Origin of the sequence: Staphylococcus sp. HMSC65H10 (assembly GCF_001839185.1) — a bacterium.
GTDB classification, from domain to species: Bacteria; Bacillota; Bacilli; order Staphylococcales; family Staphylococcaceae; genus Staphylococcus; species Staphylococcus simulans.
Genome location: NZ_KV840416.1, coordinates 1,328 through 58,998, shown reverse-complemented (window position 1 = coordinate 58,998; position 57,671 = coordinate 1,328). Strand labels below are relative to the sequence as shown.

56 protein-coding genes and 2 pseudogenes (1 of these 58 cut by a window edge) are annotated in these 57,671 nt (G+C 36.0%); 11 read left to right on the top strand and 47 right to left on the bottom strand.

From position 1 onward, the window contains the following. The 21 genes from atpA to fdaB form a co-directional block, all read right to left on the bottom strand. Window positions 1-1,492 carry the 5' portion of a F0F1 ATP synthase subunit alpha gene (gene atpA, locus HMPREF3270_RS11400; protein ID WP_002481785.1) on the bottom strand. 20 nt of this gene lie to the left of the window's left edge, so the window shows 1,492 of its 1,512 coding nt (coding positions 1-1,492); the start codon lies at window positions 1,490-1,492; the stop codon falls past the left edge of the window. Between the two features lie 22 nt (window positions 1,493-1,514). After that, window positions 1,515-2,054 carry a F0F1 ATP synthase subunit delta gene (locus HMPREF3270_RS11395; protein WP_002481786.1) on the bottom strand — a complete coding sequence of 180 codons (540 nt, stop codon included), beginning with the start codon at window positions 2,052-2,054 and terminating at the stop codon, window positions 1,515-1,517. Next, window positions 2,054-2,578, bottom strand: a complete 525-nt coding sequence (locus tag HMPREF3270_RS11390) for a F0F1 ATP synthase subunit B (protein WP_070867263.1) — start codon at window positions 2,576-2,578, stop codon at window positions 2,054-2,056. Before HMPREF3270_RS11390 ends, HMPREF3270_RS11395 begins: the two co-directional genes overlap by 1 nt. Before the next feature lie 113 nt (window positions 2,579-2,691). Further along, on the bottom strand, window positions 2,692-2,904 hold the full coding sequence (gene atpE / locus HMPREF3270_RS11385) for a F0F1 ATP synthase subunit C (protein ID WP_002481788.1): 213 nt from the start codon (window positions 2,902-2,904) through the stop codon (window positions 2,692-2,694). Window positions 2,905-2,952: 48 nt separating this feature from the next. Further along, complete coding sequence (atpB, locus tag HMPREF3270_RS11380) at window positions 2,953-3,678, bottom strand: F0F1 ATP synthase subunit A (protein WP_070867262.1); 726 nt, start codon at window positions 3,676-3,678, stop codon at window positions 2,953-2,955. A gap of 33 nt (window positions 3,679-3,711) precedes the next feature. Beyond that, complete coding sequence (locus HMPREF3270_RS11375) at window positions 3,712-4,062, bottom strand: ATP synthase subunit I (RefSeq protein WP_002481790.1); 351 nt, start codon at window positions 4,060-4,062, stop codon at window positions 3,712-3,714. A gap of 160 nt (window positions 4,063-4,222) precedes the next feature. After that, window positions 4,223-5,374: a non-hydrolyzing UDP-N-acetylglucosamine 2-epimerase gene (wecB, locus tag HMPREF3270_RS11370; RefSeq protein WP_070848194.1), complete on the bottom strand. Its 1,152-nt coding sequence runs from the start codon at window positions 5,372-5,374 to the stop codon at window positions 4,223-4,225. A gap of 164 nt (window positions 5,375-5,538) precedes the next feature. After that, window positions 5,539-6,168, bottom strand: coding sequence for a uracil phosphoribosyltransferase (gene upp / locus HMPREF3270_RS11365; protein WP_060804043.1), 630 nt, complete (start codon window positions 6,166-6,168; stop codon window positions 5,539-5,541). Window positions 6,169-6,191: 23 nt separating this feature from the next. Beyond that, window positions 6,192-7,430, bottom strand: a complete 1,239-nt coding sequence (glyA, locus tag HMPREF3270_RS11360; protein WP_070867261.1) for a serine hydroxymethyltransferase — start codon at window positions 7,428-7,430, stop codon at window positions 6,192-6,194. 25 nt (window positions 7,431-7,455) lie between these two features. Further along, window positions 7,456-7,983, bottom strand: a complete 528-nt coding sequence (locus HMPREF3270_RS11355) for a TIGR01440 family protein (RefSeq protein WP_023016114.1) — start codon at window positions 7,981-7,983, stop codon at window positions 7,456-7,458. Between the two features lie 114 nt (window positions 7,984-8,097). Next, window positions 8,098-8,532 carry a low molecular weight protein arginine phosphatase gene (locus tag HMPREF3270_RS11350; RefSeq protein ID WP_070848195.1) on the bottom strand — a complete coding sequence of 145 codons (435 nt, stop codon included), beginning with the start codon at window positions 8,530-8,532 and terminating at the stop codon, window positions 8,098-8,100. Beyond that, window positions 8,529-9,572, bottom strand: coding sequence for an L-threonylcarbamoyladenylate synthase (locus HMPREF3270_RS11345; RefSeq protein ID WP_070848196.1), 1,044 nt, complete (start codon window positions 9,570-9,572; stop codon window positions 8,529-8,531). The genes HMPREF3270_RS11350 and HMPREF3270_RS11345 overlap by 4 nt, the downstream gene beginning before the upstream one ends. A gap of 107 nt (window positions 9,573-9,679) precedes the next feature. Further along, a complete protein-coding gene (gene prmC / locus HMPREF3270_RS11340; RefSeq protein ID WP_070848197.1) occupies window positions 9,680-10,519 on the bottom strand; it encodes a peptide chain release factor N(5)-glutamine methyltransferase in 840 nt (279 codons plus the stop codon). Further along, window positions 10,509-11,585 carry a peptide chain release factor 1 gene (gene prfA / locus HMPREF3270_RS11335; protein ID WP_023016117.1) on the bottom strand — a complete coding sequence of 359 codons (1,077 nt, stop codon included), beginning with the start codon at window positions 11,583-11,585 and terminating at the stop codon, window positions 10,509-10,511. Before prfA ends, prmC begins: the two co-directional genes overlap by 11 nt. 2 nt (window positions 11,586-11,587) lie before the next feature. Further along, window positions 11,588-12,187, bottom strand: coding sequence for a thymidine kinase (locus tag HMPREF3270_RS11330; RefSeq protein ID WP_002481799.1), 600 nt, complete (start codon window positions 12,185-12,187; stop codon window positions 11,588-11,590). A 151-nt stretch (window positions 12,188-12,338) separates the two neighbouring features. Next, complete coding sequence (locus HMPREF3270_RS11325) at window positions 12,339-12,599, bottom strand: type B 50S ribosomal protein L31 (protein WP_002481800.1); 261 nt, start codon at window positions 12,597-12,599, stop codon at window positions 12,339-12,341. A 132-nt stretch (window positions 12,600-12,731) separates the two neighbouring features. After that, the gene (gene rho / locus HMPREF3270_RS11320; protein ID WP_002481801.1) at window positions 12,732-14,048 is read right to left on the bottom strand and encodes a transcription termination factor Rho; all 1,317 of its coding nucleotides are present in this window, start codon (window positions 14,046-14,048) and stop codon (window positions 12,732-12,734) included. Between the two features lie 191 nt (window positions 14,049-14,239). Continuing rightward, the gene (locus tag HMPREF3270_RS11315; RefSeq protein WP_023016119.1) at window positions 14,240-15,670 is read right to left on the bottom strand and encodes an aldehyde dehydrogenase family protein; all 1,431 of its coding nucleotides are present in this window, start codon (window positions 15,668-15,670) and stop codon (window positions 14,240-14,242) included. A 131-nt stretch (window positions 15,671-15,801) separates the two neighbouring features. Next, entirely contained in the window at window positions 15,802-16,152 is a 351-nt protein-coding gene (locus HMPREF3270_RS11310; protein ID WP_023016120.1) for a winged helix-turn-helix transcriptional regulator, read from the bottom strand. A 62-nt stretch (window positions 16,153-16,214) separates the two neighbouring features. After that, the gene (locus HMPREF3270_RS11305) at window positions 16,215-17,474 is read right to left on the bottom strand and encodes a UDP-N-acetylglucosamine 1-carboxyvinyltransferase (protein WP_023016121.1); all 1,260 of its coding nucleotides are present in this window, start codon (window positions 17,472-17,474) and stop codon (window positions 16,215-16,217) included. Window positions 17,475-17,972: 498 nt separating this feature from the next. Next, on the bottom strand, window positions 17,973-18,830 hold the full coding sequence (gene fdaB, locus HMPREF3270_RS11300; RefSeq protein WP_002481805.1) for a class IIb fructose-bisphosphate aldolase FdaB: 858 nt from the start codon (window positions 18,828-18,830) through the stop codon (window positions 17,973-17,975). Between the two features lie 302 nt (window positions 18,831-19,132). Between fdaB and HMPREF3270_RS11295 the strand changes: the two genes are divergently transcribed. After that, window positions 19,133-19,666, top strand: a complete 534-nt coding sequence (locus HMPREF3270_RS11295) for a DUF2529 family protein (protein ID WP_070848198.1) — start codon at window positions 19,133-19,135, stop codon at window positions 19,664-19,666. Window positions 19,667-19,763: 97 nt separating this feature from the next. Here HMPREF3270_RS11295 and HMPREF3270_RS11290 read toward each other — a convergent pair whose 3' ends face one another. The 4 genes from HMPREF3270_RS11290 to HMPREF3270_RS11275 form a co-directional block, all read right to left on the bottom strand. After that, window positions 19,764-21,380, bottom strand: a complete 1,617-nt coding sequence (locus HMPREF3270_RS11290; RefSeq protein ID WP_002481807.1) for a CTP synthase — start codon at window positions 21,378-21,380, stop codon at window positions 19,764-19,766. Between the two features lie 227 nt (window positions 21,381-21,607). Beyond that, window positions 21,608-22,156: a DNA-directed RNA polymerase subunit delta gene (rpoE, locus tag HMPREF3270_RS11285; protein WP_070848199.1), complete on the bottom strand. Its 549-nt coding sequence runs from the start codon at window positions 22,154-22,156 to the stop codon at window positions 21,608-21,610. Between the two features lie 122 nt (window positions 22,157-22,278). Next, window positions 22,279-23,145 (bottom strand): GNAT family N-acetyltransferase, encoded by an 867-nt coding sequence (locus HMPREF3270_RS11280; RefSeq protein ID WP_070848200.1) that lies wholly within the window; start codon window positions 23,143-23,145, stop codon window positions 22,279-22,281. Between the two features lie 49 nt (window positions 23,146-23,194). After that, on the bottom strand, window positions 23,195-23,560 hold the full coding sequence (locus HMPREF3270_RS11275) for a VOC family protein (RefSeq protein WP_002481810.1): 366 nt from the start codon (window positions 23,558-23,560) through the stop codon (window positions 23,195-23,197). A gap of 93 nt (window positions 23,561-23,653) precedes the next feature. Between HMPREF3270_RS11275 and coaW the strand changes: the two genes are divergently transcribed. Next, the gene (coaW, locus tag HMPREF3270_RS11270) at window positions 23,654-24,463 is read left to right on the top strand and encodes a type II pantothenate kinase (RefSeq protein ID WP_002481811.1); all 810 of its coding nucleotides are present in this window, start codon (window positions 23,654-23,656) and stop codon (window positions 24,461-24,463) included. Window positions 24,464-24,545: 82 nt separating this feature from the next. Here coaW and HMPREF3270_RS11265 read toward each other — a convergent pair whose 3' ends face one another. From HMPREF3270_RS11265 to HMPREF3270_RS14265, 3 genes and pseudogenes are all read right to left on the bottom strand, one after another. Next, window positions 24,546-25,211, bottom strand: a complete 666-nt coding sequence (locus HMPREF3270_RS11265) for a DUF2750 domain-containing protein (protein WP_002481812.1) — start codon at window positions 25,209-25,211, stop codon at window positions 24,546-24,548. A gap of 139 nt (window positions 25,212-25,350) precedes the next feature. Then, window positions 25,351-26,571: an L-aspartate--L-methionine ligase LdmS gene (locus HMPREF3270_RS14270; RefSeq protein ID WP_231724100.1), complete on the bottom strand. Its 1,221-nt coding sequence runs from the start codon at window positions 26,569-26,571 to the stop codon at window positions 25,351-25,353. A gap of 9 nt (window positions 26,572-26,580) precedes the next feature. After that, window positions 26,581-27,738: pseudogene (locus tag HMPREF3270_RS14265) on the bottom strand (M20 family metallopeptidase); the annotation flags it as partial. Between the two features lie 291 nt (window positions 27,739-28,029). Here HMPREF3270_RS14265 and HMPREF3270_RS11255 point away from each other — a divergent pair. Then, window positions 28,030-28,497: an S-ribosylhomocysteine lyase gene (locus HMPREF3270_RS11255; RefSeq protein WP_002481814.1), complete on the top strand. Its 468-nt coding sequence runs from the start codon at window positions 28,030-28,032 to the stop codon at window positions 28,495-28,497. Between the two features lie 114 nt (window positions 28,498-28,611). Here HMPREF3270_RS11255 and HMPREF3270_RS11250 read toward each other — a convergent pair whose 3' ends face one another. Both HMPREF3270_RS11250 and deoC read right to left on the bottom strand, forming a co-directional pair. Beyond that, the gene (locus HMPREF3270_RS11250) at window positions 28,612-29,868 is read right to left on the bottom strand and encodes an aminoacyltransferase (RefSeq protein ID WP_070848201.1); all 1,257 of its coding nucleotides are present in this window, start codon (window positions 29,866-29,868) and stop codon (window positions 28,612-28,614) included. 179 nt (window positions 29,869-30,047) lie between these two features. Continuing rightward, window positions 30,048-30,710, bottom strand: a complete 663-nt coding sequence (deoC, locus tag HMPREF3270_RS11245; RefSeq protein ID WP_070848202.1) for a deoxyribose-phosphate aldolase — start codon at window positions 30,708-30,710, stop codon at window positions 30,048-30,050. Window positions 30,711-30,958: 248 nt separating this feature from the next. Between deoC and deoD the strand changes: the two genes are divergently transcribed. Beyond that, window positions 30,959-31,666, top strand: a complete 708-nt coding sequence (gene deoD / locus HMPREF3270_RS11240) for a purine-nucleoside phosphorylase (protein WP_002481817.1) — start codon at window positions 30,959-30,961, stop codon at window positions 31,664-31,666. A 66-nt stretch (window positions 31,667-31,732) separates the two neighbouring features. Here deoD and HMPREF3270_RS11235 read toward each other — a convergent pair whose 3' ends face one another. The 11 genes and pseudogenes from HMPREF3270_RS11235 to HMPREF3270_RS11185 all read right to left on the bottom strand — a co-directional run bounded on the left by HMPREF3270_RS11235 (window position 31,733) and on the right by HMPREF3270_RS11185 (window position 41,679). Beyond that, window positions 31,733-32,425 (bottom strand): D-alanyl-D-alanine carboxypeptidase family protein, encoded by a 693-nt coding sequence (locus tag HMPREF3270_RS11235; protein ID WP_070848203.1) that lies wholly within the window; start codon window positions 32,423-32,425, stop codon window positions 31,733-31,735. A 164-nt stretch (window positions 32,426-32,589) separates the two neighbouring features. After that, window positions 32,590-33,036 carry a Dps family protein gene (locus HMPREF3270_RS11230; RefSeq protein WP_002481819.1) on the bottom strand — a complete coding sequence of 149 codons (447 nt, stop codon included), beginning with the start codon at window positions 33,034-33,036 and terminating at the stop codon, window positions 32,590-32,592. Between the two features lie 268 nt (window positions 33,037-33,304). Next, window positions 33,305-33,703, bottom strand: a complete 399-nt coding sequence (locus HMPREF3270_RS11225; protein ID WP_070848204.1) for a thiol-disulfide oxidoreductase DCC family protein — start codon at window positions 33,701-33,703, stop codon at window positions 33,305-33,307. Between the two features lie 123 nt (window positions 33,704-33,826). Further along, the gene (locus tag HMPREF3270_RS11220; protein ID WP_023016316.1) at window positions 33,827-35,203 is read right to left on the bottom strand and encodes an EVE domain-containing protein; all 1,377 of its coding nucleotides are present in this window, start codon (window positions 35,201-35,203) and stop codon (window positions 33,827-33,829) included. 140 nt (window positions 35,204-35,343) lie between these two features. Further along, window positions 35,344-35,574, bottom strand: a complete 231-nt coding sequence (locus HMPREF3270_RS11215) for a hypothetical protein (protein ID WP_002481822.1) — start codon at window positions 35,572-35,574, stop codon at window positions 35,344-35,346. 20 nt (window positions 35,575-35,594) lie between these two features. After that, a complete protein-coding gene (gene manA / locus HMPREF3270_RS11210; protein WP_070848205.1) occupies window positions 35,595-36,533 on the bottom strand; it encodes a mannose-6-phosphate isomerase, class I in 939 nt (312 codons plus the stop codon). A gap of 518 nt (window positions 36,534-37,051) precedes the next feature. Next, complete coding sequence (locus HMPREF3270_RS11205; protein ID WP_023016319.1) at window positions 37,052-37,744, bottom strand: LutC/YkgG family protein; 693 nt, start codon at window positions 37,742-37,744, stop codon at window positions 37,052-37,054. Next, window positions 37,744-39,181: pseudogene (locus HMPREF3270_RS11200) on the bottom strand (LutB/LldF family L-lactate oxidation iron-sulfur protein). The gene HMPREF3270_RS11205 and the pseudogene HMPREF3270_RS11200 overlap by 1 nt, the downstream one beginning before the upstream one ends. A gap of 1 nt (window position 39,182) precedes the next feature. After that, window positions 39,183-39,917: a (Fe-S)-binding protein gene (locus tag HMPREF3270_RS11195; RefSeq protein ID WP_070848206.1), complete on the bottom strand. Its 735-nt coding sequence runs from the start codon at window positions 39,915-39,917 to the stop codon at window positions 39,183-39,185. Between the two features lie 279 nt (window positions 39,918-40,196). After that, complete coding sequence (locus tag HMPREF3270_RS11190; RefSeq protein WP_070848207.1) at window positions 40,197-40,895, bottom strand: FadR/GntR family transcriptional regulator; 699 nt, start codon at window positions 40,893-40,895, stop codon at window positions 40,197-40,199. A gap of 121 nt (window positions 40,896-41,016) precedes the next feature. Further along, window positions 41,017-41,679: an SDR family oxidoreductase gene (locus HMPREF3270_RS11185; protein WP_070848208.1), complete on the bottom strand. Its 663-nt coding sequence runs from the start codon at window positions 41,677-41,679 to the stop codon at window positions 41,017-41,019. 170 nt (window positions 41,680-41,849) lie between these two features. Here HMPREF3270_RS11185 and HMPREF3270_RS11180 point away from each other — a divergent pair, with 170 nt between their 5' ends. Continuing rightward, window positions 41,850-42,155 carry an ArsR/SmtB family transcription factor gene (locus tag HMPREF3270_RS11180; RefSeq protein WP_070848209.1) on the top strand — a complete coding sequence of 102 codons (306 nt, stop codon included), beginning with the start codon at window positions 41,850-41,852 and terminating at the stop codon, window positions 42,153-42,155. Window positions 42,156-42,167: 12 nt separating this feature from the next. Then, on the top strand, window positions 42,168-43,115 hold the full coding sequence (locus HMPREF3270_RS11175; RefSeq protein WP_070848210.1) for a cation diffusion facilitator family transporter: 948 nt from the start codon (window positions 42,168-42,170) through the stop codon (window positions 43,113-43,115). Window positions 43,116-43,208: 93 nt separating this feature from the next. Here HMPREF3270_RS11175 and HMPREF3270_RS11170 read toward each other — a convergent pair whose 3' ends face one another. Next, on the bottom strand, window positions 43,209-43,943 hold the full coding sequence (locus HMPREF3270_RS11170) for a metallophosphoesterase family protein (RefSeq protein ID WP_070848211.1): 735 nt from the start codon (window positions 43,941-43,943) through the stop codon (window positions 43,209-43,211). 129 nt (window positions 43,944-44,072) lie between these two features. On the opposite strand from HMPREF3270_RS11170, the gene HMPREF3270_RS11165 reads away from it, so the two are divergent. After that, window positions 44,073-45,176: a hypothetical protein gene (locus HMPREF3270_RS11165; protein ID WP_070626511.1), complete on the top strand. Its 1,104-nt coding sequence runs from the start codon at window positions 44,073-44,075 to the stop codon at window positions 45,174-45,176. Between the two features lie 55 nt (window positions 45,177-45,231). Here the strand turns inward: HMPREF3270_RS11165 and HMPREF3270_RS11160 are convergent, their stop codons facing one another. Further along, window positions 45,232-46,089, bottom strand: coding sequence for an HAD family hydrolase (locus HMPREF3270_RS11160; RefSeq protein WP_002481832.1), 858 nt, complete (start codon window positions 46,087-46,089; stop codon window positions 45,232-45,234). A 121-nt stretch (window positions 46,090-46,210) separates the two neighbouring features. Continuing rightward, on the bottom strand, window positions 46,211-48,016 hold the full coding sequence (gene glmS, locus HMPREF3270_RS11155; protein ID WP_070848212.1) for a glutamine--fructose-6-phosphate transaminase (isomerizing): 1,806 nt from the start codon (window positions 48,014-48,016) through the stop codon (window positions 46,211-46,213). Between the two features lie 689 nt (window positions 48,017-48,705). Between glmS and HMPREF3270_RS11150 the strand changes: the two genes are divergently transcribed. The 4 genes from HMPREF3270_RS11150 to HMPREF3270_RS11135 are packed head-to-tail and all read left to right on the top strand — an operon-like array spanning window position 48,706 to window position 54,213. Then, window positions 48,706-50,601: a PTS mannitol transporter subunit IIBC gene (locus HMPREF3270_RS11150; RefSeq protein ID WP_070848213.1), complete on the top strand. Its 1,896-nt coding sequence runs from the start codon at window positions 48,706-48,708 to the stop codon at window positions 50,599-50,601. A gap of 37 nt (window positions 50,602-50,638) precedes the next feature. After that, window positions 50,639-52,669 (top strand): BglG family transcription antiterminator, encoded by a 2,031-nt coding sequence (locus HMPREF3270_RS11145; protein ID WP_070848214.1) that lies wholly within the window; start codon window positions 50,639-50,641, stop codon window positions 52,667-52,669. Between the two features lie 6 nt (window positions 52,670-52,675). Beyond that, a complete protein-coding gene (locus HMPREF3270_RS11140; protein WP_002481836.1) occupies window positions 52,676-53,110 on the top strand; it encodes a PTS mannitol transporter subunit IIA in 435 nt (144 codons plus the stop codon). Continuing rightward, complete coding sequence (locus HMPREF3270_RS11135) at window positions 53,110-54,213, top strand: mannitol-1-phosphate 5-dehydrogenase (RefSeq protein WP_070626515.1); 1,104 nt, start codon at window positions 53,110-53,112, stop codon at window positions 54,211-54,213. The genes HMPREF3270_RS11140 and HMPREF3270_RS11135 overlap by 1 nt, the downstream gene beginning before the upstream one ends. Window positions 54,214-54,319: 106 nt before the next feature. On the opposite strand, the gene glmM is transcribed toward HMPREF3270_RS11135, so the two are convergent. From glmM to cdaA, 3 genes are read right to left on the bottom strand one after another with little or no spacing between them, the layout of a single operon-like run. Further along, the gene (glmM, locus tag HMPREF3270_RS11130; protein WP_002481838.1) at window positions 54,320-55,675 is read right to left on the bottom strand and encodes a phosphoglucosamine mutase; all 1,356 of its coding nucleotides are present in this window, start codon (window positions 55,673-55,675) and stop codon (window positions 54,320-54,322) included. Between the two features lie 26 nt (window positions 55,676-55,701). Further along, complete coding sequence (locus HMPREF3270_RS11125) at window positions 55,702-56,634, bottom strand: CdaR family protein (RefSeq protein ID WP_070626516.1); 933 nt, start codon at window positions 56,632-56,634, stop codon at window positions 55,702-55,704. Between the two features lies 1 nt (window position 56,635). Then, window positions 56,636-57,442, bottom strand: a complete 807-nt coding sequence (cdaA, locus tag HMPREF3270_RS11120) for a diadenylate cyclase CdaA (RefSeq protein WP_002481840.1) — start codon at window positions 57,440-57,442, stop codon at window positions 56,636-56,638. Window positions 57,443-57,671: the final 229 nt, after the last annotated feature.

The following is a 57,671-nucleotide window of genomic DNA, read 5'->3' as shown; positions in this document are numbered from 1 at the left end:
AACTGCGTTTGAAGTTTTCAATTGCGCTGTTCATTTTTTCTTTGTCAGGTAAAGTACCTTTTGTTTTGATTTCATCTAAGATTTCTGGCGCATTGTTTTTAGTCCAGCTGATGATTTCTGCTTCAAAACGTTGAACGTCTTGAACTGGGATATCATCTAAGAAGCCATTAACTAATGCGTAGATGATTAATACTTCGTTTTGAACTGGTAATGGTTCGCCTTGTCCTTGTTTAAGAACTTCAACTGTACGTTTACCACGTTCTAATTTTCTTGCTGTGAATTCATCTAAGTCTGAACCGAATTGCGCGAATGATTCTAACTCACGGTATGAAGCTAAGTCTAAACGTAAAGTACCCGCAACTTTTTTCATTGCTTTAATTTGCGCTGAACCACCTACACGAGATACTGAGAATCCGGCGTTAATCGCTGGACGTACCCCTGAGAAGAACAAGTCTGATTCTAAGAAGATTTGTCCATCAGTGATTGAGATTACGTTTGTTGGAACATAAGCAGAGATATCTCCGGCTTGTGTTTCAATGATAGGTAATGCAGTAATTGAACCGCCACCTAATTCATCGTTCAATTTAGCTGCACGTTCTAATAATCTACTATGTAGATAGAAAACGTCACCTGGGTATGCTTCACGACCTGGTGGTCTGCGAAGTAATAATGAAAGTTCACGGTAAGCTGCTGCTTGTTTAGTTAAATCATCATAAACGATTAACACTTGTTTACCGTCGAACATGAATTCTTCACCCATTGCTACACCTGCATATGGCGCAATGTATAATAATGGAGCTGGGTCAGCTGCTGATGCAGTTACAACGATTGTGTAATCTAAAGCACCATGCTGTCTTAATTTTTCTACAGTCGCACGTACTGTTGATTCTTTTTGACCAATTGCTACATAGATACAAATCATGTCTTGATCCGCTTGGTTCAAGATTGTATCGATTGCAATTGTTGTTTTACCAGTTTGACGGTCACCGATGATTAATTCACGTTGACCACGACCGATTGGTACTAATGCGTCAATCGCTTTGATACCTGTTTGTAATGGTTCGTCAACTGATTTTCTTGCCATAACGCCTGTTGCTTTTTCTTCAACTGGGCGTGTTTTATTTGTTTCAATTGGACCTTGTCCATCAAGTGGTTGACCTAATGGATTCACGACACGACCGATTAATTCTTCACCTACAGGCACCTCCATGATACGTCCTGTACGTTTAACTTCGTCGCCTTCTTTAATGTCAGTGTATGGTCCTAAAATTACAATACCGACGTTAGATTCTTCTAAGTTTTGAGCTAGTCCTAGCACACCATTATGGAATTCTACTAACTCACCAGCCATAACGTCGTTTAATCCGTGAACTAATGCAATACCGTCACCAATCTGAATTACTGTACCAACATCAGTAACAGACATCTCTGACTCATAATTTTCAATTTGTGAGCGAAGTAATGCACTAATCTCTTCAGCTTTTATGGCCATCTATGTCACTCCTCTATAATTATTATTTCGTTCTAGTAAATCTTCTCTCTAAGTTAATAAGATCATTTTGAATACTGCCGTCATATACTTTAGTTCCTACAGTTGTTCTCAAACCGCCGATGAGTGCTGGATTGATTTCATTTGTAAGAATGACTCTTTCAAGTCCTGTACGTTGAATTAAAGACTCCCCTACTTTGTCCAGTTCTTCTGGAGAAAGCTCATATACAGACTCAACCGTTGCAAAGTCTTGATTATAGTGTTGATTGTATAAACCTTGGAATGCTCTGAATACTTCAGAGATAATCGCAAGATTACGATTTTCAGCTAAGACATATAACATGTTTTTTAAGTATTCATTGATATCTTGGAATGTTGCATCAACAAAAGCTTTGCGGTTTTGTGCAATATTCTTTGGATCTTCATCGAAAGATTTTAATTTCTCTTTATAAGGAATTACTGCTTCATCAATAACAGCAAATTCATCGTACATTAAATCTAAAACATCTTTATCGAGTGACGTTTCATACAGTGCTTGGGCATATTTTTTAGCAACATCTGCCATTATTTATCCCCTACCTCTTTAATGTACTTGTCGATCAAGTCTTTTTGATCTTGTTCTGAGATATCTTTTTGTAAAATTTTAGATGCAATCAGAACTGATAGTTTAGAAACTTCATCGTTGATTTCAGAGATTGCACGTTCTTTTTGGCTGTTGATTTCACTTTGTGCAGTTTCAATCATGCCGTTTGCACGGACGTTAGCTTCATGAATGATTTGTTCATGTTGGTCACGCGCTTGAACTTTTGCTTCTTCTAAGATTTTTTGAACCTCTTCTTGAGTTTCTCTTAGTGTTTGTCTATTTCGTTCTTCTAATTTTTGAGCATTAATTTTAGCTTGTTCTGCATCATCGATATCTTTGTTGATATCGCGTTCACGTTTATCCATGAATTGTTTCAATGGACTCCATGCGAACTTTTTAAGCAATGCTAAAAGGATTAAGAAAGTAATTAATGTTACTAATGCTGAACCCCATTCAACACCGCCGCCTGCAGCACCTAAAACTAATGTGTTTGTAGTCGCAGTCACAGTACTTGGACACTCCTTTCATTCAAAGTCCTCTATTGGCTCTTACGATAGTTGTTTACGAAAGAAATGGCGAGAGTCGATGTGAGACTTCGCCGTTAGTATCGATGTATAAATTACATGAATAAGACGATGAATGTGATAACAAGGCCAAGGATAGGTAATGCCTCAACTAAACCGATACCGATGAACATGATTGACATTAATTGTCCACGTGCTTCTGGTTGACGTGCTACACCTTCAACTGTTCTAGATACAATAAGACCGTTACCAATACCTGCACCAAGTGCTGATAAACCAATTGCGATTGCCGCTGCGATTAAATTCATATTAAAAAATCCTCCTAAATATTTTTATAAAATTTTAATGTGGAAAAACTAGTGGTCGTCCGCAACTTTGTGGGACATGTATACCATGGATAACATGATAAAGATATACGCTTGGATCGTACCGATGAAAATCGAGAATGCTTGCCAAGCAATTAAGCCTGGAATACCGATAATCCAACCCCAAGCTGCATGGCCTATGATTAAAGTAGATAATAAGCCGATTAAAATTTCACCAGCGTAAATATTACCGTATAAACGTAGACCGAGCGTCAATGTATTTGTAAATTCTTCAAATATATTGACAGGTGTTAACGCTAAGAAAGGCTGAGCATAATTTTTAAAGTAACCTTTCGCTCCGCGCAACTTGATACCGTAGTAATGTGTCAACAGAATCATTAGCATTGCCAACGTCAGAGTAACTGTGGCATCAGCTGTCGGAGATTTCCACCATAGCGTATGGTCGATGACTATCGCAAATGGCAGTCCTAACATGTTACCGATAAAGATAAACATAATTAATGTTACTGCCAAGAAGTGGAATTGACCGCCATGTTTCCATGCAAGGTTACTCTCGATGATGCCTCTAACAAAGTCAAAGACCCATTCGATGAAGTTCTGTTTGCCAGTCGGTCGTTTCTGTAAGTTACGTGTACAAGCTATGGCTATTGCTAAAACAATAATTGCTGTAATAATTACCATTAAAATACTAGCCAAGTTGAATTTGATATCTAAACCAAATAGCTCCCATGTAACTACAGGGCTTTTATGTTGCATATAATACTCACCTCTTTCATTCGTTGATTTGTATTACATTTTGTGAAGAAATGGTCGAAAAATGATTAATAAGTATGAAATCATTAAACCAATCATTACACCAATAATATTCACTTGGTTTTTGAAATAAACCCAGATAATACAAGCAGCAAGTGCCACTAAAAAGCGCCATATCCCACCTGTAGATATCTGAGACGTTTCTTGTTTCTGCGCCTGAGATAAATATAATTCAAAGATGTATGTATTGATCAAGGAACCAAATGAACCGATGATAAGACCAATAATGAAAGGCTTTGGTATAAAAATTGCTATTACAACCAAGGCTAACAACCAATAAATGTAATATTGAAGATATTGCTTAAAAATTAAGTTGAACTGTTTCATTTATTGTGCCTCATTTCACATGGAGATACGAATCATTTGTAAACCATTTCATCCATACATTTTTAATCATAATATAGCAATGGAACGCGTGTCAATTACATTCAAAACATGCAATTCTTATGAGTGATTTTTGTCACAAATTAGACACATTTTTAACAAATCATTCATAATTGTCTTTATTTTCATTAAAATCTACAGGTTTTTCGCTTGTCAGATTAAAATAATACTTAATATTGTCACAAATGCGTTTCGAAGCTTTACCATCACCATAAGGATTGGCAGTTTCACTCATTTGCTGATAAAGTGCTTGATCCGTTAATAATAATTCAGCTTCTCGATACACATCTTCTTCATCCGTACCAGTCAATTTCAAGGTACCCGCTTCTACACCTTCAGGTCGTTCTGTTGTATCTCTTAATACTAAAACTGGTTTGCCTAAAGATGGTGCTTCTTCTTGAATACCGCCTGAATCTGTCAGTATCAAATAAGACTGATGGGCAAAGTTATGAAAATCTACGACATCTAAAGGTTCTATCAATTCTATACGATCATGATCACTGAGATACTGTTGTGCAATTTCACGTACTTTAGGATTCTTATGCATAGGATAAACCAACACCACATCTTCATGAGCTTCCACTAATCTTCGTGCTGCACTGAAAATATGTGCCATGGGTTCACCTAAATTTTCTCTACGATGCGCTGTCAATAAAATAACGCGCTTGTCTTTATGACGTTTCATCACTTCTGAATGATAATCCTTTTGAATTGTAGTATTCATAGCATCAATGGCAGTGTTGCCTGTAATTACAACTTTAGCGCTAGGTATATTCTCTTTTAATAGATTCGCCTTCGCTTGTTTTGTCGGCGCAAAATGAATATCTGATAAACAGCTGATCATTTGGCGATTCATCTCTTCAGGATAAGGCGAATACTTATTCCAAGTTCTTAATCCAGCTTCTACATGACCTATAGCGACTTGATTGTAAAATGCTGCTAAACCGCTGGCAAATGCAGTCATCGTATCACCGTGGACTAATATCATATCTGGTTTCTCTTGTTGAATAATAGCTTCCAATCCTTTTAAAACTCTAGAAGTAATATCTGATAACGTTTGCCCTGCCTTCATAATATCTAAATCATAATCTGGTTGAATATCAAACGTTTCTAGTACAGCATCAAGCATTTCTCTATGTTGAGCCGTAACGACAACCACAGGTTCTAGCGCTTCTTCATGTTTTAATTGATTGACTAATGGCGCCATTTTGATTGCTTCAGGTCGCGTGCCGAAGATTGTCATTATTTTCTTCAAGTCAATGCCTCCTATACAGAGAAAGAGTATGCAATGTTATGGCATCACAGATTGAACTTTCTGTTCATCTACGCTAAACAATTTGCATACTCTTATATCTATTTATCTCTTATTTCCATTTAAAGCATGCACATAGGTTAATATGTGTGACTGCTGAACACTTCTTATTTTGTACCGAATAAACGGTCTCCAGCATCACCTAAACCTGGGATGATATATGCTTTATCATTCAATTTTTCATCAAGTGCTGCAATATAAATATCAACATCCGGGTGCGCTTCTTGAAGTAATTCCACACCTTCAGGCGCAGCAATCAAGCACATGAAACGAATATGTTTCGCACCACGATTTTTCAATGAGTTGATAGCTTCAATTGCTGAAGCACCTGTTGCTAACATTGGATCTACAACAATAATTTGTCTTTCCTCAATATCTTGAGGCAATTTAACAAAGTATTCGACTGCTTCCAATGTTTTTGGGTCACGATATAAACCGACATGACCGACACGCGCTGCAGGGATTAAGCTTAAGACACCTTGTGTCATACCTAAACCAGCTCTAAGAATCGGTACAAACGCTAGTTTTTTACCAGATAATCTTTTCGCTACCGTTTTAGTCACGGGTGTTTCGATTTCAACATCTTGAAGTTCCAAATCTCTTGTCACTTCATATGCCATTAACATACCGACTTCGTCTACTAACTCTCTGAACTCTTTTGTTCCAGTGTGGACGTCACGGATGTAACTTAATTTATGTTGAATTAACGGATGATCAAATACATGTACTTTTCCCATAAAGGAATAGCCTCCTAGTTCTCTTATTTATATAGTGGATGTTTTGAAGTCAAAGCTTGTACGCGTTCAGAAGCTTCTTTTAACTTCGCTTCATCTTTAGGATTTTGAACAACTAGGCTGATGATTTTACCTATTTCTTCAAAGTCTTTTTCATCGAATCCACGTGTTGTTGCAGCTGGTGTACCTAAACGTAAACCGCTTGTTACGAATGGTTTTTCTTGGTCAAATGGAATTGTGTTTTTGTTACAAGTAATGCCCACTTCATCTAATGCTTCTTCCGCTTCTTTACCTGTAATACCAAATGAACCTTTAACATCAACCGCTACTAAGTGGTTTTCTGTACCACCAGAAACAACTCTGAAGCCTTCATTGATTAACGTATCAGCTAATGCTTTCGCATTTTTGATGACTTGTTCTTGATAAACTTTGAACTCAGGTTGCAATGCTTCACCGAATGCTACTGCTTTTGCCGCAATAACATGTTCTAATGGTCCACCTTGAATACCTGGGAAAATTGTTTTATCAATTTGTTTCGCATATTCTTTTTTAGTAAGAATCATACCGCCACGAGGGCCTCTTAAAGTTTTATGCGTTGTAGTTGTCACAAAATCAGCATAGTCTACTGGGTTTTGATGTAAACCTGCAGCTACTAAACCAGCGATATGTGCCATGTCTACCATTAATTTAGCACCGACTTCATCAGCAATTTCTTTGAATTTCTTGAAGTCGATTTCTCTTGGGTAAGCTGATGCTCCCGCAACGATTAATTTAGGTTTGTTTTCTTTCGCAAGACGACGTACCTCTTCGTAATCGATGCGTTCTGTTTCTTTATCTACACCGTATTCGACAAAGTTATAAAATTGTCCGCTGAAGTTGACTTTAGCACCATGTGTCAAGTGACCGCCATGGCTTAAGTTCATACCTAATACAGTGTCACCGTAATCCAATGCAACTAAATAAACTGCCATATTTGCTTGTGAACCTGAATGTGGTTGTACGTTAACGTGTTCTGCACCAAATAACTCTTTCGCACGTTCAATCGCTAATGTTTCTGTTACATCTACAAATTGGCAGCCGCCATAATAACGGCGTCCTGGGTAACCTTCAGCATACTTGTTAGTCAATACTGAACCTTGTGCTTCCATTACTGCTTCTGACACAAAGTTTTCTGATGCGATTAATTCAATGTTGTTATTCTGACGATTGTATTCGTTTTGAATAGCTTCAAATACTGCTTTGTCTTCCTTTTCGATAAATGACATGACATCATTCCCCCAATTCATTTAGTTATAAAGTATAGTGAGCACGTTCGCCGCCGATTAGCTTAGGTCTAGAAGTCGCAAGTGTCACGACCGCATCCCCGACACGCTTCACTGAAGTACGTACAGGTACTGCAACATGTTTGATATGCATACCGATCATTGTTTGACCAATATCAATACCGCAATCAGCAGTGATATGTTCAACAACCATCGGATTGTCTAAGTGACGATAAGCATATGTCGACATACTGCCGCCAGCATGCGTTGCGGGCACAACTGTAACTTCTTCCATTGTAAGTGGATTGAAATGTTCCCTTTCGATAGTAATTGCCCTATTGATATGCTCGCAACCTTGGAATGCAAAAGTGACACCTGTCTCTTTACGGATTTCCATCAAAGCATCAAAGATTTCTTGTGCTACTTCCATTGAACCGACTGAGCCGATTCGCTCACCGATAACCTCAGATGTTGAACAACCAATAACACAAATTTCTCCGGGTTTGAAGAAATCTTGTTCTTTTAACTCATTAAGCAATAACTTCAAATTTTCCATTTAATTCCACCCCTTTGTAAACTCATCTAAAGCGAAAACAGAAAAGTTCTCGCTTATGTAAAGCAAACGATGCTATATAGTTGCTATTATAACGCATTTAAAGCTCAACTCATACTAATTATTAACATCTTTTTCCAATCTTAACTTCACTTCGTTCAATAAGTAATTCAGTTCATTATAAATTTGTTGGTACTGATTGAGGTCTCCGCCATAGGGATCTGAAACTTCACCTTTTTGGCCTGCAAACTCATAAAGCGTATATACCGGTAATGGTTGCGCATACATCATTTCAAGTTGTTGCTTATGTCCTTCAGTCATTGTCAAAATCAAGTCTGCATCTAAATCACTTTCAGACAACTGACAAGCCTTTGTCGGCGAATCTAAATTTTTTTCTTCTAAAATGGATTGTGTATGTGCAGCTGAAGTTTGACCATTCATCGCAAATAAACCTCTTGAATAAAAGGTATGTTCAGGCATTAATGATTTCGCAATACTTTCAGCCATTGGACTGCGACATGTATTTCCTGTACAAACAAAGATTATTTTCACAGTTGATCCGCTCCTATTTGTTGATTACCTGTTGCTTTTTCTAAACGATTTAAGAAAGCTGTACTTTCATCTGTAGGTTCAAAACGATAAATATAACCTTGTTCAATGAATTCATCCGTATCAAGCTCGTGCAGAATTTGATATAGCATATGATTTGCGGATTTTAAATCAGTGACATCTTTTGCAAGTTCGCGATAAATAGCATCTTTCGGCAAGTAAGCCTGCAATGTCGCAGGTACCGCAAACAATGTATGCGACCAATCTTTATCCTCTGAAATAGCTTGTGTTAAACTTGTCAGCATCGCTACAGGTGTTTGTGGTGAATAATGTTTATACTTCATACCTGGTGCGATTGGTTTTTCTGTATTTAATTGTGCATCGTGGTCTACAGAACCTGGCAATACAGAGTCAATCATTTCTCCTGTTATCGCACCTGGTCTTGCAATTCTATAAGGATATTGTGTGCAGTCAAGTACTGTACTTTCTAAACCTTCTTCACTTTGATCACCATTTACTATTCCTTCTACCCGTCCGTCCATATCATTAAAGACATGTGAGAAAGTTGTAGGTGAAGGTCTGCCGCTAATATTAGCACTCGGTGCAGCAATCGGCAGATTTGTATATTTCAAAATGGCACGACCAATAGGATGACTCGGCATTCTCACTGCGATAGAGTCAAGACCTCCTGAGACACGTTCACATAAGTAACCTGGTTTCAACGGTAAGATAAAAGAAATCGGCCCTGGCCAAAACGCATCCATTAATTGTTCCACTTCTTTTGAATAAGAAGCCACAAAATCATTCAATTGGCTTTTATCATGAATATGAATGATTAAAGGATTATCAGATGGACGTCCTTTCGCTTCATAGATACGACGTACGGCTTGATCATCACATGCGTTAGCTCCTAATCCATAAACTGTCTCTGTCGGAATTGCGACTAAACCGCCCGCATGATAGATGTCACTAATTTCATTTAATGCACGTTGACCTTGTTCTGTCTGTAATTGGTTACGTAAATCCCATGTTTTTGTCATCATTTTCTGCTGCACGTCCTTTCAATTTAATTGTAAAACAAAATAAGAAGTTATGCGAGAACAGGGAATGTGCGATTCCCCTTCTTCTCCCATAACTTCTCATCCTCTGTTTAAGCTGACCATTTAAATGCGACAATTCGATCATTTTGATTAATATCAGCGACGACTTCAACTTGTACTTTTGGATACATGGTTTCAATCATCGTTTTTAATACTGCGCCTTGATTATAACCGATTTCAAAGACGACAAGTGCCTGATCATTTAAAACATACGGCAATTTTTCAATGATCGCACGATAAATCGCTAAACCTTGTTCATCTGCGAATAAAGCTTGATGTGGTTCATAATTCAAAACTGTTTCGGCCATATCGACAGATTCACTTTCATCAATATACGGCGGATTAGAAATCAAACCATCTAAACGAATACCTTGTTTAATGTAAGGTTCCAAGTCACTGCCTTGTATAAAAGTAATTTCTGTTTGATGCAGCTTCGCATTAGCTTCAGCAATAGTTAACGGTCCTTCATATAAATCTGACGCATACACTGTCAAACTTGGTTCTAAACGTTTTAAGGAGACAGCTAAAATACCGCTTCCCGTCCCAATATCTGCCACCACACTTTGCTTAGGCAAACGTTCTAAAAAGTACATGAGCACTTCTTCTGTTTCAGGTCTTGGTATTAAGCAACGTTCATCTACTTGAAACTTTTCTCCTAAGAAACTTTGAAAGCCAGTGATATATTGAATCGGTTCCCCTGTCAACATACGTTCGACCGCTTGTTGATATAACCGTTCATGTTCTTCTGGCATGGTATCCTGCATATGCAGTACATAGTCCGTCAACGACCAATCTAATAAATCTAGCAACAGCCATTCTGCGCGTTTCGGTTCATAACCACGAGCAGTCGCTTGTTTTGAGGCAGCTTGAACCGCTTCTTTATAATTCAACGTTGTTCAATTCTTTCAATTTCTCTGTCTGTTCTGACATTGTTAACGCATCGATAATTTCATCTAATTTACCTTCGATGATTTGATCTAACTTTTGAATTGTTAAACCGATACGGTGATCAGTGACACGATTTTGTGGATAGTTATACGTACGAATACGTTCTGAACGGTCCCCAGTACCCACTGCTGATTTTCTTTCAGATGCGTATTTTTCTTGTTCTTCTTGTAATTTCATATCATACACACGTGCTTTCAACACTTTCAATGCTTTTTCACGGTTTTGAATTTGTGATTTTTCAGATGATGTCGCAATAATACCTGTTGGTAAATGCGTAATACGTACTGCTGAGTCAGTCGTATTGACGTGCTGACCACCTGAACCACTTGAACGATATGTTTCAATTTTCAAGTCTTCATTTCTAATTTCAATTTCTACATCTTCCGCTTCAGGCAGTACCGCTACAGTAGCAGTTGATGTATGGATACGACCGCCTGATTCAGTTTCAGGTACACGTTGTACACGGTGTGCGCCATTTTCGTATTTCAATTTAGAATAAGCACCTTGACCATTGATAATAAAGCTGATTTCTTTGAAACCGCCATGGTCACTGTCATTCATTTCAATGACTTCAGTTTTATATCCTAGTGCTTCACTGTAACGTGAATACATACGGTATAAATCACCCGCAAAGATGGCTGCTTCATCTCCACCTGCTGCGGCACGGATTTCAACGACAACGTTCTTGTCATCATTTGGGTCTTTAGGAATCAATAATAGTTTTAATTGTTCTTCTAAATCAGGTAATGTATTTTTTAATTCGCTGATATCTGATTTCAACATGTCGACTTCTTCTTTGTCTGTTGTTTCATTCAGCATTTCATTCATTTCTTCAATATCTTCTTTGTTTTGTTTATACTCACGATAAACATCTACTGTTTTTTGTAAATCAGATTGTTCTTTTGAGTATTCACGCAGTTTATCAGAATCACTGACCACATCTGGATCACTCAGTAATTCGTTCAACTGTTCATAACGTTCTTCAACAATGTCTAATTGATCAAACATGATTATAATTCCTCCTTCTCAGTCTCACTTGGTGCGACAATATGATGTGCACGACATCTTGGTTCATAACTTTCATCTGCACCAACCATAATAATCGGATCATCTGCTTTGGCAGGTCTGCCATTAATCAAACGTTGCGTTCTGCTGGCAGGTGCACCACAGACTGCACAAACGGCTTGTAACTTTGTGACAAGTTCACTGACCGCCATTAGTTGAGGCATCGGTTCAAAAGGTTCACCTCTGAAATCCATATCTAATCCAGCAACAATCACACGATGACCTTGTTCAGCCAACTCTTGTGCGATATCTACTACTGAATGTTCAAAGAATTGTACTTCATCAATACCGATGACATCTACCCCTGTTAAATCCTGTTCAAAGATTTCTTCAGCTGCTTTAATTGTAATGGCTTCTATCGCATTACCATTATGCGATACCACTTTTTCTTTATGGTAACGATTATCTATTGCAGGTTTAAATACAACGACTTTCTGTTTTGCATACATGCCGCGTTTTAATCTGCGGATTAATTCTTCAGATTTACCGCTGAACATGCTGCCGGTAATACATTCAATCCAGCCGGAATGATAAGTTTCATACATTATGCTTTTCCTTCCTTTTCAAAACAAAATCATCTCATTATATCATATTTTTAATTTTGATAGAGAAATAACTGCAAGAAAATCCAAATGAATTCGGACAAAAAAGTAAAAAAACTCTCGCTTTAAAAGCGAGAGTAAATGACATTCAATATTATTGATTGTTGTTTGATTTAAGACCGAATTTTTTGTTGAATCGTTCAACACGGCCATCCGCTGCTGCGAATTTTTGACGACCTGTGTAGAATGGATGTGAGTCAGATGAAATATCTAAACGGATAACTGGATATTCGTTACCATCTTCCCATTCCATTGTTTCTGATGATGTTTTAGTTGAACCACTTAAGAATTTATAGTTAGTAGTAGTATCTAAGAAAATTACTTTGTGGTATTCAGGATGGATTCCTTGTCTCATTATTATTTTCAGCTCCTTTGCCCTGAACCATCTGGAACAGAGTTATTTGTGAGTTTTTACCCAATACTTAGTAATTATAATTGTTACCAGAATAAATTGCAACCCATTCTGGAAGACAAATCAAATTTATATTTATATAATCGGCTTGCCTGTACGCTTGCTGTCTTCAGCTGCTTTTTGTAATTGTTGGAAGAATTCTTCATTATTTTTCGAACGTTTTAACTTTCTAATGAAACGTTCTGTGAAGTCTGTAGAATCTGTAAACATATTACGTAATTGCCATAAGCTTTCTAAATCTTTCTTATCTACCAGCAATTCTTCTTTACGTGTTGAGCTTCGACCAATATCAATAGCTGGGAAGACACGTCTTTCAGCTAATTTACGATCTAAATGAAGCTCCATGTTACCTGTTCCTTTGAATTCTTCATAAATTAAATCGTCCATTCTAGAACCTGTATCAATTAATGCAGTGGCTAAAATCGTTAAGCTGCCGCCTGCTTCAATATTTCTTGCCGCACCAAAGAAATGTTTAGGTTTGTGTAATGAAGCCGGATCTAAACCACCTGATAAAGTACGTCCGCTTGGTGGAATAACTAAGTTGTATGCACGTGCTAATCGTGTAATAGAGTCCATTAAAATAATGACGTCTTCTCCGATTTCAACTAAACGTTTCGCACGTTCTAGTAATAATTCAGCAACTTTAACATGATGTTCTGGCGGCTCATCAAATGTTGAATGCACTACTTCTGCATCATCACTTGAACGTTCAATATCTGTTACCTCTTCTGGTCGTTCTCCAACTAATAAAATGAACAATTTAGCTTCTGGTTTGTTTGCTGAAATGGCGTTCGCAATTTCTTTAAGCAATGTTGTTTTACCTGCTTTAGGCGGTGCGACAATTAAACCACGTTGGCCTAAACCAATCGGTGAAACCAAGTCCATAATACGTGTGGAATAGTTAGTTGATTTTGTTTCTAATCGAATACGTTCATCTGGATATAGTGGTGTAAGTGCTTGGAAGTGAGGACGTTTTTTAACTTCTTCTGCATTGTGATCATTAACGAAGTCAACTTGCAGTAAACCATAATATTTCTCATTATCTTTCGGCTTTCTGACTTTACCTGTAACCTTATCCCCTCGTTTGATTTCAAAACGGCGGATTTGGCTTGCAGAAATATAAATATCTTTTTCGCCCTTGGAATAGTTGACTGTTCTTAAAAAACCGTAACCGTCAGGTTGAATATCATCTAAGATACCTTCCATATAATAGTTGCCGTCTTTTTCCATTTGAGCTTCCATGATAGCTAATACTAATTCTTTTTTATTAAGTTTACTATAATTTGTAAGTTTAAGAGATTTTGCTTTTTGAGTTAGCGCTTTAGTAGTGTTGTTCTTATAAAGTTCGTGGAAAGACTCGTATTGAGGAGATGTACGTTCTCTTTCAGGCATGTTTGACACTCATTTCGTTTTAATTTTACGTATTTACTTATTATAAAGTATTTTTCATAAGATAACCATAGCAAATTTCCATTTTAATTACAAAAACAATCATTGGTCTAACGTTATCAATTGCGTATAATTAACTATTTCTCCATTAAAAAAGCTGGACACTTTCGTGCCCAGCAAATAGTATTCAAAGGTTATTCATTATAGTAACCTGCAATTGATTTGATTTCTAAGAATTCTTCAATACCATAGTCGCCCCATTCTCTACCGATACCTGATTGTTTATAACCACCGAATGGTAAATCTGGTTTGCGACCTGCTTCATTGATTTCAATTGTACCTGCTTCAACTTCACGTGCAACTTTGCGTAAAGTGTTTAAGTCTTTACCATATACATAACCAGCAAGACCATATTTTGTTTCGTTCGCAATTTCAATTGCTTCTTTAAGGTCTTTGTAAGTGATAATTGACATTACAGGTCCAAAGATTTCTTCTTGTGCGATAGTCATTTGGTTATCAACATTCGCAAAGATTGTTGGTTTTGCGAAGTAACCTTTGTCTAAGCCTTCAGGTTTGCCGACACCGCCAAGAACTAATTCAGCACCTTCATCGATACCTTTTTGAATATAATCTTCAACTTGATCAAATTGTTTTTTGCTGATGATTGGACCCATTTGAACGCCTTCTTCTCTTGGATCTCCAACTTTTACTTGGCTCATTTTTTCTTTTGCTGCTTCAATGAATTTATCTTTCATTGATTCAGGAATAATAGTTCTTGTACCTGCAGTACATACTTGGCCTGTGTTGTTATAAACTTTGCCGACTGCAGCTTCAGCAGCTTCTTCTACATCTGCATCATCTAAAATGATATAAGGTGATTTACCACCAAGTTCAAGTGAAACTTTTTTGAAGTCTTGTGCTGCTTTTTCCATAATTTTTGCACCTGTACGTCCTGAACCTGTGAATGACATCATGCGTACATCTGGATGTTCACTTAATGGATTGCCGACACCTTCGCCGTCACCATTTACTAAGTTGAATACACCTTTTGGTACGCCAGCTTTATCAAAGATTTCAGCTAAGATAATTGCTGCGTATGGTGTTAATTCAGAAGGTTTTAATACGACTGGACTACCAGCTGCGAATGCTGCTGCTAGTTTTAATGATGTTTGGTTAGTTGGGAAGTTCCATGGTGTGATTAAACCAGCAACACCGATACCTTCTTTCACCACTAAGTCATTACCGCGTCGTTCTTCAAATTGGAAATTATCCAATGCATCTCTTGCTTCTGAGAAGTGATTAAGTCCCATTTGATAATGCACATTTTCGGATTTTTCAAGCGGTGAACCTAGTTCATCAGTAATCGCTTCAATAATATCTTGTTTTCTATTTTCATACTCTTTAACAATTTTATCGAGTAAGTCTCTTCTATATTCTACACTGCTGTGACGGAATTCAAGATAAACATCTTTTGCAGCTTGTACTGCTTTATCTACGTCTTCTTTGTTACCTTTCGCAACTTGACCGAGTACTTCTTCAGTTGCTGGGTTGATGACATCGATTGTTTCGCCACTTGCACTATCAACCCATTCACCATTGATATATTGCTTAGTTTGAATTCTCAATTCAGTCACTCCTTAGTATTACGTCTTACTTTATAGTTTATCCTTTCTCAGATTTTTTTAAACGTTTCTGCTTATAACGCAAAATAAGAGCTACTCCAAAAGGAATAACTCTTACTTCTCTCAAATCTATATTAAGAATTGGACACATTATCTGTTTGATTCTCAGATTCAAGTTCAATATATTTTTGTGCCCATTCTTCCATCGGTACTAAAGCCTCAGCTAAAGCAGCACCTTTATCAGTTAAATGATAAACGATTGATAAGGGGGCTTTTGATACGATGTTCTTTTCTACTAACTCCCATTCCATCAGTTCAGAAAGTTTTAAGCTTAAAGAACGTGGTGTAATTGTCTTCAAATCTTTCTTCATATCACTGAAGTGTGCAGACTGTTCTGGACATCTAGATAAATAATTTAAAATTAATCCATTCCAGCTTCGACCGATGATTTTGAATGTTTCTTCTAGATATGGACAAATTTCCATTTAAATCACCTCTCATGATTACTAGATCATGCAAACCTACTATACAAAGTATACCACGTTTTCTAAATTTTTTCAGTCCAAATGTTTGCGCCGAGAGATTTTAAATTCTCTACAATGTTTGTGTAGCCGCGATAAATGTGATTTACATTATAAATTGTTGTTACACCCTCTGCGATTAAACCTGCAATAATTAAGCAAGCACCGGCACGCAAATCACTCGCATACACAGACGCACCATGTAATTGAGACGGTTTAACTGTTGCTGTGTTTTGATCTACAGAAATTTCTCCGCCCATTTTTCTTAACTCTTCGATATGACGGAATCTTTCAGGATAAATTGTATCTGTTACAAATGAAGGTCCATCTGCTAAGAATAATAATGGTGTGATTGGTTGTTGTAAGTCAGTCGCAAAACCTGGATAAACCAACGTTTTGATGTTGACGCTGTTAAATGGTAATTGGCCTTTAAGTTTTACGCGGTCATCATCAATCTCAACATCTACACCTAGTTCACGTAATTTAACAGTTAAAGGTTCGATGTGTTTTGGAATGATATTATCAAGTTCCACTTCAGCACCGCAAGCTGCTGCCATACACATATATGAACCCGCTTCAATACGGTCTGGAATAATTTGATGTGTCACACCATGCAAATGATCGACACCCGTAATTTTAATAGTACTTGTACCTGCACCTTTAATATTCGCACCCATTCCTGTTAAGAACGTCGCAACATCAACAACTTCAGGTTCTTTCGCTGCATTTTCGATTACTGTTTGTCCCTCTGCACGGACAGCAGCTAACATAATATTGATCGTTGCACCGACACTAACCATGTCTAAGAAAATATTCGCACCTTTTAATTCTTCCGCTTCAATCTTCATAGAAGTCGGGCTTGATTCATCAATCGTCGCACCTAATGCTTTGAATCCTTTAATATGTTGATCAATCGGACGTGGTCCTAAAGGACAACCACCTGGTAGTCCGATGACGCATTTTTTAAATCGACCTAACATTGCTCCCATCATATAATATGATGCTCTTAATGACTCTACCTTATGGTTTGGTAAAGACGCATTTTTTATTTCCGTCGGGTCTACTTTTAATTCTGTATCTTTTAAATCTGTTTTAATGTTTAAATCCTCTAACAAGCTTACTAAAGTAGCAACATCTGAAATTTGCGGTAAGCCTTCTAATGTTACAACATCCTCTGCAAGTAATGCTGCTGGGATAATCGCCACTGCACTATTTTTAGCGCCGTTGATTTTCAGTTTCCCTTTTAATGGCTGTCCGCCTCTGATTTTTATTACTTCTTGAGCCATTCGATTGTTCTCCTTTGTTATTCAATCTTTATTCCACAGTTCTATGTATAGTCTACCTTGTTTCTGATACGACTACACCCACTCTTTCATCATTTTCTATGAAAATAACTGTTATCCACATACTTCATATTAATTATAGTTGAATGTACTAGCGATTGTATATTCATATTATAGAATACAAAGCCATTTGTTAAAGTATTTACAACATGTTGATATGTTGCACCCATTTTATGCGTTTGTCTTAAGATGTCAGTCTCAACAAACTTTTTTGTTTCATTCAAAAAATCACTTAAGACATTATAGCACAAGTCACGTTAAGACTGCGAAATAATTTCAGGCAATACACCATTTTTGCCTAACATTATTGTCATATAGATATTTCCGCAATCTTTTGTATCCTAACAAATGGTTGACGAGAACACAATCTTTTGGTGTTGTCTCACAACACAAAAAAGAGCATCCGATAAAGATGCTCTTTCAATACTTAATTATTCAAAATTAAGCGCGGTTAGAAGTACCGAATTCTTTGATTTTACCAGTTACTGTAGCTTTGATAGCTTCACGAGCTGGACCTAAATATTTACGTGGATCGTATACTTCTTTGTCGTTGTTTAATACTTCACGAACTGCTTTCGCTGAAGCAATTTGGTTTTCAGTATTTACGTTGATTTTAGCTGTACCTAAAGAAATAGATTTTTGGATATCTTTAGTTGGGATACCAGTACCACCGTGTAATACTAATGGTAAACCAGTTGATTGACCGATTTCTTCCATTTCTTTGAAGCCTAAGTTTGGTTCACCTTTGTAAGGACCATGAACAGAACCTAATGCAGGTGCTAAAGTATCGATACCTGTTTTTTCAACAAGTTCTTGACACTCTTTAGGGTCAGCATAGATAACGCCGTCAGCTACTACGTCGTCTTCTTGTCCGCCAACAGTACCTAATTCAGCTTCAACTGATACACCGCGTGCATGTGCATATTCAACCACTTTTTTAGTGATTTCAATATTTTCTTCGAATGGGCTGTGTGAAGCGTCGATCATAACTGATGTGAAACCAGCGTCGATTGCTTCTTTACATTTTTCGAAGCTTGAACCGTGGTCTAAATGGATAGCAACTGGTACAGTGATTTTTAAATCATGTAATAAGCCTTCTACCATTTTAACTACAGTGTAGAATCCGCTCATGTAACGAGCAGCACCTTCAGATACACCTAAAATAACTGGTGCATTTTGTTCTTGTGAAGCTTCTAAAATAGCTTGAGTGAATTCTAGGTTATTTAAGTTGTATTGACCAACTGCGTAACCTTTTTCTTTTGCATCGATTAACATTTCTTTCATTGAAACTAAAGGCATGAAAGTTCCTCCTTGCGTGCGTTTTGCACGTGATTTTTATACGTTAAGTATATCAAAGTCACCGCCGTAATGCATTGCAAAACTAAATGTAAGCGGTTATAAATGATAAAATTGTGTGAATTTTCAAATGAAAACGTATACAACATTTGTATATGTGTTTCACAACCACTTTGTTCTGTGCTTAACGTTGTATTTTTTATTATTACCCATTTTCATCTGCGTCTTATACATTTTTCAGTCAATTGAATTAAAGATAAGCTTCATTTAAAATTGAAATATCGATAATAAAGTTGGAGGCTACTATGGCGAATATCTTACAAACACAACTTACTGGTATATTCAATCGCTTAAATCAACAAGAATTGGATATACAAATGGCATCACAATGTTTAATTCAAGCTATCGGCGGAGAAGGTCATGTTTATGTCAAAGGTTATGGCGACTTAAATTGCTTCGAAGATTATGTGCTTAACAGCAATGAAAAATTAGAAGCAAGCAAACGCCTAACTGACTTAGAAAGTTATGATGCATTAGATACAACTGACCGCGTCTTACTCTTCTCTCCTTTTTATACAGAAGAAGTTCAAGCGGATACACAACGCTTAATTGATTTAGATGTTGATTTCGTTTTAATCTGTAACAAAAATAAAGAAACACCTATTCCTGACCATCTTTTTCATTATATAGATTTATGTACACCAAGACCGATTGTCTATACAGAGGATTACGACAAGATTGTTCAACCTCATCCTATGGCATTCACTTATGTTTACTATGAAATCTATACACAAATGATTGAAATGATCAGAGACTTGGATTTGAACGTAGAAGAGTAACTAAATAATTTGAAAATACAAAAGCGGCAAAGCTGTTTCACCTAGTTGTGAATCTGCTTTGCCGCTTCTTTATACTTTATAATAGACGTATTTTGCCTTATTTACTTTTATTTTGTTGATATTTGTTAGCCGCTTCGATAAACGCTTTGAAGATTGGTTGCGGACGGTTTGGTCTTGATAAGAATTCTGGATGGAATTGACTCGCGAAGAAGAAGTCATTACCAGGAATTTCAATCATTTCGATTCTTCTGCCGTCTGGGCTGATACCTGAGAAGACCATACCTGCATCTTCCATTTGTTGACGATAGTCGTTGTTAAATTCATAACGGTGACGATGACGTTCTTCGATTTCTTTTTTACCATAGATATCATAAGCTAATGTACCCTCTTTAACTTCACTTGGGTACAAGCCTAAACGTAACGTTCCGCCTAAATCTTCGATATCTTTTTGTTCTGGTAATAAGTCAATGATTGGATATGGTGTATCAGGATCTAATTCTGCAGAATGTGCACCTTCTAAACCAAGAACGTTACGCGCAAATTCTACTGTAGCCAACTGCATACCTAAGCAGATACCGAAGTATGGCACATTGTTTTCACGCGCATAACGGATTGCTGAAATCTTGCCTTCACTTGCTCGGTAACCAAAGCCGCCAGGCACTAGGATACCATCTACATCTTTTAAGTATTCCGCTGCGTTTTCGTCTGTCACTTCGCTAGAATCAATCCATTTAACTTTAATGTCTTTATATAATGGGTAGCCTGCGTGTTTTAATGATTCTACAACTGAAAGATAAGCATCTTGCAAGCTTACATATTTACCAACTAAACCGATTGTGATTTCACCATCAAGATTGTTTACGATTTCTAATAAATGTTTCCATTCATCTAATTGTGTATCGTATTTCGCATCTAAGTCTAAGCGATTGATGACTAAGTCATCCATATGTTGTTTGCTTAATTGTAAAGGAATTTCATATAAAGATTCAGCATCACGACATTCGATAACATTTTCTTCAGGAATGTCACAGAATAATGCAATTTTATCTTTTAAATCTTGTGTCATTTCATATTCAGTTCTTACCACAATCAAATCAGGTTGGATACCTAAACCACGTAATTCTTTAACACTATGTTGTGTCGGTTTTGTTTTCATTTCACCTGCTGCTTTGATGTAGGGTAATAAAGTACAGTGGATATACATGACATTATCTCTGCCTAAATCACTACGGATTTGACGAATCGCTTCGATAAATGGCAGTGATTCGATATCACCTGTTGTGCCGCCGATTTCAGTAATAACAACGTCTGCATTTGTGCTTTCGCCTGCTAATAATAAACGTTCTTTAATTTCATTCGTGATATGAGGAATAACTTGAACCGTACCGCCTAAGTAATCACCACGGCGTTCTTTTTTCAATACGTGAGAGTAAACTTTACCAGCTGTCACGTTTGAATATTTATTTAAGTTGATGTCGATAAAACGTTCATAGTGTCCTAAGTCTAAGTCTGTTTCCGCACCATCATCTGTCACAAAGACTTCCCCGTGCTGATACGGACTCATAGTACCTGGGTCTACGTTTAAATATGGATCGAATTTCTGTATCGTTACGGATAAACCTCTATCTTTTAATAATCTGCCTAATGATGCCGCTGTAATTCCTTTACCAAGTGAAGAAACTACTCCGCCAGTAACAAATATGAACTTAGTCATTCTTTTTCCTCCTACTTTTCAATTACAAATTAATTTAACATTCCATAACTTGTTTGTATTCATGTTAAGACATAAAAGTCTTAGCGCTTATTTTAAATATCGCTTAAAAAATAAAAAAACGCTCCCTCTCACATCTCATGTAAAGGGGGAGCGTATGATTTATACACGTTGTCCTAATTAAAGGAGCCCGAATAAAATTTTATCATTTTTCTAGAAAAAGTCAATTATTATTCTTCATCGTCTGGCGCATCATTAAAACCAGCCGCATCTTCAAATAATTCTTCTGCTTCTTCTAATTCATCTTCGTCTTCTTCGATAACGATATCAGATTCATTGACTTCTTCTTCATCTTGAGGATCGTCTAAATTTTCTTCGTCGTCCTCAACATCTTCTTCAGTTCTTGCTTCGTCTTCCTCTTCTTCCTCTTCGCCAAGAAGTTTAAGGTTTTTATCTTCTTCGTCTTCTTCATCCAAGATATCAAATTTTTGAATTGTAGGTGCGATTTTTTCTTCAATATCATCTACTGAATACCAGTCACGTAATCCCCACATATTTTCTCCGACATTTAAGAAACGACCATCTGTGTTTAAGTCAGTGTAGAATTGAACAATACGATTTTCTAAATGTTCATTATCTTCATAGTGTCCTAAAGCTTTAAATTCATCAATGATATCGTATAAGTTCATTGTAGTCCCTTTTTCTTCTAATAAAGTATGGGCCATATCGATGAATGATTTTTCGTCTACCATTTCTTTTGTGTAGTCTTGAATTTTCATATGTTCTATTACTCCCTTTCAAAGGCTTTATCAATTCAATCACAAGTTTACTTATTTCTCATGTTAACAAATGTAAATTATAAATGACAATGCCCTATTTCGCAATGCTAATGATTACATTTTTAATAAACGATATATTTTTCAAATTTTACATAATCTTCAGTTTGCAAGGTTGCGACAAAATTACTGTTCAAACATAACGGTTTTAATTCATTATGTTCACCAAATAAAACAATATCTAACACTTCTATTTCAGGATATGTTTTTCTGATATATGTCGCTAACTGACGTAATGCACTTTCTGCGATACCTTTATGTCGTTTATCCTTATCCACTTCTATACCTCTGATATGCATACGGTTTTCTGTTGCTTGCAAGGCAATAAAACCTGCTTTTTGACCGTCCAGCATTAAATGTACTGTATCGATTTCTTTATCAGGTTGTTCATCGGGTGCTTTCAACTTTAATGATGAAACATATTTAGAATCTAAATCTAAATAGTATAAACGTTCTTCACCGATCGGTCCTTCTTGTTTTGTCGCAGTATGCATAAACCCTGCACGTTCATACACATTCCACGCTGCTTTATTTTCAGCATCGACCACAAGGTATAAATGGTTGAAATCACTATAAAGTGACTGAACATAATTCGGCAGATTCATCATAATCTTCGTGCCGTAACCATTTCCTTGGAATTTTTCATTAATAGATAACGAACGGACATAGACGACATGTTCTGGTGTATCGTAACCTTCGTGTTGATAATATTGATGTAAAACAAAGAAGCCGACCACTTCCCCTTTTTGATTAATAGCTATATTCGCGATACGGTCTTTGTCTTTTAATGCATCGTCTAATACTTGTTTTGGTAAAGAAGAATAAATCATCTGTCTTTCTGACAGTTCGAATTCTTCGACTTCTTGATGGTACTTTGGTTCGTATGGCTGAACGATAATATCTCCAAATTGCTTACTGTGTTTCATATACATCCCCTACATTTCTTATTTACTGCAAGTTCAATTAGTGTTTCCCTATGCGCTATGCTGAGAAACAATTTGAGAGCCAATTGACACCGTATTGGTCTCTGACTTGACCATGCATTGCGTTGAAAAAAGTTTTAGTAATCGGCATGTGTGGATCTCCACCAACACTCAACGCATCATATACACGTTGTTGTTCTGTAGAATCTTCAAATGTCAGAAGCAGATTCACATCTTCATTACTAAATGGTTTGCCATAATTGCTCGATAAGTGCAATACAATAGCATCAGTAATGTGAACTTCTGCGTGCAACACTTGTTCTTTTTGTTGATTTAATACTTTAATCTCACCGCCGAAAACACTTTGATAGAATTCAGCTGCTTTTGCAACATTTTCTACGATAAGGTATGGACTTAATTTCATTTTTTATTGTACACTCCTTAACTTTGCTTTTTTCTTTCTCTTTTGATTATACTATTAATGATTACATGTCATACATAATTTTGAGGTGAAACTATGAAAATCGGTATTGATGCCGGTGGTACATTAATTAAAATTGTCGAAATCGACAACGGGCACCGTACTTTCAGAACGAAACGTACTGATGAATTAACAGAAGTGATTGAGTGGTTGAATCAACAACCTTGCAGAAATGTTTCTTTAACCGGCGGTAAAGCACAAATGATTAAAGATCAATTAGATTTCCCTGCACAAGAATTCGTTGAGTTCGATGCAGCTTCAAAGGGTTTAAATATGTTATTAGAAGAACAAGGTCATTATTTAAAAGACTACATCTTCGCCAATGTCGGAACAGGCACATCTATGCACTATTTTGACGGTCAGACACAAAGACGTGTCGGAGGTATCGGTGCCGGCGGCGGTATGATTCAAGGTTTAGGATACTTATTATCTGGGATTACAGATTATCAAACTTTGACAGATACCGCAGAACAAGGTGACCGTGAATTTATCGATTTAAAAGTAAAACACATCTATAAAAATAGTGAACCGCCGATTCCAGGTGATTTAACAGCCGCAAACTTCGCACATGTGATGCGTCATCTAGATAAAGAAGTTTCAACCGCAGATCAATTAGCATCAGTAATGGGTGTCGTTGGAGAAGTTGTCACAACCATGGCCATCACACTCGCAAGAGAGTTTCAAACTGAAAATGTGGTGTATATCGGTTCTTCATTCAACAATAATCATCTTCTACGCAAAGTTGTAGAAGATTATACTGTCTTACGTGGTTTCAAGCCTTACTATGTTGAAGGCGGCGCTTTTTCAGGCGCTTTGGGCAGTATCTACTTAGGAAATCCAGCGTAATGTACATCAAATAAATAGGGAATAAGGCAGATTTTAATCATAGCCTTATTCCCTATTATGTTCTCTATCTATTTAAACAATTTTAATAAGATAATTCATTTTTCAATGTTTGGGCTGAAACTATCGAACCTACAACATTCGGTTTTAAGTTGATGCCGACGCCGTTATCATCATCTCTTAATTGATCAAGCCATTCACTGAAAACTTCTCCTTCAACTTGATCTACATCGCATTCTTCAAAATCTTCATCGCGCACTTTCAATGCAGATTGATAATCACTCCACACTGGCATGAAGTTAGGTTGGTTTTCCCCGTTATTGCTGATAATAATAAACTGTTTATTTCCTTTATCAGTCAGACCATAAACATCATCTGTTTTCGCAGTAATTCGCGCAAATTCAACTGTACGAATACGATCCAGTTCTGTCATAATTTGTTTTGTGGCTTCATAAATATCAATGAAATGTCCGTCTAGTTCATCTGTAACATTGACTAAGACTTTATCCCCTTTATCAAATAAGTCATCCATTTCACTTGTCACAAAGCGATCTAAATCACGAATAATAATTTTATCGTAAGCATCTTTACGGTTTTCAAAATAAGCTTCTGCTAATTCTTTCTTTGTCCAAAATAGCGCAATGGCATGTCCATCTACATCTCTTCTAACCATTTTTCTATCTTTGACTGCAATATAGTACGTTTCATTTACAAGCAAATCTTTGAAAAACGTTTCGTATTTATAATCCATAGTAAACCCACTTTCTCTATAGTTGTGTATCAATGCAAATATAAAATAATAAACTTAAACAGTCAATCTAATACGATTTAAGTTAAAACAAAACGGCTAAAATCATACAGGATTTTAACCGTTTCACTAAAACTCTATATTAATCGCCTAATTCTTTTAAGAAGGCTTTTTCATTTAATTCAATTTCTTCTCTTGAGCTGCCATGCCAGATACACGCAAAACGAGAATTCACTTTATCCTTACCATACCAATCGCCATCATAATAAGATAATGGATAAATTTTGCCCTGGCGGACATATTTCATAATCGTACGATAAAATTTCGTATTATCACCGCGTGAGAAATAACTATAGAATTTATGGAAATCGCCAGATAATTCATCATCTAACAGCAACATGCTTGTTGACCCATTTTGACGGAAGTTTAAATCAATCGCATAAACATGGCCATACTTATCATAAAGCAAGTCGAAACCTCCGACACCATAGAAACCTTCTTTAATACCGTTTTCCATAATTTCGCGACCCGCTTCAATCACAGCTTGCGGCACCTCTTCCACCGGTACACTTTGATTTCCGTTATAGAAACCATAATCATCTGTGATTTGTTCGGCTGTTCCTAAATATTTCAAACCGATTTGATCTGAGTAAGCAAATTGTACACAGTAATTGGCAATATCATCCACTTTTTGTTCAATAATCATTGTTTCTGTTTCATCTAATGCTTGATGAACACGTTCAATTGCTTTTTCTAAATCTTCTTGGTTATAACAGATCATCACGCCATAGCCGCCGGCTGTCGGTAAATCATCGCCCGGTTTTAATACAATCGGTAAATCCCACTTCTTCACTGCTTCTTCAAAATCTTCTACCGCCACAACTTCACGTTTCGGCAAATATTTACCGTTTGTCCACTCTGGTATACGTGCTTTATTGTTGAGCGCAACAAACGTATCTTTATCCAGCGCATAATCTTCTTTAGGTACAATGTCTTCACTATGCACATATTGGAAGTATATCTTCTTGTTGTCTTCTTTCGTTAACGAACGTAATAAATGTTCATAACTAGCTTGGTTATGGAATTTATAAACATTGCTTGGCACTTCTTTACCGACTTCGTTGAATAACTGTTTCAACTTATCAGTGACACTCGCTTCATGCACAATCACCGGCATTTTATTTGCGATTAATAATTCACGACCTGTTAAGAAGTTAGATTGATGCTCATCAGGCTCTAACCAAGGATTAGAAACATACGATGGACGAGACGTATAAACAATAGACTCATCATATAAATCACTTAAAGTGACCTTAGGTTGTTCTGAATGTTTTCTAAGTTCTTTTAATGATGCTTGCTTCACTTTTCTGACATGTTGTTCTTTAATTTCTCTCAACAATTCATTGTTTTGAATTAAATCTAAGCCCATACGTGCTAAAATATCCGCACCTTTAATTAAGGCACTATCACCATGGTCAGATGCAGCAGCTTCTTTAAATTTGTAAGTATGTCCTACTAAATTGCTTGGCCCGATTTTAATATGTGCATGTAACGTCGGTACGATATGACTGACGTTACCCGTATCAGTAGAACCGTAACCGAAGTCATCTTCACTGACTTCTTCACCTTTTTGACGTGCATAATGTGCAAACAGTTCATCTAATTTAGGTGTTAAGATAAATTCGTTCACGCCATTTTGAATCGGTTTGAATGAATAGTCACAACCTGTCTGCAATGCGGCACCTTGAGCAATTTGACCTACTCGGTGTGTTAACACATCTAAATCTTTACGTGTTGTTGCACGTGTATAGAAACGTGCATGTGTAAAATCAGGAATAATGTTGGCTGCTTCTCCACCATTTAAAATCACACCATGTACACGTTCACCTTTTTTAATTTGTTGACGTAATTGTGCTACACCATTGAAATAGCTGATCATCGCATCTAAAGCGTTAATCGCTTCATCTGCATTTTCAGAGGCATGCGCACTTTTACCGTAGAATTTAATATCTAATACATCTACTGCTAATGTATGGATTGTTTTGTATGTTTCATTACCAGGGTGCAGCATCAAAGCAACATCTAATTCATCAATGATACCTTCTTTAACATAACTCGCTTTCGCACTTCCATTTTCTCCGCCTTCTTCAGCTGGACAACCTAACACAACCACTTGTCCGCCTACTTTATCGATAACTTGTTTTAAAGCGATACCAGCTAACACACTTGTTGTACCGATAATATTATGACCGCATGCATGACCTAATCCAGGAAGCGCGTCATATTCTGCCAAGAAACCAATCGTCGGCCCTGGCTTGCGACTATGATATTGAGCAATGAAGCCAGTCGGATGACCTGCGATATCTTGTTCAATTTCAAAGCCGTATTTCTTTAATTCTTGCATTAATAAACCAGAAGCAAAGACTTCTTGGTTTCCTAGTTCTGGTCTTTCATGGATTTTATGACTGATATCAATAAATTCTGACTGTTTCGCATCTATAAATTGTTCAATATGAGTTTCAAATGACATTTTAGTGACTCCCTTTATTTTTCAAAGATATATGTGTCTTTAAGGTCGTTTTAACACGATTTGGAACGCTTTTACCTTGCGTTCTCATCCCCTTTTATATCTTTATCAGTAAAATTGATTACTAAACATTTTAAAGGTTTTTCATGACTTTGTCATCCTTTTTCTTAATTTTCAACAAATTTATTCCGAGTAAACCGATAAACTTTTCATTGAAAGTGTATTCGGTAAAATTGTAAATGCTGCTTAGCCTTGTTACAATAAGACATGAAGAACTAAAGGAGGTTTAGTTTTATGCCTAAAATGAACGTTGAAAGTTTCAATTTAGATCATACTAAAGTTGTTGCACCATTTGTGCGCTTAGCAGGTACAAAAGAAGGTCAAAACGGAGATGTAATTAAGAAATATGATATTCGTTTCAAACAACCAAACAAAGAACACATGAAAATGCCTGGTTTACACTCATTAGAACACTTAATGGCTGAAAACATCCGTAACCACACAGACAAAGTCGTAGACTTAAGTCCAATGGGTTGCCAAACTGGTTTCTATGTATCATTCATCAACCATGATGACTACGAAGATGTATTAAACATCATTGAAGCAACATTGAAAGATGTTGTTGCGGCTAAAGAAGTCCCTGCTTGTAATGAGGTACAATGCGGTTGGGCAGCAAGCCACTCATTAGAAGGTGCACATGAAATTGCACAAGAAATGTTAGAAAAACGTGACCAATGGGATAAAATCTTCAGTGAAGACTAATCCTGGTCATTTGATGCGTTAATAGTATGAGAAGCCCCGCTTCAAATCAAAAAATGATTTGAGACGGGGCTTCTTTTTTGTTTGTTATTTAAATTATGAATAAATTGCTTCAATCTATTCTCTGTTTTTTAGTTTGTCTAATAATAATGAGAGTTTGTAGAGCATTGGGCGAAGCGGTTTAATAAAATCTCCAATATACTCTTCTACGTGTGCATTAAATCCTTCTTTGAATTTTTGTACACCATAGTCTTCTGCGTTATCAGAGAAATCTCCTGTAATACCATAGAAATTATAACGGTCAATACCTTTCTTCTTCGCAAATTTAATCATTTCCCATTGTAAACGGTATGCGCCCATAAACGCATTATATTGAGGATTCGAACCACTAGAGAGATAGTAAACTTCGTGCTCATTATAAAGATAAAGCGCAGCTGCTAAGTTTAAGATGTTGCCATCTTTTTCTATCATCGCTTGTGTTTCTTTGATTTTACGTTCGTTACCATTAAATTGTTGCTGCAGTTGATTAGCTCTGCTTTTTGATTTCTTAGAATTCGGACTTTCTTTCAACTTCTCATTCACTTCATCTAAATCACTTTGTAATTGTGCGTGTTTCTCTTTCAACTCTTTTAAGTACGTATGCAAATCGACATACGCTAATTTTAAGAAACCACGATGACCATAAATCTTTTGCATTTGTTTAAAATAATCCAAACCTCTAAATGTGAAACCGTGTTTCTCTTCTGCCATTTTAAACAATTCGAAGAATAAAGGTGTTTCATCAATAGAAAGTGTACGGACTTGTACACCCATTTCATAAGTCTTTTTAATATTACGTCTTGTTTGATAGTCCATTTCATTGAGTAACTGCGTTTCTGATTTTCCTTTTAAATCTAACACAGACAACCATCTGATTTGACTCATAGAAGAATAACCAGTGGAATAGCCTTGATGTTTGTAACCTAACTTTTCCAATGTTTGAATCAACTGATGATTATCAAATTGTTCAATGATTTCACCATCAGTTTCCCTAATGCTTTCTAATACATAAGGATCTACTAACACATATATTCCTTTTTGCTTTCTTAAATACAACGTAAGTGCCGCAAAAAAATATTTTATAAGTTCAGCATTCTTATAATCCATGACCGGTCCGCGATGTGTATAGAAGTATTTAAAGAAGCGCATACTTCTCGCTTCTGTTAGTAAGCACGCCGCAATGACTTCATTTTGATTATCTTTAACACCTACAATATGTACATCATGTTGTGCTTTATTGCGATTATGATAATGTTTCACTGACTGTGTATAATGTGAAAAATGTTGTTTTGTATAATTCTCAAATTCTGCTTCAGTTAAATTAGTAAAATACATGGTGCATCTCCTTTGATGATGTCGCTCCCTTTAACTGTATCATTCTACAACACGTCGCACAACATAGTCGTACATAATTGTTTATTTATTTTAATTTTTAATAAAAACACCTCAAAAAAGATACGATACCTAATCATATTTACAATTAAGCATCGCATCTTTTCTTTCATCTATTTCTATTAATAATCAGAATCTGATTCTAATCCTTGGATAATTTGTACACCTGCACTTGCGCCTACACGAGTTGCGCCTGCATCTAGCATAGCTTTGAAGTCTTCTAAGTTACGAACGCCGCCTGAAGCTTTGACTTCTAATGCGTCGCCAACGACTTCTTTCATTAATTTTACATCTTCAACTGTCGCGCCACCGCCAGCAAAGCCAGTAGAAGTTTTCACAAAGTGTGCGCCTGCTGCTTTACTTAATTCAGATGCTTTACGTTTTTCTTCATCTGTCAGTAACACTGTTTCGATAATCACTTTAACGGTACGACCATCAGCAGCTTTAACAACCGCTTCAATATCTTGTTGTACCTCATCATAGCGTTTGTCTTTTAATGCACCGATATTAATAACCATATCTAATTCATCTGCACCATTTTTCACCGCATCTTCTACTTCAAATGCTTTTGTCGCAGTTGTATTTGCGCCTAATGGGAATCCGATGACTGTACATACTAGTACGTCAGAATCTGCTAATGCTTCTGCCGCATGTTTCACGTAAGTCGGGTTGATACATACAGATTTAAATTGATATTCCTTTGCTTCTTCAATCAACTTATCAATTTGTTCTAAAGTAGTATCTGGTTTTAATAAAGTATGATCAATATACTTCGCATAATTCATTTGTATACATCCTCCAATTTGGTTGTTTACTTTCACATATAATATAACGTATTCAATTATCATTTTACCAAATATTTTAACTCGCTAAAATATAAGAGATGTTCAACTTGTTTCAATTTCACTCTTTTAATGAAAACATACCTGAATTGTCATTAAATAAGCCCAACTGTGTATAGTAATTCTCGCAAATTATAGGCTTGCGTGTTATCTTTAACTTAACTTATTTTTTATTAAAGGAGCAGATAAATATGACTCAAGGTACACCGCATATTCAACCAAATGGTGCTAAAATCGCGAAAACAGTTTTAATGCCAGGTGACCCGCTGCGCGCAAAATATATCGCAGATAATTATTTAGAAGATGTCGTACAATTTAACGAAGTTCGTAATATGTTCGGTTATACAGGCACATATAAAGGTAAAGAAGTTTCAGTAATGGGTTCAGGTATGGGGATTCCAAGTATTGGTATCTATTCATATGAGCTTTATAACACGTTTGATGTAGATACAATTATCCGTATCGGTTCATGTGGTGCATTACAAGAAGACGTAAATCTTTACGATATTATAATTGCACAAGGTGCTTCTACAAACTCTAACTATGTAGATCAATACAACATTCCTGGTCATTTCGCACCATTAGCTGACTTTGATTTAATGGTCGAAGCTAAAAATGTTGCAGACAAAGTCGGCGCAACGACTCATGTTGGTAATATCCTTTCTTCTGATACGTTCTATAACGCTGACTCAACATTCAACCAACAATGGCAACGTATGGGTATTTTAGGTATTGAAATGGAATCTGCAGGTTTATACTTAAACGCAACTTATGCAGGTAAAAAAGCATTAGGTATCTTCACAGTAAGCGACCACATCTTACGTGATGAAGCAACAACACCTGAAGAACGTCAAAACTCATTTACACAAATGATGGAAATTGCGTTAGAAATCGCATAATCTATTCAATATATTTTAAGGCGAAGCTCAACTCAGCTTCGCCTTTTTTCATAATTTCATTTAATATTATTTCTTATCATAACCATAATCCAGATATTCTTCTAATGTCTGATGTTGATTATGGATGTCTTTCGCATGTTTAAGGCCGACATATCTGAAATGCCAAGGTTCATATTGATAACCTGTAATATGTTCTTTACCTTTCGGATATCGAAGAATAAAACCATATTCATGCGCATGTTCAGCAAGCCATTTACCTTCAGGTGTTTCACCATATGCTTCTAAGAAATCTTTATTTCCTGGTGGTGTGCCCACATCGAAAGCTAAGCCTGTTTGATGTTCAGAAAAGCCAGGTCTAGCACTATATTTATCAGCGGCTTTCTGACCATCACGAGCCACATAACTATTATAAAGTCCAACTTGTTCTTGATAAGATCTGAATCCGCTGCGATAGACAATATTTAATCCTTCTTTTTTCGCATCTTGCATCATTTCATTTAAATGTTGTCTCGCTGTTTGATTTTCTCCACGATTATAGTGTTTTGAAATCGATACCTTTTTATTCACTAACATTAAACCATCAACAGTTGTCACACCATTTTTCTTGTTCACTTGATGTTGTTGTTTAGGGTGTAGTGCTTTTTTAGTTTCTTGTTGTGCTGATTGCTTGTTCTCCTTGTTGTCGTTTTGTTCTGATGTACTGCCGCAAGCTGTTAATAATAAACTAGCAGCCAAAGTACCCGCAATTAATTTATTCATCCCGTTATCACCTCATCAACTTTCACATCTATAGTATAGAACGCATAATATATTTTTCAACATCCTTTTATGAAACTTTAAAATACTTTCACAAAAGAAAAACCAAGCCATGGTTCTTCTTGACCACGGCTTGGTTTTATCATTATAAGTTATTTGATTGATGCTTATTTGCCTAGGAATGATTGGAACATCCAGTTGTGTTTATCAACTGAAGTTTGTAATGCGATTAACATATCTTGAGATACATCATCTTCTGCATCTCCTGCAACTTCTACTGCTTTAGCAAGTTGTTCAGAAATGTTAGTGAAGTCTTTAGAAATTGATTGAACCATATCTTCAGCAGTTTTTTCTGATTCTGCTTCATCTACAATTGCTACATCTAAGCTATTTTTCAATGTCGCAACTGGACTGCCGCCGATTGCTAAGATACGTTCTGCTAATTCATCAATGTGTTCACTTGCTTCGTTATATAATTCTTCAAATTTAACGTGTAATGAGAAGAAATGAGGACCTTTCACAAACCAATGGAAGTTGTGAATTTTTGTATATAATACTGTCCAGTTTGCTACTTGTTCGTTTAATACATTTACTACATCTTGTTTATTTGCCATAAAAATAATCGCTCCTTTAAGTTGTCGTTTTCTCTCTTTGTAATAGTTATTATATTATAATCATTATAATCTGTAAAGCTATATCTCCTCTAATTTAAAATTATTATAAACTAGAGTTCTAAGATGTTGTATCTGCTTTCTCTATTACTTTACCCTGCTTGGAAGCTTTTAACACATTAATAACACTTATTACTAAGCCATTTAAAAGGATGTGACATTTAATGCTTGTCCATTATAAACAAGTAGTTTATTTTATTTTCATTCTCAATTAAATATTCTTAGGCAATTCAATAAAGAATGAGCGTTCATAATCAGTAGGTTCTTGCCATTCTGCATGCCACATCTTATCTCGGTTATTCGCAAATAAATCATAACCGAAGTCACGCAATGGTTTCGGTACAAGTGTTAATAGGACACCTATCCATTTTTCTTCTGTTAATGACATCAACAATTTTGCGATAGCTGTAGATTTGAAATAAAGATGTTCCCCTTCTTGCAGTACGACAGTATTCATTTTTAATATACCTGGATGTCTGCGTTCTAATTCTTGGCCTGCAGTACCTTTTAATGTCGCAAACTCATAACTTTTAGATAAACCGTGTCTAATTAACCATATCGCATAGTTATAGCAATACACACAGTTTGCATCATAATAAATAATCGGCATTCTATTACTCCTTTCTCGTTCAGTCTTTTATCTATTATTTAATATACCCGTTTAGAATCACCATTAATTTTTCATTAAAAAAAGTCTTAGATGGGACGTAACCCTCTAAGACTCATATCTATATTAGTCGTGATTTACTTTGACAATTCGTGCATATTTTAAGAATTGTTCTGAGTATTTTTGTTTAATCGTTTCTAAATCATCATATGTGACACCGATGATATGCCAGTTTGGATTAAAGTGATAGAAAGAATCTTTATCACGTGACCATCTGATCATAGAACCATCTCGATTATAACGTGGCAATGTCACTTCATAGCCTTCTAACACATTGATATACGTTTGGAAAATATCTGGATCAATACGATTGAAGTTATCAATGACTAAATAACTGCGATCTGTTCTCGGCATCAATTCTGTAATGAAACCTTCTCTGTAATAAAGCGCTCCTGCTTCATTTGGTAAATACTTTCCGTATAACATATCTTCAGAGAAGTCAGGATGTCCTGTGGTAATAACAGGTTTTGCATTGGTTTTTTGTAGTAGATTCTCTGCAGCTTTTAAGCCTTCTGCACGATCTTTATCTTGAATCACTAATAAAATAAATGGTTTAATTTCATCTTCTGTTTGTGCTACAGCATCATCTTTTTTGATGGCTTCAAATTGTGGTTTCACACTATCATTGCGACTCATTTCAAGAATCGCATCGAATTGTGCTTGAGACATACTTGCGATGGCCTGTTTGGCATTTTCTTGTAAGTAGTACAAGTTCTTTAATCTTGGATGTTTATTTAACGTCGCTAAATTTACCGGATTGATATCTTCATCATAGCGGACTTCAATTGCGGTACTATTTGTACGTCCTTGAATTGGCGGCAACTCACGAATATGTTGTGTTACTTCACCTAAACCTACCACAGAATGATCCGCATTACGGTTATAAAAAACAAGTTTATCGCCAATTTCAAGTTGCGTGTAGTAATGATAGCCGTTACGTTTAATCCCGTTGAACGTATGTGTAAATAATGTATACGTTTCACCCGGTTCAAAGTCTTTGGTTTCAGCTAAGAAGAAGTATCTCGGCACTTGTGTAGTCCCTTTACCAAGTTGTTCAATTAATTCAAATTCTTCTTTAGCGATTTGATTGAACAATGTTTCTTTCATATTATTGATACGAAATTCTAACTGTTCACTGCGTTTTAAGTAATCTGCAGTTAATGGTTTCAAAGCTTCAGTTAAACGAAATTGTACGCGGATTTTGTGTTGTGCACCTGTTTGGACACTGATGATTTCACCGCTTCCAAGCAAACCAGCATCTGTTTGAACTTGATAAAAGATAACTTTATCACCTGGTTTTGCTTTTTTAAATGCTCGAAAGCCTTGCGTAGGATTGAATTGTGCCCCTGATTCAAACAATGTCGTCTGACCTACTAAAGGTTCATTATGATTCCAACGATTATAACCGCAGTTCAGCCAGAAATAGTTTGTTTCTTCACTCATTTTGATACTGCTCCTTCTTCATAAATATATTGATTTAAGTGCAATATACGCATTTCGCGGCTGTTAGCTTCAACCCTATATTGCAAATCTCATTCTAGCTATTTATATCAAATGCCTCTCTTTGATACAAGTCAAACTCATTATCTCGGCATTAGTAAAATTGCCATCAACGGCATGAAATTAATTAAAAATCCGCCTAACTTCAACATGTTGCTCGTTTGTTTATCTGGAATAGTAAGTAATACACATAGAATTCCTAAAATTGAAAACGCAGCTGGAATCATCAAGTTTGGATACTTAGGGAAATTCATAAAGACCCCTGCACCTGACAAAATACCGCAAATTAAAGTGATATATAAAAACTTGCGCATGCTGTTACACCTCTGTTTCTTTAAACATACGTAATCATAACTGTTAAGTCACCTTCAAAGATGTTATCTAAATCCTCAGATGTCAGTATAAAACTGCTGCCTGACGCAATTTCATAAACATCACCATCTGTAATCAATTGGCCTTCGCCATGTAACACTGTGACTAAACAAAACTCTCTTGGCTTCATATAATTTAATGTTCCTGTGATTTCCCATTTAACGACTGTAAAGGCATCATGTGTAATGTATGTTGTTCGTTTATGATTCTCAATAATTTCTGATTCTGGTATCACATTCGGACTATCTTCACGAACTTCAACGACATCTTTGGCTTTATCGATATGCATCTCACGCGGTTGTCCTTGTGCATCTACACGTTCATAATCATAAATACGATATGTGACATCAGAAGCTTGTGTTACTTCATACACGACTAATCCTTTACCAATCGCATGGACAATACCATTAGGTACGAAGAAAAAGTCACCTGCTTGAACTGGGATATGTTTAAATAAATCCTGGTGTTCACCTTGATCTAAAGCTTCTACAAAGTCATCTTTAGACTCTGTATTCAAACCATAGATAATTTCAGCATCTTCATCCGCTTCAATAATGTACCAGCATTCCTTTTTACCGAAATCACCGTCTTCATGCTCATAGGCATAAGCAGTATCTGGATGTACTTGTACCGACAATGCTTCTTGTGCATCTATCATTTTAACCATTAATGGAAATTGCGCACTTGGAAAATCTCCAAATAATTCTTTATGTGTTTGCCAAACATAGCTAAGTGTTTGACCTTTAAATGGACCATTTGAAATGACACTGTCACCATGTTGGTGCGCAGAAATCGTCCATATTTCTCCAATATCTGATTCAGGTAATGAATAACCATATTTTGATAAATGGTGACTCCCCCAAATTCTTTCTTTAAAAATCGGGTCTAAAAACAATGGCATTGAAACTGTCCACCTCCGCTACTTTTTCAAACCGTACCTTACTATGTATCGATATTTTTATCTCTGATTTCTTGATGGATTCATTCATGTTAGCGTTATCTAGCATATTATAACAATATTTTGTTCAGGGTGGTAGTATCCATAATTTTTTTACAAAACTTAATCATCAAAATTTCAATCAATGTATGTTTTTTTCACATTCTTTTTTATACTTTTGATATTTTTTATCATTTTCTCTATTAAATCTACATTTTCTGTTAATTATTGCTTGTGCTAGCTGTCTGTTACCCTTTATAATAGAAGTATGTTAATAATACCTTAACATATGCTACATAAGGTAATAAAAATGATTAATATCGAACGGGTTGCTGATGCAGCTCACACTGATAAAAAATTTGCATAAGGACCTAAGCCCTGGAAAAGCTTAGGTCTTTTTAAATACAGAGAAATCCCCGAGTCATACTGTTAATTGTATGGTTCGGGGATTTATGCATTTTTATATAATTAATTTATGGTTTCTAGATATCTTCTACAACAATATAAGCCGCTTTCACTGGACCATGTACACCCACAACTAAATTCATTTCGATATCAGCTGAGTTAGATGGACCAGTAATGAAGTTTACACATGATGGGAAACGTGCATCTTCTTGGTTTTTATCGAATAAGCCGTCTGCTGCTTGAGTAAATCTTGGAACAATATTCGATTTAGGAATAATCGCAATATAAGTTTCAGGCATTAAACTTACTGCACGACCGCGTCCTTTGCCTGAAAATAGCACGATTGTGCCGCTTTCACTTAAACAATAATCACTGAAAGTAATACCCACTTGTGCAGTTTGTGCTGCTGCTTTACTTTCTTCAGGACGTGCTTCATCCCATACTGTTGTTTCAAATGCGCTTAAATCAATGTGGTATTGATCAAAGCGTGGATCATCAAAACGTACAACTGGGTTGCCGCCAAACTGTTCAATTGTTTCTTTCAATGTTTCATTCAATTGTGCTGTAGTTGTTTTCACAAATGCAGTATGAATGTTTTTACATTCTTGTTCTAAGTGGTCGACTAATTCATCTTGTGATAAGTCAGATAAAGTTTTGTATTGTGGTTGAACTGACCATTCAGGTTTGATGACTTTCTCTGGTGTTTTACGTTCTAAGGCGTTTTGAATATTTGCTAGGAATTTGTCTTTATTAGAAACTGAACCAGTCATTAGTGATTACCCTCTTTCTGTTTCAAATGTTCTTTCATCCAGTGATTGAAACGTTCTTTTTCAGGTGTTGGGAAATCTCTGGATTGTGTCCAAGCGTGTAATGGTTTTGGACCTTTTTCAACCCAACCGTCTTTATTCGCAAACGGTTTGAGGGCTGGTCCTGCCATTTTGATACTATATTGGAAAAGATGCGGTTTAGTTGTACCGATACCGAAACCTTTCATAACCAGACGTTCACCTAATGCTGATTTTTTAAGTTCTTCTGCTTCGACTTGACGGTGTTTTAAGAGTAAGTCGTGAAGCGGAATTTTAACTGGACATGCTTCAGAACATGCGGCACATAGTGATGATGCATATGGTAATTGACCATATTCTTCATAACCGCCGAGTAATGGTGATAAAACTGCACCGACTGGTCCTGGATAAATAGAACCATAACTGTGGCCGCCTGAATGACGGTACACTGGACATACGTTCATACATGCACCACAACGGATACATTGTAAGATTTCTTGGAATTGTGTACCTAAAATTGTTGAACGTCCATTATCTACGATAACTAAATGGAATTCTTCTGGTCCGTCGATTTCACCTTCACCACGAGGACCTGTTAATGTAGTGACGTAACTTGGTAATTTTTGACCTACTGCACTACGAGATAACATACCGACTAATACTTCCATTTCTTTAAATGATGGTACGATACGTTCCATACCCATAACTGTGATTTGTGTTTTAGGTACAGTTGTAGACATACGTGCATTACCTTCATTGGTAACTAAGCAGAAGCTGCCACTATCAGCAACCGCAAAGTTACATCCTGTAATACCGACTTCTGCAGCTAAGAATTTTTCACGCATAATTTTACGTACAAAGCGTGCCATTTCTGTCGGATCATCAGTACCTTCATAGCCTTCTTTCGCATGTAACACACGACGGATTTGACCGCGGTTTTTATGCAATGCAGGTGCAACGATATGTGATGGCGGATCTTCTTCATCAATTTGTAGTAAATATTCACCTAAGTCAGTTTCAACAACTTCAGCCCCTGTATCTTGTAGGACATGGTTCATATTGATTTCTTCAGTAACCATGGATTTTGACTTCACGATTTTTTTTAGCATTTTTCTTTTTAACTACTTCAGCAATATAGTTAGAAGCTTCTTCTTTTGTTTCTGCGAAGTATACATGACCGCCAAGTTTCGCAACATTTTCAGATAACTGATTCAAATAATAATCTAAGTTTTCTAATGTATGTTGACGAATTTCTGCAGAAAGTTGACGCCATTCTTCCCAGTTGCCAAGTTCTTCTTGTGCTTTTAATTTTTTAACTCTTAAGCCATCTTGTGCAGAACTTACCGCACCACGCATGAATTTATTTTGTTTCTCAACTTTGAAGGCTTCTTTGAATGTTTTTTCTCCGATACGCATACCCATCTTAATGCACCACCCCTTCAAGTTGATGATTCAACACTTCCGCAATATGAAGTACTTTTACTTTACTATTGATACGTTTTAAACGTCCTTCGATATTCATTAAACAGCTGGCATCAGCACCGATTAAGTAATCAGCCCCTGTTTCATCAACGCAATGTGCTTTTTCATCAACCATTTCACTAGAGACATCAGCCATTTTTACAGCGAATGTACCACCGAAACCGCAGCAGTTATAATACTGAGGTAATTCTACTAATTCTAATCCTTTCACATGACTTAATAGTTCTTTCGGTTCATTCACAACGCCTAATACACGTGTGATATGACAAGATGGATGAATTGTTGCTTTACCTTCTAATGATGCACCAACATCTGTTACACCTAATACATTAACGATAAATTGAGTAAGCTCATAAGATTTATCTGCCAATGCGATAGCTTCTTTATGCATTACAGGATCCTTTTCAAATAAACTTGGATAATGTTTAAACATAGTAATACAAGAACCAGATGGTGCGACAACATAATCTGAATCTTTAAATGCTTTAATCATTTGTTTAGCTGATTGTCTTGCATCATCAAAATAACCTGAGTTGTAAGCTGGTTGTCCGCAGCATACTTGTGCTGTTGGATAATCTACTTCACAGCCTAATCTTTCAAGCAATTCCACTGTCGCAACACCAATGCGTGTATGGAAAGCTTCAACTAAACAAGTTGAGAATAAACTGACTTTCATATTTTACACCCTTTCCCCGCTCGCGCATGTTACGTGAACGTATATGCCCTATTAAATTTTTAATGATTTCTAGATTCTTAATCATGAAAGCAGCAGTAATCATCCCCACAACAATTACTGTTTAGATTAAGAATAGAAACGATTACTCGTACATTATAGCGCTATTTAAACATCTAGTCATCAGATGTTTAACAATTTGTTCAAACTTTTTTGATTTCGCGAACAGTTTTTAAGCAAAATAAAAACAAGCCTCTATTTCATGAGACTTGTTCCTAATGTTTATTTTTGGCGAATATTTTCTAGAATTGTATCACGTACTTCTGCTAAATGTGATTTCATTTGTTGAACAGCTTTATCTGAATCTTGTTGTTCAATCGCTTGATATATCTTTTGATGTTCTTCATATAAACGGCGTAATGCTTTCTCTTTATCAAATAAATACACTCTGCGCGTTTCTTTCATTGTTTCTTGAATCACATCAGAAATATTATTCAATAAATCAAATAACATATCATTTTGTGCTGATCTGGCAATTGCTAAATGGAACTTTAAATCAGCCGCTTCACCTGATGTTCCATCACCTACTGCTTTCTGCATCAATTGCAATGCAGAAGATAACGCTTCTAAATCTTCATCAGTTCGATGTGTCGCAGCTTTTTGTACTGTCGCAAGTTCCACAACTTCTCGTAACTCTAATAAGTCTTCAATTTGTTTGCGCGTCAAACTTGATTCATTCAAATCAAAGAACACCGGTTCTTTTTTAGTCACGAACGTCCCATAGCCTTGTTTGATTTCAATGACCCCGATTGTACGTAACGCATTAAAAGCTTCTCGTACAGATGCCACACTGACACCGTAGTCTTTTGCTAGCGCTTGAATGGAAGGCAATTTGTCCCCGACAGCATATTCACCAGATTTAATTTGTTCTAACAAGATGTCGGCAATTTTTTCATATATCTTTGTTTTCGAAATTTTCATCGACTTTTGACCTCCATAGTTTTATCTTCTTAATTATAACAAATTCCTTCATAAACTTACTATATTACATATAAAAAAGAAGGCCATCAAAGACCTTCCTAAACAAATTTTATAATCATGATTATTTGTTTTGATAATATTGAGTCAACGCTGTATCAATTGCTTCATCGCCACTAACGACTTGGAATTCTCCGCCTTGATATGCTTTGTCGCTCAAGACATTTACTATGACAGATGCAACGTCTTCACGTGGCACACTGCCCGCTTCTTCTAACTGAGCAGCAATCGTTACTTTGCCAGTACCTGGATCATCTAATAAAGCACCAGGATGCACAATCGTATAGTACAAGCCTGAATCACGTAAATGATTATCTGCATAATGTTTCGCAATAGTATAAGGTTTTAGTTCTGGTACACTATCAAACGCTTCACGACGAGAATCAAATGTAGAAACCATCACAAAGTGTTTCACGCCTGCTTGTTTACTTGCTTCAATAGCTTTAACTGCACCATCTAAATCAACAATGATTGTTTTATCTGCACCAGTACTACCACCTGAACCAACAGAAAAGACCACTTGTTCAAAGCCTTTGAATTTCTTTGTAAGGTCATCAATCGTATCATTTTCAACATCTACAAGTTCTGCTTGATAACCTTCTTCTTTTGCTTTACTCACTTGTTCTTCTTTACGATAAGCTGCTGTTACATCTTGGTTTGCTTCTTTTAATTGTTTTACTGCATAATGGCCAACACCACCATTGGCACCTAAGAATAAAATACTCAACGACTTCACTCCTTATCTGTTTTAACTCTTTTTATTAGTTATATGCTATGACTGTTCCCTTCATTTGTTAACCCAAAACAGACATTGTTTTCTGATATTGACTTATACATACAATCGATGTACATTATATATGAATACATGTTCATATATTAATAAGAGGAGTGGAAGTAATGTCACATCAAGAATTAAGCGGCCGTACACTCGCACAAGTGACGGAGATTTTCAAAGCCTTAAGTGAACCCAACCGTATCCGAATTATGCACTTACTTGAACAAGGACCTTGCAGTGTAGGTCACATCAGCCATACGCTCAAACTTTCGCAGTCAAATGTGTCGCATCAATTAAAGGTACTGCGTCATGCTGAATTAGTTAAAGATCAACGACAAGGTCAATCTAAAATTTATATGCTTGATGATCAACACGTAGTTACACTGCTTTCACAAGCCATCCATCATGCAGAGCACCCGGTTGATTAGAAAGGAAGTTTTATTATGAATCATTCTCATGAACATGCACATCATCATCACCATCATCATGTGCATACCGACAACAAACGTGTTTTAGCTTTTTCTTTTATTATTATCGCATCCTTTATGGTCGTTGAATTAATCGGAGGATTCTTTGCGAACAGTTTAGCCTTGCTATCAGATGGTGTACATATGCTTAGTGATGCCTTTTCTCTTGGCTTAGCATTATTCGCATTTAAATATGCTGAACGTCATGCGACCATGAACATGACCTTTGGTTATAAACGTTTTGAAATCTTAGCTGCTTTATTTAATGGTGTTTTATTACTCGTTATCAGTATCGGCATTATGATTGAAGCCATTCGAAGATTTGCAGCACCTCCTGAAGTCCTTTCTACTGAAATGTTTATCATCAGTGTCATTGGTTTAGTGGTCAACATTGTAGTGGCTTGGATTATGTTGCGTGGCGGAGATACGGAACATAATATTAATATGCGCGGCGCATTCTTACATGTCTTAGGTGATTTACTTGGTTCATTAGGTGCGATTGTTGCCGCATTCTTAATTTGGGCTTTCCATTTTACTATCGCTGATCCTATTGCAAGTATGTTGGTGTCTTTATTACTCCTTAAAAGTAGTTACGGTTTAATCAAAGATTCACTTAATATCTTGATGGAAGGTACACCCAAAGATATCGATATTGATCAAGTGGTTGAAACGGTACGTGCTGAAACAGAAATCCAAAATGTGCATGACTGTCATATTTGGACGATTTCTAATGATTTAAATGCATTCAGTTGTCATGCAGTCGTAAGTGATACATTATCTATCAAAGAGTGCGAGGCATTGCTTAAACGTATTGAACATCAATTAAACGAACTTAATGTGCATCATATGACGATTCAATTAGAGTCTGACCAAAATGAACATAGTCGCGAAACATTATGTTCACATGTCGTGACACCTTAAAACATTCAAATGAATATTTATATGATATTAAAAAACGACGTCTCAGCAATCACTGAAACGTCGTTTTTTTAGTCTGTTGTTAATAAGCGTTCTCTATTGAATAAATTTATCAAATATCAATTGTTGGCCTGGCACATCTTTTTGTTCGAAGCCATCAATGAAACGTGTATTATCATAAGCTACTCTGACATGTTCGATATTGAATTGTTCAGGTGTAATAGTCACAATACCATATACTGTATAAGGTGCACGATTCAATCCTACTGAACCTGGATTAAAGTAAGCAACATCTTCATAAATAAAATGATGCAACGTATGATTATGACCGAATAGAATCAAATCCGCTTCTTTATCTTTAAATAGATGTGACATATGCGATGCTGTCGGTTCAACAATTGGACTGAACGGCACTTTATCTATAGGTTGTTCTAACATCATATTTTCAATTTCATAATGAATACCTAATACTTTTTGGCCGGCCACTTCTAAGTTAAACGTTCTCGGTAATTGATTTAAATACTCGTAATACTGTGGGTTTAAATGTTCAGCAATCCAATGATGATGTTCGTAAAACTTATCTTTTAAATCTTCTGGATATGGTGTTTGATTGATGACTGACATAATTGCTTCGTCATGGTTGCCTGCAATTGATGTAATATCATCGCGTGAAGTGACCATACCTAAAACTTCATTCGTATTATGACCGATTCCAATAATATCTCCTAAATTGTAAATATGATCAATATCCCCTCTTCTATCAATGTCTCTTAAGACTGTAGCCAATGCATCCATGTTTCCGTGGACATCTGTAAATACTGCAAATTTCATACTATCACCCTCATTAAAGTTTATAATGAAACAAAACATTACATTTTGCTTATAATCTTGATTTTTTAATTTGAAACCAAGCATTTTTTTGATATTGTGTTTATATCATATCAAAGGAGTGCTAAGCCATTGTTTAAATTTCATAAACATGCAATACAAAACGCAAAACCGCAAAATGTTAAAATAGCTCTTTTTAGTATTCTAACATTTATTGTCTTTCTATTACTGACTGGATTGACATTACAGCCGTTAACACAGAGTATCTCGATGTTTATTATGGCGATGATGTATCAATCTATGTCACCGCAAATTTTATTACCGGTGATTATCAGTCTTATCATACCATTAGCTTTCTTTATTTTTGTTGGATATCACCTGGCTGCAGGTGCCATCAATATTATTTATAAAGGTATCCATAAAGAAAAAGTTAGTTTGCTTGATGCTTTAGAAGCATTTAAAAAAGGCAGCTATTTAAGAGCTGTTAAATTAGCATTGTTTACTTTACTCTTTATCGCGATACTGAGTCTGATTCGTTACTTACTGACTCAATTGTTCAGTTTAGGTATCGGAGCGTTGTTGAGAAGCGGACAAAGTTACTTTATGGAACATGTCGGTGTATACATCGCTGTTCAATTGATCGCGCTAACTATTTTAGCGATTGTATTATCATTCTTTATTTGGACATTCACATACATCATGATTGCATATACAGTCGCATACTTTAAAGACCGTCAGGCCGGTGCATTCCAAGATGTTAAACACGCATTTAAATCTATGAAAAATGGTCATCATTCATGGTTCAAACTATTACTTGGACTTGTAGTATTAGATTTAATTGTTATTATTCTAGAAACACCTGTTTCTCAACTTGTCGCATTCTCTACAAGAAGTATTTCACAAAATGTGGCAGGCGTTTTAACAGTTGTTTTACTAGTCATTATTATCATCGTACGAATTGTCGTTTATTACTTAAACGTTAATGCGATTATCGCATTCTTCAGTACAGTGACTGATGGGGTTGTACCTCACCGTGCACCTTCTCGTCAACAACGTAAACAACAAGCAAAAGCAGAACAAAAAGAACAAGAAGAAACAACAGCTCCTGTTAAAGAAACAGAAACGAAAGAAACTGCAAAAGAAAATGATAAAGAAGTTTATCAAGATACAACTTTTGATCACTTACAATCAAAGAATAAAGAGATTGATGAACGTTCTGATGAATTTAAAAAATAAGCAATAAGAAAGCGTATGAAGGAATTATAACAAGTCCTTCATACGCTTTTTCTATTTATTGATTCAAAAGATTAGATTCTAAATAACGTGCTGCACCATCTTCATCATTTGTATAAGAAGTGACGTCTTTTGTCAGTGCTTGAATTTCAGGGCGTGCGTTTTTCATTGCGACTGTATAATGACCGAAAGCAAACATAGAACGGTCGTTATCACTGTCACCAATTACAAGTGTATCTGATTGAGGAATATTAAAGTGTTCAATCATTTCTTTAATACCTGTTCCTTTATCGATACCTTCTGCCATTGTTTCTGCATTAAAACGTGATGAGTTGGAAACTGTGATTTCTAGTTGTTTCTGTTCATCAATTAAATGTTCTCTGAATTTCGTGATTTTCTCTAAATCTGGTGTGAACATATAAATTTTAGAAAATTGCATTTGCGGTAATGTATCTACCCAGTTCACGTTGCCATTTAAAGCATGCTTACGAGAATTCCATTCACTGATACCTACATTATTCGGTGGTGTATCGCCTGCACAAGTTGCTTCAATCCATTCACGGTCTTCTTTTAAAATCATACGCTTACCGCTAAATGGAAAGACTTCATAATAAATATGTTGTGCTTTAGCACTTTCTACAATTTCAGTTACTGCTTCATATGTCAGACTATGTTCAAAAATAGTGACACCCTCTGCGTCTCCTCTTGTACCGTTAGATGAGATAACACCATCAATTTCAAAGTTTTCAGGTGTTAAATGTTCAATTTCATCAAATGAACGTCCTGTCGCAATAAAGACTTTGTATCCATTTTGACGTAATTGTTTGATTGTTTCTGTTGTTTTATCTGATACTCTATTATTTTCTTGTAAAATCGTTCCATCCATATCTAAGAATATCGCTTTTACATTATCCATTACTTTTCCTCCAAGTTGTTGTTATCGCCTTGATTATGGCATTTTCAGACTGTTTTCGCAACTTTCTTCAAGTAAAAAACTGCCACTCTGCAAAGAGAATGACAGTTTCGTTAATAATCAATTATTCTACTGTGACTGATTTTGCTAAATTACGTGGTTTATCCACATCTAAATCACGGTGTAATGCTGCATAGTATGCAATCAATTGTAATGGAACCACAGATACAAGTGGTGTTAACAATTCATTTACTTGAGGAATGACATAAGTGTCCCCTGCTTTGTTTAATCCATCCATTGAGATAATGCAAGTATGCGCACCACGTGCAGCAACTTCTTTAACGTTACCGCGAATTGATAGATTAACATTCTCTTGTGTTGCTAAAGCAATCACTGGTGTTTGATCTTCAATTAAAGCAATTGTACCGTGTTTTAATTCTCCGCCAGCAAATCCTTCTGCTTGAATATATGAAATTTCTTTTAATTTTAATGCACCTTCTAAGCTGACATTATAGTCAATTGTACGACCGATAAAGAAGGCATTACGAGTAGTTGCTAAGAAATCTTTCGCAATTTGTTCCATGTATTCAGCATCGTCTACAATTGCTTCCATCGCATTTGCGACTTTCGCAAGTTCTTGTAATAAGTCTACAGTTTCTTCTTGGCCATGACGTTTAGCCACAATTTGAGACAAGATAGCAAGTACTGCAATTTGTGCTGTATAAGCTTTTGTAGAAGCTACAGCGATTTCTGGTCCAGCATGTAATAATAATGTATGGTCCGCTTCACGTGAAAGTGTTGAACCTGGTACGTTTGTTACTGTTAATGCTTTATGACCACGTTTTTTCATTTCAACTAATACAGCACGACTGTCTGCTGTTTCACCTGATTGTGAAATATAGATGAATAATGGTTTTTTAGATAATAATGGTGTGTTATATACGAATTCAGAAGCGACATGTACTTCTGTTGGGACACCTGCCCATTTTTCGATAAATTCTTTACCTACTAAACCTGCATGATAACTTGTACCTGCTGCGATAATATAAATACGGTCAGCTTGTGCGACTTCATCGATAATCGCATTGTCCATTTTCAAGTCGCCGTTGTCATCTTGATATTCTTGAATAATACGACGCATAACTGCAGGTTGTTCATGAATTTCTTTTAACATGTAATGATCATAAACACCTTTTTCAGCATCAGCCGCATCGATTTCAGCAGTGTACGTTTCACGATCTTGTACATTGCCATCTAAATCTTTGATTTCAACTAAATCGCGTTTAACAATAACAATTTCATGATCGTGAATTTCTTTATATTCATTTGTTACTTGCAACATTGCTAAAGCATCTGATGCAACAACGTTGAATTTTTCACCAACACCGATTAATAATGGTGATTTATTTTTCGCCACGTAGATTGTATCGTGGTCTTCTTCGTCTAATAATGCTAAGGCATAAGAACCATGTAGTAATTTAACGACTTTAGTGAAAGCTTCTTCAGTAGATAAGCCTTCATTTGAGAAATGTTCTACTAATTGTACGATAACTTCAGTATCTGTTTCAGATAAGAAATTCACATCTGATACGTACTGATCACGTAATTCTTCATAGTTTTCAATCACACCATTGTGAACTAAAGTAAAGCGTTTAGATGCTGATTGATGCGGATGAGAGTTTTCATAGTTCGGCACACCATGTGTCGCCCAACGTGTATGACCAATTCCTACTGTTCCATCTACATCACTGTTGTCAGCTACATTTCTTAAATCTGCAATACGACCTTTTTCTTTAAATACTGTCGTACCTTCATCATTCACAAGTGCAATTCCTGCAGAGTCATAACCTCTGTACTCTAATTTCTCTAAGCCTTTTAACAATACTTCTTTCGCATTATCATATCCGATATATCCTACAATTCCACACATAATTCAATTCCTCCGTATTCTTCATTCCTAACGGTTACCCTTTTCACGGGGGAATCTTTCAGTTTCATATTAAATTTTTTTGTATCGAATATAAATTGATGCCGCCTAAATTTACTTTATAGAGTCCCTTCTCACTTGAACTCTACAAAATAGACGTACTAATCCCCTTGTGTGAGTACCGTTCAAAAATATAAACTTGGGTCTGTTTACAAACTTTGTGCATCGAGTCACCTCAATGTTTTACCTTGTAAACTTACGACTGACCTTATCCGAGACAGCATCCGCCGATAATCCGATCACTGTCTTCCTCGTCGACAATTTAAAGCTATGCTTGCTATTACATCTTCTGCTCTAAGATATAAATCTACGCAAATTCCAGCTTGTCATTGTACGGGCGCTATAATTATGGTTTAACCTGTCTATCCCCCTTTTACACGTAATATAAGTATTTTACAATGAGTGATTTTATAAATGCAACTATTTTCACAACCTGTATCCGCTTACACTCTAAAGTTTTTTGCTAACTGCAAATTTTTTCTATTTCAAATTATGTTTCTACTATTATATATAGGCTATTTTATAAATGTCATTATCTCTGTGACAAAGTACCATTTAGATTAGATTGTAACCGCATCCATGTCAGTCTTAAAATTGAGCTATATCAAAGTTATTAAGAGAGGTGGATGACAATGTCAAATTCACAGGAAAATAAAGGGATTGGACGTAAGGTCCAAGCATTCGGCTCATTTCTGAGCAGTATGATTATGCCAAATATCGGTGCATTTATCGCGTGGGGCTTTATTGCAGCGATCTTCATTGATAATGGTTGGTTACCTAACAAAGATTTAGCTGAATTAGCAGGACCAATGATTACTTATCTGATCCCATTACTAATTGCTTTCAGCGGTGGACGTCTGATTCATGATTTACGCGGTGGTATTATCGCAGCTACTGCAACGATGGGGGTTATTGTTGCACTGCCTGATACACCAATGTTACTCGGCGCAATGATTATGGGGCCGCTTGTTGGTTGGCTTATGAAGAAAACAGATGAATTCATCCAACCTAGAACACCACAAGGATTCGAGATGTTATTCAATAATTTCTCTGCTGGTATTTTAGGTTTCATCATGACTATTTTCGGTTTTAAGATTTTAGCACCTATTATGAAGTTAATTATGCATCTTTTATCTGTTGGTGTAGAAGCATTAGTACATGCACATTTATTACCGTTAGTCAGCATTATTGTTGAACCAGCAAAAATTGTGTTCTTAAATAATGCAATCAACCATGGTGTCTTCACACCACTTGGTGCAGACCAAGCTTCACATGTAGGTCAATCTATTTTATATACAATTGAATCTAACCCTGGACCAGGTATTGGTGTCCTTCTCGCATACATGATTTTTGGTAAAGGTACTGCCAAAGCAACATCTTATGGTGCTGGTATCATTCAATTCTTTGGTGGGATTCATGAAATTTACTTCCCATACGTATTGATGAGACCTTTCTTATTCGTAGCAGTTATTTTAGGCGGTATGACAGGTGTAGCAACTTATTCATTATTAGACTTTGGATTTAAAACACCTGCTTCACCAGGATCAATCATTGTTTATATTATCAACGCACCTAAAGGTGAATTCTTAAGCATGATTATTGGTGTACTTTTAGCAGCACTTGTTTCATTCGTGGTTTCTGCTTTAATCTTGAAATTTACGAAAGACCCTAAACAAGATCTTGCAGACGCTACAGCTAAAATGGAAGCTACTAAAGGTAAAAAATCAAGTGTTGCATCTAAATTAAGTAGTAATACAGAAAGCAAATCTAATGAGCAGACACAAGCCGCTTCAACTTCACAAGTTGATGGTGATGCCCTTTTAGACAAATACAACACTGAAGATGTCGACGCACACAATTACAATAATGTTCAACATGTCATTTTTGCTTGTGACGCAGGCATGGGTTCTAGTGCTATGGGTGCCAGCATGTTAAGAAACAAGTTCAAGAAAGCTGGTCTTGAAAACATTGAAGTGACTAACACAGCGATTAATCAATTACCAAGCGATGCAGAACTTGTTATTACTCAGAAAAAATTAACAGATCGCGCTATCAAGCAAGTACCTGATGCGATTCATATTTCAGTAGAGAACTTCTTGAACTCGCCTAAATATGAAGAATTGATTAATAACTTGAAAGAAGACCAAAATGGTTCAACTACAACTGCTTCAGCAACAAACAGCCAAGAAGACTTGACTGAACAATACAACACTGAAGATGTTGATGCTCATAACTATGACAATATTAATCATGTTATTTTCGCATGTGATGCAGGTATGGGTTCTAGTGCTATGGGCGCCAGCATGTTACGTAACAAGTTCAAGAAAGCTGGTCTTGATCATATCAAGGTCACTAACACAGCGATCAACCAATTACCAAGTGATGCACAACTTGTAATTACGCAAAATAAATTGACAGACCGTGCTATCAAACAAGCACCCAATGCTGTTCATATTTCGGTGGATAATTTCTTGAACTCGCCTAAATATGAAGAATTGATTAATAACCTTAAAGAAGACCAACAATAGATTAGAACTTCTTTAAAAAGGAATGCAGGTGAGGCCTATGTTGTTAAGCAACAGAGAAAAAGCAATCTTAGAGTTACTCATTAAATCGCACGGCCAATATATGACTATTTATGATATTGCACAACAACTCGCCGTTTCATCACGTACGATACACCGTGAACTTAAAATTTTAGAACAAGATTTGTCTGAACTAAATTTACAAATCGATAGAATTCCCAATAAAGGTATCCAGTTAGAAGGTTCACAAGCAGCAATTGCTAAACTCCAAACAGAGCTTAGCAACATTGCTGCTTTAGACCTGACAACTGCTGAACAAAAAACCATTATTTTATATGCATTGATACAAAGTAGAGAACCTATAAAGCAATATAGTTTAGCACATGAAATTGGTGTTGCTCAGACTACGTTGACAAAGTTGCTCGATGAATTAGAACAAGATGCATCAGAATACCAACTCGAATTAGAACGACGACGAGGTGCTGGTGTCAGCTTAAATGGTTCAGAAGCAAAGAAACGCGAGATGTTGAGTCATCTTATGGTTGAAAATTTAAATAGCACCAGTGTTTACTCGGTCATAGAAAATCACTTTGTATATCAATCATTAAACACTTCTCAACTTTCAATGGTAGAACTTGATCATATTTTCCAAGTTGAGCGTGTATTAATGGATTACCTTAGTGCTCTACCCTATACATTGACAGAAGCGAGTTATTTAACGCTGACTGTTCATATTGTATTGAGCATTGACCGCATTAAACACGGTGAAAATGTTTCTATTGACGAAACGATTTATCAATCAGTCAAAGATACAGAGGAATATAACATTGCTTCCTCATTAACTAAACAACTATCACACATTTATGACGTAACTTTCAACAAAGCAGAAATCACTTTTATTACGATACATTTACGCGGTGCTAAAAGAAAACACGAAGACTATCAATCTGAAGAACTGTTAGATAACAATTACAAAATCCAACAATTGATTCACCTGGTAGAAGAAAGTTCTCAATATTCATTTGTAAATAAATCGAATTTAGCTGCGGGGTTAAAATTACATTTAATACCTGCGATGAACCGTTTAAACGCTAATATTGAAACACATAATCCTCTGACAGAGATGATTAAAAATAAATATCCAAAACTTTATAACAGTGTCTCAAATAGTTTATCGAAGATTTGGCCTGAGCTTTACTTTCCAGATAGTGAAATTACTTTTGTTGTTTTGCATTTTGGGGGTTCACTAAAAGCTAATAGTCTACCAGATTATCATGTGTTAGTTGTATGTAGTTCTGGTATAGGTACCAGTCGTGTGCTAGCCACACGCTTACAACAAACTTTTCCAGAAATTACACAAACTAAGCAAGCATCATTAAGTGATTTAAAACAATTAAATCTCAATGCTTATGATGGTATTATTTCTACTTTAGCATTAGATATTAATGAACATTATATTCAAGTCAATCCATTATTACCGGATGCAGATATCAAATATGTTTCTAACTACTTGAACACACAAGCAAACGAAAACAGAGTGACTTCTAGTTCATCAAGCAAGATTTCATCTTTAAATCAGGATCAGATTATTGAGACCATTCAAAGGTATTTGGATGTGATTGAAAATATTTATGTTGAAGATGCAACAATCACAAATTGGCAAGATTATTTAGCGAAACGATTAGCTAAACATAAAAGTATTCTAAGCAAATCACAATTTAAACAAGTATTAAAAACATATGCAGAGGATAGAAGCATTACATTAGCTCCCTATCCTATAGGACTACCACATCTAAAACATGCGCTGATTGTAAAGCCAATGGTATTAATTACAAGGTTAAAACAACCATTAACTATCGTTGAACAAAATCAAGAACATACCATCAATTATTTAATCAGCATGTTTTTACCAGAAGATAGCCCATCCTCACCTATCGTTAGTGCCATTTCAGAAGTAATTACATGTAATTTACATCGAATTGATGAATTAATGCAAAATCCTAACGAAATTATAGATGAGATGAAGAAGGCTTTTATTAGAGAAACAAAACAAATTTTATTAACGGAGTGATTATTTATGTCAGAACTATTCAGTAATGAAAATATCTTTTTAAATCAATCTTTCAAGAACCAAGAAGAAGCTATTGAAAAAGCTGGACAAGCTTTAATAGACGCTGGTGCTGTAACTGATTCTTATATTCAAGCGATGAAAGATAGAGAAGAAGTTGTTTCTACTTACATGGGTAATGGTTTAGCGATTCCTCATGGTACAGAAGAAGCAAAAAATGCAGTATTGCAATCAGGACTTACATTACTACAAGTACCTGACGGTGTTCAATGGGGAGACGAAACTGCTAAAGTCATCGTTGGTATTGCCGGTAAAGATGGCGAGCATTTAGATTTATTATCTAAAATCGCAATTACTTTCAGCGAAGAAGAAAATGTTGAACGTATTTTAAATGCACAAAGTGCTGAAGAAATTAAAGCTGTCTTTGAGGAGGCTGATGCATAATGAAAGCAGTACATTTTGGTGCAGGTAATATTGGTCGAGGATTTATCGGCCAAATCTTATCTGAAAACAATGTAGATGTCACTTTCTCAGATGTTAACGCTGAGATTGTAGATGCATTAAATCAAGACCAAGCATACCAAGTTATTCTTGCAGACGAAGATAAAACAACTACGACAATTAATGGCGTTGATGCAATTAACTCAAAAGATAATCCACAAAAATTACATGATGCCTTATTAGAAGCGGATATTATTACTACAGCTGTAGGTGTTAATCTGTTACCGATTATCGCAAAATCCATTGCACCTGCACTTCAAGAAAGAACAAAACCTGTAAATGTAGTTGCCTGTGAAAATGCAATTATGGCAACAGATACATTAAAATCTGCAGTACTTTCAATTACAGGTCCTCTATCAGATGAAATTCATTTCGCTAATTCAGCAGTGGATCGTATTGTTCCAAAACAAACACAAGATAATATTTTAGATGTGTTAGTTGAACCTTTCTTTGAATGGGTTGTTGAAAAAGATGCTTGGTATGGTAAAGAGTTAGAACACATTAAATATGTTGACGATTTAACACCATATATTGAACGTAAATTAATGACAGTTAATACTGGTCACGCTTATTTAGCTTATGCCGGTCAATATCATGGCTATCAAACAGTACTAGAAGCTGTAGAAGACCGTAATATTGAAGAAGGCCTACGTCAAGTATTGAGTGAAACAAGCCAATATATTACTGAAGTATTTGGATTCTCTCAAGATGAACAACGAGCTTATGTAGAAAAAATAATCAATCGTTTCAAAAATCCATATCTTTCAGATGATGTAACAAGAGTTGGTAGAGGTACTTTACGTAAAATTGGTCCTAAAGATCGTATAATTAAGCCACTTGCTTATCTTTATGATAAAGACTTAGAACATCAAGGTTTAGTTCAAGCAGCTGCTTACTTGCTTAAATATCATGATAAAAATGATGAAGAGACAGTTAAGAAAGATGAATACATTGAGAAGCATGGAGCAATGGATTTCTTAGAAGAATATGCACAAATTAATGAACCACTTGCGGAAGAAATCAATGATGTTTATCTAGAACTTTAATAGATATAGATTTAGACTGAAGCTATTTTAAACAGCTTCAGTCTATTTTTGTACCACAAATCAAAAAACTGAGACTTTCTTACCAGTCTCAGTTCTTCAAAGTTAATTATTCATTTAAACCCATTTTTTCTTTAACTACATCTGCAATTTGTTGTGCATAGCTTTCAGCTTTTTCATCTGTTGCAGCTTCTACCATTACACGTACTAATGGCTCTGTACCTGAAGGACGTACTAAAATGCGTCCTTCACCGTTCATGTCAGCTTCTACGCGGTCCATTTCTGCCTTAACATCAGCATTATCAGTCACTGCATATTTATCTGTTACACGTACGTTAATTAATGATTGTGGGTATTTTTTCATTTGTTCAGCAAGTTCGCTTAATGGTTTACCTGTTAATTTCACAACAGCTGCTAATTGTACACCTGTTAATAAACCATCACCTGTAGTATTGTAGTCCATCATTACGATGTGGCCTGATTGTTCACCACCAAGGTTGTAATTACCTCTACGCATTTCTTCTACTACATAACGGTCGCCAACTTTAGTTTTATTAGATTTGATGCCTTCTGCTTCTAATGCTTTGTAGAAACCTAAGTTACTCATAACAGTAGAAACAATCATGTTGTCGTTCAATTCTTGGTTTTTAGACATTTCTTGACCAATAATGAACATGATTTGGTCACCATCAACAATGTTACCTTTTTCATCGACAGCAATTAAACGGTCTCCATCTCCATCAAAAGCTAAACCAAAATCGCTTTCAGTTTCCACAACTGTTTGCGCTAAAGCTTCAGGATGCGTTGATCCGACACCGTCATTGATATTGTAGCCGTCTGGGCTGCAACCAATAACTTCTGTATCAGCTTCTAAATCACCGAATAAGAATGGTGCAAGTTGTGATGTTGAACCATTTGCGCCATCTAACGCAATTTTTAAACCTTCAAAATTAACATCGACAGTTGATTTTATATAGCTTAAGTATTTTTGAGTACCTTCGAAGTAGTCCGAATACTGAACAATATCATTTCCGATTGGACGTGGTAAGTCAGGATTTTCTTCGTCTAATAGTGCTTCAATTTCTTGTTCTTGATCATCAGATAATTTAAAGCCGTCTGAGCCGAAGAATTTAATTCCATTATCTGCCACTGGATTATGAGAAGCTGAAATCATAACACCTAATTCAGCATCCATTTCTTTTGTTAAGTATGCTACACCTGGTGTAGAAATAACGCCTAATCGCATTACTTCAGCACCGATAGAAATTAAACCTGCGATTAACGCAAATTCCAACATTTCCCCAGAAACACGTGTATCACGTCCTACAAGGACTTGTGGATGCTTCTTGTCTTCATTGTGCGCTAAAACATAACCGCCGTATCTACCTAGTTTAAAAGCCAGCTCTGGAGTTAATTCTTCGTTTGCTACACCTCTGACTCCGTCTGTCCCAAAATATTTGCCCATTTCAAAATTCTCCTTTAATGCTTAATTTATTTCGCTGATATAGTAGCTTTGATATCGCCCGCATCAGCATCTTTAACTTTGTCAGGTAATTCCATCTTCACAGCAGCTTCATCTGAATTTTCGAAGTCTGCTAAATCAACCACTGCTGTTACACTATGGATATCACTTAACTCATCTCTATTTCCAAAAATTTCAATTTGTTGTTTAGACAAATTAACATTATCAGCATTTAACTTAGAATTTGATTTACCGATAACTTTCTTTTTAATATCTACTTTCTTGCTGTAAGGTTCTAACTCTACAGTAATATTAACAGTGCTTGGTTTTGTAATCACATCAAGTTTCTTCAAGTTTTTATCAAAAGCTACAATTTCACCGACATCTGTTGTATCGTCGTTGATATCTGTATCATTTTTGAATGTTGCTTTTAAGTAAGCAATACTATCTACTTGATGTTGTCCACCTATCACTTTAACTTTCTTTGGTGTCACAGTTTGATTTTTGATTTGATAGTTAGAATTGATGTACGATTCACTCACATCAGGCGTTACTGTCATCATCTTTGTTACTTTCTTCTCAAGATTAACAGTCGCTTGTTTAGGATTAACAGTACCCTCTACTTCATTATCCAAACCTTTAATAACGTAATCAACTTTGTGACGACCTAATGATGTTTTAGTTAGATCTAATTCGACTTTAATGTCATCTGATTGTTCTGCTTTCAACACTTTGGATTGTGTACCTTTAATTTGAACGTCTACGCTGTCAGGTATGCCTGAAGCGTATAAATTTTTACTGTTATATGTAGCTTCTACAGGTACATTCGAAATTGTGCGTGTTGAAGTTTGTGATAGTTTAGATGTTCCAAAGATATCTCCAAAGACATTGTTCACTGTTAAAAAGAAAGCTAATGCTAAGACAAATGCTACAAATCTTAAACCCCATTTGCTCTCAAACATTCTACTTCACGCCTTTCTTTGGAAGTCTTGTATCAAACCAATGTTCAGCTAATAATTCTTCAAAGACTTCTAGTGAGATGTCTTTACGTAATTTTCCATCAAACGTTACAGAAATAGAACCAGTTTCTTCAGATACCACTGCGGTAAATGCATCAGAAACTTCTGAGATACCTACTGCAGCACGGTGTCTTGTTCCTAAACTCTTTGAAATCTTAGAACTATCAGAAAGTGGTAAATAACAAGCAGCACTTGCAATCTTTGTTCCTTGAATAATCATTGCACCATCATGCAACGGTGTATTAGGAATAAAGACATTCGTCAAAAGCTCTTGTGAAATATCAGAATCCATTGGTATACCTGTCTCAATGTAATCTTGAAGACCTGTCTTTTTCTCAAACACAATTAAAGCACCAATTCTTCGTTTGGCCATGTATTGTACTGCTCCGCCAACTGCTTTAATCAATTTCTCTTGATCTGCTGATGAATTAGCAACATAGCGTTTAAACAGGTTACCTCTACCTAACTGCTCAAGTGCACGTCTGATTTCTGGTTGGAAGATCACAATGATAGCTAAGAACCCCCATTGGATAACCATATCAAACAATCTTGCAGTAGTAGTCAAGTCTAAAGCAGCACTGACCCAACGACCAATTACAATAACAATGATACCTTTGAGTAGTTGGATTGCTTTAGTACCTTTGAATACTGTGATTAACAGATAAATCACATACCAGACTATAAGCAAGTCTAGAATACTTGTTATTAACTTTACCGTATTGAAATTTTCAAAAATGCCGCCAAAATTCATAGCATCTCCTCCGGTAACCTAATTACAATGAATGCTGTATGATTGATTATTACAGCGCTCATACATATAAATTATAGCATACATCCCCCTTTAGCTTAGAATAAAAATACATACACAATTGAATTATATACTTGAATTCAAATAGCAAAGGAAAAAATGCAATAAAAAAAGCACCCTTATCACAAGGGTGCAAGAGTGAGCCATAGAGGATTCGAACCTCTGACCCTCT

What these genes read in the sequence shown, in the direction of transcription:
- HMPREF3270_RS11150 (WP_070848213.1), top strand. Translation starts at nt 48,706, where the DNA reads ATGTCAAATTCACAGGAAAATAAAGGGATTGGACGTAAGGTCCAAGCA.
- coaW (WP_002481811.1), top strand. Translation starts at nt 23,654, where the DNA reads ATGAAAATCGGTATTGATGCCGGTGGTACATTAATTAAAATTGTCGAA.
- HMPREF3270_RS11225 (WP_070848204.1), bottom strand. Translation starts at nt 33,703, where the DNA reads ATGCCGATTATTTATTATGATGCAAACTGTGTGTATTGCTATAACTAT.
- HMPREF3270_RS11310 (WP_023016120.1), bottom strand. Translation starts at nt 16,152, where the DNA reads ATGGAAATTTGTCCATATCTAGAAGAAACATTCAAAATCATCGGTCGA.
- HMPREF3270_RS11265 (WP_002481812.1), bottom strand. Translation starts at nt 25,211, where the DNA reads ATGGATTATAAATACGAAACGTTTTTCAAAGATTTGCTTGTAAATGAA.
- HMPREF3270_RS11220 (WP_023016316.1), bottom strand. Translation starts at nt 35,203, where the DNA reads ATGAGTGAAGAAACAAACTATTTCTGGCTGAACTGCGGTTATAATCGT.
- rho (WP_002481801.1), bottom strand. Translation starts at nt 14,048, where the DNA reads ATGCCTGAAAGAGAACGTACATCTCCTCAATACGAGTCTTTCCACGAA.
- HMPREF3270_RS11250 (WP_070848201.1), bottom strand. Translation starts at nt 29,868, where the DNA reads ATGTATTTTACTAATTTAACTGAAGCAGAATTTGAGAATTATACAAAA.
- HMPREF3270_RS11280 (WP_070848200.1), bottom strand. Translation starts at nt 23,145, where the DNA reads ATGTATATGAAACACAGTAAGCAATTTGGAGATATTATCGTTCAGCCA.
- HMPREF3270_RS11305 (WP_023016121.1), bottom strand. Translation starts at nt 17,474, where the DNA reads ATGGCTCAAGAAGTAATAAAAATCAGAGGCGGACAGCCATTAAAAGGG.
- HMPREF3270_RS11190 (WP_070848207.1), bottom strand. Translation starts at nt 40,895, where the DNA reads ATGAAAATTTCGAAAACAAAGATATATGAAAAAATTGCCGACATCTTG.
- HMPREF3270_RS11135 (WP_070626515.1), top strand. Translation starts at nt 53,110, where the DNA reads ATGAAAGCAGTACATTTTGGTGCAGGTAATATTGGTCGAGGATTTATC.
- HMPREF3270_RS11140 (WP_002481836.1), top strand. Translation starts at nt 52,676, where the DNA reads ATGTCAGAACTATTCAGTAATGAAAATATCTTTTTAAATCAATCTTTC.
- HMPREF3270_RS11180 (WP_070848209.1), top strand. Translation starts at nt 41,850, where the DNA reads ATGTCACATCAAGAATTAAGCGGCCGTACACTCGCACAAGTGACGGAG.
- HMPREF3270_RS11255 (WP_002481814.1), top strand. Translation starts at nt 28,030, where the DNA reads ATGCCTAAAATGAACGTTGAAAGTTTCAATTTAGATCATACTAAAGTT.
- glmS (WP_070848212.1), bottom strand. Translation starts at nt 48,016, where the DNA reads ATGTGTGGAATTGTAGGATATATCGGATATGATAATGCGAAAGAAGTA.
- HMPREF3270_RS11235 (WP_070848203.1), bottom strand. Translation starts at nt 32,425, where the DNA reads ATGAATAAATTAATTGCGGGTACTTTGGCTGCTAGTTTATTATTAACA.
- manA (WP_070848205.1), bottom strand. Translation starts at nt 36,533, where the DNA reads ATGCCATTGTTTTTAGACCCGATTTTTAAAGAAAGAATTTGGGGGAGT.
- HMPREF3270_RS11170 (WP_070848211.1), bottom strand. Translation starts at nt 43,943, where the DNA reads ATGAAATTTGCAGTATTTACAGATGTCCACGGAAACATGGATGCATTG.
- cdaA (WP_002481840.1), bottom strand. Translation starts at nt 57,442, where the DNA reads ATGAATTTTGGCGGCATTTTTGAAAATTTCAATACGGTAAAGTTAATA.
- HMPREF3270_RS11375 (WP_002481790.1), bottom strand. Translation starts at nt 4,062, where the DNA reads ATGAAACAGTTCAACTTAATTTTTAAGCAATATCTTCAATATTACATT.
- HMPREF3270_RS11395 (WP_002481786.1), bottom strand. Translation starts at nt 2,054, where the DNA reads ATGGCAGATGTTGCTAAAAAATATGCCCAAGCACTGTATGAAACGTCA.
- HMPREF3270_RS11125 (WP_070626516.1), bottom strand. Translation starts at nt 56,634, where the DNA reads ATGTTTGAGAGCAAATGGGGTTTAAGATTTGTAGCATTTGTCTTAGCA.
- deoD (WP_002481817.1), top strand. Translation starts at nt 30,959, where the DNA reads ATGACTCAAGGTACACCGCATATTCAACCAAATGGTGCTAAAATCGCG.
- HMPREF3270_RS11325 (WP_002481800.1), bottom strand. Translation starts at nt 12,599, where the DNA reads ATGAGACAAGGAATCCATCCTGAATACCACAAAGTAATTTTCTTAGAT.
- HMPREF3270_RS11195 (WP_070848206.1), bottom strand. Translation starts at nt 39,917, where the DNA reads ATGAAAGTCAGTTTATTCTCAACTTGTTTAGTTGAAGCTTTCCATACA.
- atpB (WP_070867262.1), bottom strand. Translation starts at nt 3,678, where the DNA reads ATGCAACATAAAAGCCCTGTAGTTACATGGGAGCTATTTGGTTTAGAT.
- atpE (WP_002481788.1), bottom strand. Translation starts at nt 2,904, where the DNA reads ATGAATTTAATCGCAGCGGCAATCGCAATTGGTTTATCAGCACTTGGT.
- HMPREF3270_RS11345 (WP_070848196.1), bottom strand. Translation starts at nt 9,572, where the DNA reads ATGATGACAAAAACATGGGATTTACGTAACCAATTACAGACAGAACAA.
- glmM (WP_002481838.1), bottom strand. Translation starts at nt 55,675, where the DNA reads ATGGGCAAATATTTTGGGACAGACGGAGTCAGAGGTGTAGCAAACGAA.
- HMPREF3270_RS11290 (WP_002481807.1), bottom strand. Translation starts at nt 21,380, where the DNA reads ATGACTAAGTTCATATTTGTTACTGGCGGAGTAGTTTCTTCACTTGGT.
- prfA (WP_023016117.1), bottom strand. Translation starts at nt 11,585, where the DNA reads ATGTTTGATCAATTAGACATTGTTGAAGAACGTTATGAACAGTTGAAC.
- upp (WP_060804043.1), bottom strand. Translation starts at nt 6,168, where the DNA reads ATGGGAAAAGTACATGTATTTGATCATCCGTTAATTCAACATAAATTA.
- HMPREF3270_RS11215 (WP_002481822.1), bottom strand. Translation starts at nt 35,574, where the DNA reads ATGCGCAAGTTTTTATATATCACTTTAATTTGCGGTATTTTGTCAGGT.
- HMPREF3270_RS11275 (WP_002481810.1), bottom strand. Translation starts at nt 23,560, where the DNA reads ATGAAATTAAGTCCATACCTTATCGTAGAAAATGTTGCAAAAGCAGCT.
- glyA (WP_070867261.1), bottom strand. Translation starts at nt 7,430, where the DNA reads ATGTCATTTATCGAAAAGGAAGACAAAGCAGTATTTGAAGCTATTCAA.
- HMPREF3270_RS11355 (WP_023016114.1), bottom strand. Translation starts at nt 7,983, where the DNA reads ATGGAAAATTTGAAGTTATTGCTTAATGAGTTAAAAGAACAAGATTTC.
- HMPREF3270_RS11295 (WP_070848198.1), top strand. Translation starts at nt 19,133, where the DNA reads ATGGCGAATATCTTACAAACACAACTTACTGGTATATTCAATCGCTTA.
- HMPREF3270_RS11145 (WP_070848214.1), top strand. Translation starts at nt 50,639, where the DNA reads ATGTTGTTAAGCAACAGAGAAAAAGCAATCTTAGAGTTACTCATTAAA.
- HMPREF3270_RS11205 (WP_023016319.1), bottom strand. Translation starts at nt 37,744, where the DNA reads ATGACTGGTTCAGTTTCTAATAAAGACAAATTCCTAGCAAATATTCAA.
- fdaB (WP_002481805.1), bottom strand. Translation starts at nt 18,830, where the DNA reads ATGCCTTTAGTTTCAATGAAAGAAATGTTAATCGATGCAAAAGAAAAA.
- rpoE (WP_070848199.1), bottom strand. Translation starts at nt 22,156, where the DNA reads ATGAAAATTCAAGACTACACAAAAGAAATGGTAGACGAAAAATCATTC.
- HMPREF3270_RS11230 (WP_002481819.1), bottom strand. Translation starts at nt 33,036, where the DNA reads ATGGCAAATAAACAAGATGTAGTAAATGTATTAAACGAACAAGTAGCA.
- HMPREF3270_RS11330 (WP_002481799.1), bottom strand. Translation starts at nt 12,187, where the DNA reads ATGTATGAAACTTATCATTCCGGCTGGATTGAATGTATTACCGGCAGC.
- deoC (WP_070848202.1), bottom strand. Translation starts at nt 30,710, where the DNA reads ATGAATTATGCGAAGTATATTGATCATACTTTATTAAAACCAGATACT.
- HMPREF3270_RS11160 (WP_002481832.1), bottom strand. Translation starts at nt 46,089, where the DNA reads ATGGATAATGTAAAAGCGATATTCTTAGATATGGATGGAACGATTTTA.